We start from the raw sequence: 55,819 nt of genomic DNA, 5'->3' as shown, positions 1-55,819 counted from the left end.
GCGTCCACGGTGAACGACAGCCCGCGAAACAGCGTCCTCTCGTCCCGCTCGCAGTACAGATCTCTGGCTTCAAGCATTCCCACTCATCAACGTCCTGTCAGAAACCTGGTTTAACATCACGCATATCCGGCAGTTTATGCGCGATCCCTTTGTGGCAATCGATACAGGTCTGTCCGTCTTTGACCGCCTGATCGTGCATTTTCGCCGCGACGCCTTTTTGCGCGGTCAGATCCATAAAATCGAAATTGTGGCAGTTACGGCATTCCTGCGAGTTGTTGTCTTTCATGCGCCGCCACTCATTTTGTGCCATTGTCAGGCGATGAGCTTCAAATTTCTGCGGTGTATCTATCAGCCCAAATACCTTCGCGTACAGCTCTTTACTGGCTTTGATCTTACGGATCATCTTCGGCCCCCACTCATGCGGCACATGGCAGTCAGGACAGGTGGCACGAACGCCGCTACGGTTGTTGTAGTGGACGGTTTCCATATACTCCTCATACACCGTGTTGCGCATTTCATGGCAGCTAATACAAAACTCTTCGGTGTTAGCCTTTTCCATTCCGGTATTGAAGCCGCCCCAGAAGATGATGCCGCCGATAAAACCGATTAACAGCAGCGTCCCCAACGCCAGGCGGCTGGGGCTGCGCCACCATCGCCAGACGCGCTTTATCCAGCCGGGTTTACGGTTAGAATTTTCCATAATGACCTCTTATTTCCCGTAACCTTGCGAGGGGGTAAAGGTATTGTCGATAATCGGCGCGGTATCAGACTGCGGTACGTGGCACTGCAGGCAGAAATAACGACGCGGCGCGACATTGCCCGACACTTTACCGTCGCTGTCCATAAAGTGCGTCGGGCTGATACGCGGCGCGCCCGTCGTACGATAACTTTCCACGCCGTGGCATTGCAGACAGCGGTTGGTATTGGTCGTCACCTGGTAGCCCTCGACGCTGTGCGGGATCATCGGCGGCTGGTTGACGTAATTTAGCGGCATACGTTCCTGCTCTTTCGGCATACGAATCGCCCCTTCCTGCGTCCCGGATACTTCCGGCGACTGGCTCAGATCCACTCCGTTTGCCGCCCAAACCGCACCACTTACCACCAGGGCAAGCGTGGCCATCCATTGACACAGCGCTTTCATCAGGTCATGGCTTTTCATTGTTTCGCTCCCGAACTCCATCGCATTTACACTTCATCCTTCGAGCTGCCTCTTTGTTGGCTGCGCTCGAAAATCCCAGTCACATCGTTATCTATGCTCCTGGGGATTTCCTCGCTTACCGCCGCGATGCATCCCGAATGATGTTGTGTATCGTTATTGTAAAAACATCCTCAGAACAGACATCCACACAGCGACCGCAGGTCATGCAGTCGCGGTGAGTGACCTGCGCCGGGCTTTGCTCATCCAGCACCGGCGCACGTAGCACATGCGGTTCCGGGCAAACATGAAAACAATCCATACAGCGATTACATTTCTCACGTTTTTTGGCCGTCACGGTCACTACGCCTTTACTGCCCAGCACGCCATACAGCGCGCCCATCGGGCAAATATGACCGCACCAACCGTGCTCAACGACTAATAAATCAAATAAAAACAAAGCAATAATCAGAAACGCGCCGCTACTAAATCCCATAACCAGACTACGGCCTAACAGCGACACGGGATTAATCCATTCCCACAGCAGCGTGCCGGTCAACGCCGAACCGATTAACACCACCACCAGAAGGACGTACCGTATATGGCGTGGAATCGTCGCAGACTGGTTCAGGTCAAATTTCCTGCGCATCCAGTTAGCCAAATCGGTAACGGGGTTTAGCGGGCAAACCCAACTGCAAAATAATCGCTTTCCCGCCAGCGCATACAGCACAGTGATAATCACTGCTCCCGTCAGCGCCACGGTAGCGGGAAGATGCCCACTGGCGAGACTTTCCAGGGTAATCAGCGGATCGGTCAACGGGAGGGTATCGAACAGCAAACTACTGCTGTAGTTGCCATGCAAAACCCAAAAGCCCAGCCATGGGCCGCTGAGAAACATCCCCAGCACCATAAACTGGCTGATACGGCGTAACACCAGCCAACGGTGGCTACGCCACCAGCCTTTTTTCGCCCGCGCTTCTCGCCCGGCGTCGCGTTTACGATTTGCCATCTTTCCCCTCCAGCCAGCCGAAGCGGTAATGGTGTCCTAACTCCCCTTTCGCCAATGACAACGGCAACACTTTTATCGCTGGTTGCTCCAGTACGCAGACTTTTTCGCATTTGCCGCAGCCGGTACAGGCGTCGCTGTGTACGGTGGGCAGAAAGCGCGCATGTTTGCCGGTGCGCATGTTGCGATCCAGCTCCAGCGTGATGGCCTCATCGATTTTCGGGCATTCGCGGTAGCAAACGTCGCAGCGCAGCCCCTGAAAGTTGAGGCAGTTTTCCTGATCCAGCAGCACCGCCAGCCCCATGCGCGAGTCATCAATGGAGGCGATATCTTTATTCAGCGCCCCGCTGGGGCAGACTTTGGCGCACGGAATGTCTTCACACATTTCGCAGGGGATGTCGCGAGCGACGAAATAGGGCGTGCCTGCCGATAGCCCGGAGGCCAGCGTCGCCAGTTTTAGCGTGTCGTATGGACACGCCTGAACGCACTGCCCGCAGCGCACACAGGCGCTGGCGAAGACATTTTCATTCAGCGCGCCAGGCGGACGCAGCCGCACGCCCGTTGCGCGCGCGGTTTGCTGTTGCAAGCCCAGCGCCACGCCAACCGCCGCCAGCCCGCCCGCAGTGCGCACAACATCACGCAGGAAGCGGCGGCGGCCATTTTGGGGTTTCGCTGTACGGGACATAACGCGTTACACCTTCGCCAGTTTAACGGCGCACTTCTTGAAGTCCGTCTCTTTAGAGAGCGGGTCCGTCGCATCCAGCGTCAGGTTGTTCACTAGCTGAGCGGCATCGAAGAACGGCATATACACCAGTCCCTGCGGCGGACGGTTACGTCCACGCGTTTCGACAATCGAAATCACTTCGCCGCGGCGGGACGACACTTTAACCTTATCCCCACGACGCAGATCGCGCGCTTTCGCATCCAGCGGGTGAATAAAGACCACCGCTTCCGGGAAGGCGCGATGCAATTCAGGCACGCGGCGCGTCATACTGCCGGTATGCCAGTGTTCCAGCACGCGACCGGTGGAAAGCCACAGATCGTACTCGTTGTCCGGCGACTCCGCCGCGGGTTCAAATGGCAGCGCGAAGATCACCGCTTTGCCATCCGGTTTACCGTAGAATTTGTACCCTTCCCCCGCTTTTACATACGGGTCGTTGCCTTCGCTGTAACGCCATTGCGTCTCTTTGCCTTCGACGACCGGCCAGCGCAGACCGCGCGCGTTGTGGTAATCGTCGAACGGCGCCAGATCGTGCCCGTGGCCACGTCCAAACCAGGCGTATTCTTCAAACAACCCTTTTTGCAGATAGAAGCCCAGTTCACGAGACTCATCGTTTAACTGATCCTCTTTCAGCTCGCTCAGCGGGAATTTGCTGACCGCCGGCGTGGCGAACAGAACGTCATACAGCGTTTTACCGCGCAGCTCCGGCTTCTGGGCCAGCAACGCCTCCGGCCAGACCTCCTCGGTTTTAAAACGACGGGAGAACTGCACCAGTTGCCAGAGGTCGGATTTAGCTTCGCCCGGCGCTTTAATTTGCTGACGCCAGAACTGCGTGCGGCGTTCGGCGTTGCCGTAAGCGCCTTCTTTCTCAACCCACATGGCGGTCGGCAGGATCAGATCCGCAGACAGCGCGCTCACCGTCGGGTAAGGATCGGAGACAATGATAAAGTTACGCGGATCGCGCCAGCCCGGCATCCGATCTTCATTGATGTTCGGCCCGGCCTGCATATTGTTATTACACATTACCCAGTAGACGTTCAGCTTGCCGTCTTTCAACGCGCGATCCTGCGCCACCGCATGTAAACCCACTTTTGCCGGGATAGTGCCAGCAGGGATCTGCCAGTGTTTTTCGCAGATATCACGGTGTTTTTCGTTCGTCACGACCATGTCTGCGGGCAGACGGTGTGAGAAGGTTCCCACTTCACGCGCCGTACCGCAGGCGGAAGGCTGGCCGGTCAGCGAGAAAGGACCGCAGCCAGGCTGGGAGATTTTTCCGGTCAGCAGATGGAGGTTGTAAACCAGGTTATTCGCCCACACGCCACGGGTATGCTGGTTAAAACCCATCGTCCAGTAAGAGATCACGCGCTTATTCGGATCGGCGTAGAGCTGCGCCAACTGTTCCAGCTGATCTTTCGGCACGCCGGTCATTTCAGCAGTCTTGTCCAGCGTATATTCCGCCACGAAGGCTTTATACTCGTCGAAGCTCATCGGTTCGGAAGCGTCGGAGCCCGGATTCTTCGCCGCTTTTTCCAGCGGGTGCGTCGGGCGTAAGCCGTAGCCGATATCCGTCGCCCCTTTACGCAGATTCACATGCTTTGTGAAGAAATCCTGATTTACCGCGTTGTTCTGAATAATGTAATTCGCGATATAGTTAAGGATCACCAGATCGCTTTGCGGGGTAAAGACAATACCGTTGTCCGCCAGCTCAAAGCTACGGTGCTGGAAGGTGGAGAGGACAGCGACTTTCACATTCGGGTCGGACAAACGGCGGTTAGTGATGCGCGACCATAAAATCGGGTGCATCTCCGCCATGTTGGAACCCCACAGCACAAACGCATCGGCCTGCTCAATATCGTCGTAGCAGCCCATCGGTTCATCCATGCCAAAGGTGCGCATAAAGCCCACCACCGCCGAGGCCATGCAGTGACGCGCATTCGGGTCGATGTTGTTAGAGCGGAAACCAGCCTTGAACAGTTTCGCGGCGGCATAGCCTTCCCAGATAGTCCATTGACCCGATCCAAACATGCCGATCGCTTCTGGTCCTTTCTCTTTCAGAGAGGTTTTAAACTTCTCTTCCATCACATCGAAGGCCTGTTCCCAGCTCACCGGCGTAAACTCGCCGTCTTTGTGATAGCTGCCGTCTTTCATGCGCAGCATCGGCTGCGTCAGACGATCTTTACCGTACATGATTTTGGGCAGGAAGTAGCCTTTAATGCAGTTCAGACCACGGTTGACCGGCGCGTCGGGGTCGCCCTGGCAGGCGACCACACGGCCCTGCTGCGTGCCCACTAACACACCGCAACCCGTTCCGCAAAAACGGCACGGCGCTTTATCCCATTTGATGGCTTCCTGCTGCCCGACAACGGCGCGGGCGACGCCCGGCACGCTCAGACCGGCAGCCGCCGCAGCGGCCGCAACGGCGTTAGCTTTCATAAAGCTACGACGACTGAGTTTCATGGTGTTTCCTCACCTTGCTCATCCTGCTGGTGATAAACCAGCGACACCGCCAGTACGCCCTCGACATTGCGTACTGACTCAATTGTTTGCATCAGCGTTTCACTCTGATCTGCTTCCGCCACCACGATCAGTTGCCCGCTTTCAACGTCGCTTAACGCGACTTCGCAACCCGGCAACGTGTTCAACTGTGGGCCAATGGCGGCGATGTTCTGACTTTTGGCCTGCACGACCAGGCTACAGACCTGCCAGTTAGTGCGCATGGTGGTTCTCCGCTTTGATGGCTGACACGGGACAGATAGCCACACACGCCCCGCATCCGTTACAGGCCTGCGAGTCAAGCTGCGGCTGGTAAATGCCGGATAGCGTGGGACGAAAGGTAATGGCCATAGGTTCACAACTGTCCTGGCAACGATGGCATTCAACCGATTGCCTGGCGAGGCAGTTTTCCGTGAGTGTAAAAATCAGATCCCAGGCCCTGGTGTGGCGCGGAAGAAAAAGCGATTCAGTACAGGCCTGCGCGCAGGCATAACAAAAGCTGCACTCGCCCCGTTTGAAATCTACGCTCGGATATCCCCCCGTCCCTCGCTGCAGGATGTCGGCCTCACACGCCTGGATGCAGGCGTCGCAACGCAGACAATGTGCGAGAAAATAGGGTGTTTCTCTGGCCCACGGCGGAAGAATCCCATTGCTGGCGTTGCGCCAACTGCCGGTCAACATGCTTCGACGGGATAAATCAACCATGATATCGCCCTTCCATAACGACACGCTTCCATAGGGAGTGAATGCCAATAAAAACCGTACAATTTATGAGTAGTTATTTTTGTAAATAAGATATTTCAGGATGTGTAAGAGATGCATACCCCGATAGAGGTAAATGCTGTTGCCGGATCAAAAGAGTGCCGGGTAAAGACCCGTAAACGTGCTTTTTCTCACATTTCAATGAGTTATATAGCTACCTATATAACGAAAACCACTAATAGCTGATAATTCCATTTACATTATCAATATCGGAATATTCCACTATATAAAAAGACGCTATTTTATTAATAATCTTGAAAATATGAGTAAATACAGATTAATAGATAATATGAATGTGTTAATCTGTTGTCCGTGCATACCGAAAACAGCAGAAAGGAAATACTGTGAACAATCAAATGAAGATGTTTGTCCCTGCCGTCGTCTTCGCCGCCCTCGCCAGCGCCTCTGCCTGGGCTAACAATAGCGATACCGCCCAGCCGCTGGAGAAAATCGCCCCCTATCCGCAGGCGGAAAAAGGAATGAAGCGGCAAGTGATAACCCTTACCCCTCAGCAGGATGAATCTACCCTCAAAGTGGAACTGTTGATTGGCCAAACGCTGAATGTGGATTGTAACCAGCATCGCCTCGGCGGCACGCTGGAAACAAAAACGCTGGAAGGCTGGGGCTATGACTATTATGTCTTTGATAACGTCACCTCTCCGGTATCAACCATGATGGCCTGCCCTGAAGGTAAGAAAGAGCAAAAATTCGTCACCGCCTGGCTGGGTGAAGACGGGATGCTGCGCTACAACAGCAAGCTGCCGATCGTGGTGTATACCCCGGCGAATGTAGACGTGAAATACCGCATCTGGAAAGCGGACGCTAACGTACAGAACGCCGTCGCGCGATAATGTTACGCTGCCCGGTCACACTTACCGGGCATCTGAACACGCCGGCTCACGCAGCGCTCCGGGGTTCTTTTTAAAACACGTCTGGAAATCCGCTCGCCCGCCGCAAAAAATACCCCGATGCCTGGTGGCGACGCGTGGCATCTTATCAGGCCTACCCGCGTGCGGACGTAGGGCTGCCATCAGGTGGTTCATCCGGCGCCATAGTCCATTACGCAGTACGCGCAACCGCATCACGCGAGGCGGCGTCACGTTCGTCGCCGGTGAGTTCGGTTAGCTGTCCGTTGCGCATTTCAAGCAGACGATCGGCATGAATAAAATAGTGATCATCATGGCTGATGGCGAAAATGGTTTTGCCCATTTCCTGCATTAACGGCAACAGTACCTGATAAAATTCCCGGCGGAAATGCGGGTCCTGATCGGCGGCCCACTCATCCAGCAAAATAATATCGCGCTCTTCCGCCAGCGCCAGCAGCAGCGCAATGCGCTTTTTTTGCCCTTTCGACAGTTTAAGATTCAAAATGCGCCCGTCGTTTAGCTCCAGCTTGTGCGTCATTTTCAGGTGCTCAAGCCACTTTTCGACCAGCGCGGAATTGGCGGGTTTCCCCTGCGGCCCCAGCAGGCGGTCGAATAACCACACATCGGTAAACACCGCAGAAAACAGTTTGCGATAATCTTCCGGCTGCCCGGCGGCAATAGGTTGACCATCAAGTAAAATCGTTCCCGATTGCGGCTGGTATAAACCGGTCAATAACATGGCCAGCGTCGATTTCCCGCTACCGTTGCCGCCAATTAAAAACAGCAGTTCGCCGCGGTGAATCGTCAGGTTGATGGGCCCCACGGAAAACGCGTTATCCTGATAGTGGAAAACCACGTTGCGCAGCTCCAGCGTCTTCCAGTCGGGAAAGGCTTTCGGCTGCGGAAAATCAGGCTTATACGGGGCGAGCGCGAATTTATTCAGTTTATTAAACGCCACCTGGGCGGTCAGTAGCGTTGGCAACGCCCCCACCGCAGACAGTAGCGGCGTGCGCAGGAACAGCAACGTCAGTGAATAGGTCGCCGCGACGTTGGTATCCGCCCAGCCGAGACTATTCGCCATCCAGAAGACCAAGCCTATCGCCCCCAGCATCATGATATTCGACCAGTTGACGGCGCTCAGGTGAAAAGTATCGGCACGGATAATGTGATAACGGTACTCTTTGGCGTCCGGGATATAGCATTGCTGAAAAATCTGCTCCGCACGCTCGCGGTTTAGCGTCAGCTCTTTGCGTCCTTCCAGCACCGTCTGATAGTCGTTGTACAGCTTATCTTCGGTCTCGCGCAGGGTCGCCATATGCTGGTAAACCCGCGCCACCAGCACAAATCCGCCCCAGATAGTGACCGCCATCCAGATAGCCGTAACCAGCAGCATTTTTGTCGATAGCATCGCCAGATACGCCGCCGAGCCGACGGTGAGGATAATGCCCTGCACCAGCTCAGGCAGACGCACAAAGGCGATAGTAATATTGCGAATATCGCTGGTCAGACCGGCCAGTAAAGAGGCGCTGCCCAGTTGCTCAATGCGTTCAACGTGCGTATCCAGAATGCGCTTGATAAATTCGCTGCGCAGGCGGTAAACGAAATGGTGTCCCAGAGTGGTAAGCGCCAGTTGGGAACCTAATGTGACGACCATTAGCAACAGGAGCAGACCGAGAAATTCCGGCAGCACCATGACGGTGGTGTCCACCGTTTCAATCAGGCGCTGATTGATAAACGCGATCAGGCCAATCCCCAGCGCCGCGCTGGCGAGGCTCAGCGCCATCACGCTAATAAATGGCCAGCGGTACTGCCGCCAGACAAGAATAAGAAGTTCCATGCATACAACCCGGACCGATAATAACAGCCCGCAGTTTAACTAACTCCACCTGCACAGCAATAATAATTCTTATTTTTATTCTTTTTCAGCCGCCTGACGGAAGGTGAGATTGTAACGAAATTCACCGGTCATGGGATGAAAGCCCACTTTAAGCGGCTGGATACCATGATAAAACAGCCGGGACTCGCCGCCCCAGACCACGATATCGCCATGCTCCAGTAAGATCCGCTGGAGCGGATCGCTGCGACGCAGGCCGCCAAACTGAAAAACCGCCGGCACCCCCAACGAAACTGAGACGATAGGCGCGCGCAGATCCGGCTCGTCTTTATCCTGATGCAGCGACAGTTTTGCGCCGGGCGCGTAGCGATTGATCAGGCAGGCGTCCGGTTGGAAGCTCGCATACCCTGCCGCGATTGCCGCCTGACGACATACGCTGGCAAACGATAACGGCAGCGCAGGCCAGGGTTTATCGGTCAACGGATCGCGCACGGCATAACAATAACCGTGACGATCGGTGGTCCACCCTAACGCGCCGCAGTTGGTCATCGCCACCGACATGGTGTAGCCGCCCGGCGTCACCATCTGACGAAACGGAGACTGACTGGCGACAAACCCGATATCGTCTAATAGCGACTGCGCCGCGCGAAACGCAAAGCGGCGCAACACCACTGCGCCAGGCGCCAGGGGCTCTTGCCAGGGCGCTTCATCAGCAAATAGATCCAGCATTGCTACTCCTCTTTTTGCGCTTCTCGCTTTAATAGCTGCGCTTTTCGACGCACGCCCCAACGATAACCGGAGAGCGCGCCATCACGACGCACGACCCGATGACACGGGATCACCATCGCCAGTTTATTCGCGCCGCACGCGCTGGCGACCGCGCGTACTGCCGTGGGTTTGCCGATAGTCGCGGCAAGCTGTTGATAGCTTACGGTTTCGCCGCAGGGAATTGCGCATAACGCCTGCCAGACCTGCTGTTGAAACGCGGTTCCCTGGATATCCAGCGGCAACGAGAGCAGCACATCGCGTGTGTTGATAGCCGCGACAACCTGCCGCACCCGTTGCTGAAAAGGCGCGTCAGCAGGTGCGTGGCGGGCCGTCGGGAAAAGGGTGTGTAATTCAGCCAGTAGCGCGTCGTCGCTATCACCGGGGAGAATCGCGCAAATCCCCCGCTCGCTCTCCGCCACCAGGCACCGTCCGTAAACCCAGTCCGTCAGCGCATAGCGAACGGAGACATTATCGCCGCCTTTGCGAAACTGTTTTGCCGTCATGCCCAGCGTCTGGTCGGCATGACGGTAGTAGCTACTGCTATCCGGGAAGCCGGCGCGGTAAATAGCCGCCGTGATCGGCTCTCCTTTCGCCAACGCCTCACGCAGCCGCCGGGCGCGCCATGCCTGCTGCCACCCTTTCGGCGTCATTCCGGTGCTCGCTTTAAACAGGCGGTGCAGATGAAACGGGCTCATCGCCACCGCCTGCGCCAGAGACGCCAGCGTTACCGGCGTCTCCTGCTCAAGTAAACGGCAGGCGCAGGCAATCTTATCCAACCGCCGTTGCTGCGCGCGCGCATTATCCGGCTGACAGCGCTTGCAGGGGCGAAAACCGGCGTCCAGCGCCTGCTGCGCGTTGGCAAAAAAGCGAACATTTTTACGTAACGCCCGCTTCGAGCGACAAGAAGGGCGGCAAAAAACGCCGGTGGTTCGCACCGCAAAAACGAAACGCCCATCCGCGCTGGCATCGCGCGCCTGCACCCGCAGCCAGCATTCATCATCGGTAAGTAACGCTTTTTTCATCATAGACTCCTTCATTAAGCATAGTGCTTGCTTACATGCAGTGTGTCCGTAAATCCGCCCACAAAAACCCGTAATCTTGCGTTTTAATTCTTATCGCTCACCAGGAACGTTTTGAACTGCGGCGACATCCAGGTTTTAAAGCCCTCACCTTCTTTCATGATCATAAAGACCGCCAGCCCTTCCCGCCGCACGACCTCTTGCGCCTTTTGCGTACCGAGCACCATCAGGCCGGTGTCCCAGCCGTCCGCTTCCAGCGCCGTTGGCGCAATGACCGTAACCGATACCAGGTTGTGTTCAATGGGGCGCCCCGTTTGCGGATCGATAACGTGCGAGACACGCTTGCCATCCAGCTCATAATAGTTACGGTAGCTGCCGGAGGTGCTGATGCCATACCCGTTGATATCCACAATCGCCTGCACCGCGTTTTCCCGGTCGGTCGGCTTCTGAATCGCGACGCGCCACGGCAGCCCTTGCGCATTCATCCCGCGACTGCTTAATGCGCCGCCCACCGAGACCAGATAACGCGCAATGCCCTCCTGCTCCATCAGACGCGCCAGATGATCCGCCGCATAGCCCTCCCCGACCGTGGAGAGATCGACATAAAGATCCGGAAGATCTTTTTGCAAAAACTGATGTCCAGCCCTGTCGATAACCTGCAAATGTTGCAGGCCTGTTTTCGCTTTTGCCGCATCGATTTGTGCTGGTGTTGGGATATGCAGCGGCTGCCGATCCGGTCCAAACCCCCACAGATTGACCAGCGGGCCCACGGTGATATCCATCGCGCCATCCGTCTTCGCGCCAATACGCAGCGCCGAGGTCACGATATCCGCCATGGCTTCGCTGACCGGCCAGGGCGCAAGACTGCGTGAATGGTTAAAACGCATCAGCGCGGAGTCATTTTTATAGGTAGAAAGCAACCAATCATCAGCATCAAGCTGAGTCTGGATTTTAGTCTGTAGCTCTGCGGCGCGTTTCGCATCGATGCCAACCACGCTCACCCGCCAGATAGTCCCCATCGTCTTACCTTCCAGCACCTGAGCGGCAGGTGACGCTGTTGTCGTTTCGGGAGCCTCATCGCAGCCCATAAGTAAAAAAGCCGCCGCCAGACACACGGCCCGGCAAAAAGTCATTTTCATCGCTGTTTATCCTCATTCGAATGGACGCAAGCGTATATCAAAACGTCGTATTTGTACGCCGGAATAAGGCATGAAAAAAGGGCCCGCAGGCCCTTTAGCAACATCTTTTGCTGATTAGAACTGGTAAACCAGACCCAGCGCTACGATGTCGTCGGTGTTGATGCCCGCATCGCGGGTAAAGTCGTTTTTATCCAGCAGGTTGATTTTGTAATCAACATAGGTGGACATGTTTTTGTTGAAGTAGTAAGTCGCGCCGACATCAACGTATTTTACGATGTCCTGGTCGCCATAGCTGGCGCCGTAGCCGTTGCTGATGTCCTTACCTTTAGACTGCAAGTAAGCCACAGACGGACGCAGACCAAAGTCGAACTGGTACTGAGCAACCACTTCAAAGTTCTGCGCTTTGTTGGCAAAACCGTAAGAGGTGGACGGGTTGCTACCGTTAGAGGTACCAAAACGGGTTGCGTTATAGGTCTGAGAATACTGCGCTGCCAGATAGATGTTGTTCGCATCGTATTTCAGGCCGCCGGTGTAGACCGTGGCGCGATCGCCGTTACCATACAGGCGAGCGTTAGCGGTGTTGTTCTGATCGGCAGTACGTTTAGACGTGGTGATAGCGCCACCGACAGAGAAGCCTTCGCCGATTGCATAAGTCAGCGATCCGCCGTAACCGTCGCCGTTCTGGTTCAGCAGGCTGCGACCGTTGGTGTTTTCACCGCTCACGCTGCCGTTTTTGCCCTGATACTGTAACGCGAAGTCCAGACCATCCACCAGGCCGAAGAAGTCGGTGTTACGGTAAGTGGCATAGCCGTTACCACGTTGCTGCATAAAGTTGTCAGCGCCGTAGGTGTCGCCGCCGAACTCCGGCAGAACGTCGGTCCAGGAGGTCACGTCATAGGTTACGCCGTAGTTACGACCATAATCGAAGGAACCTGCATCAGCGAATTTCAGACCCGCAAACGCCACACGCGTCCAGGAGTCGTTGCTGCCTTCAGTCTGGTTGCCCTGAATCTGATATTCCCACTGGCCATAACCGGTCAGCTGATCGTTAACCTGCGTTTCGCCTTTGAAACCGATACGCATGTAGGTCTGGTCGCCGTCGCTGCCTTTGTCGTCAGAGAAGTAGTGCAGGCCATCAACTTTACCAAACAGGTCTAATTTGTTGCCGTCTTTATTATAAATTTCAGCCGCATTCGCTGCGCCTGCCACCAGCAGAGCTGGTACCAGGAGGGACAGTACTTTAACTTTCATGTTATTAACCCTCTGTTATATGCCTTTATTGCTTTTTTATGCCACTGCTTACTGGTTAACCCTCATTAACCAGTCGGCAAGTCCATTCTCCGCAAAAATACAGAATAATCCAACACGAATATGATACTAAAACTTTTAAGATGTTACAGTTATCTACATAGATGTTTCAAAATATGAATTTTACGGAACTTTTTTAAAGCAAAAATCAAGTAAAAATAAGCACAAATAGACAAAATATATTCACGAGACTTTTAAAATCAATGGGTTAAATTGATGAAATTCATAGCACTGAATGATAAAACAGAATTTTCATTCGCAACTAAAATAGTGACCGCTATCATCATTAACTTTATTTATTACCGTCATTCACTTCTGAATGTCTGTTTACCCCTATTTCAACCGAATGCTTCGCATTCGGTTTTTTTTACCCTTTTTCAGACACACCCGGCAGATTTATGCTACCTGCCTAAAATTATCACGGTTATTCACTACCCTCGCTGGTCTACCGTTCGTAAGACATTAGCAAATAATTTCTTGATATTTAGTGCTAAACATTTATAAGTAGTCTTTATATTTGTACCGTTCTACGAAGGTTGTACGCTTTTCCCGTCCCGCCGACGGAGCGCGTGTTAAGTTGCCCGGCATGACGTAAGAGTCTGGAAATTCATTCATTACCCTTTATACTGCCCTTCACCTTCAGCGTTGCTTTTACAGGTCGTAAACATAAATGAGTCAGTCTGACACAACGGTCTCTACCCGATTCTCCCTTCTACCGGGAAGCATTACCCGTTTCTTCTTATTGCTGATCATTGTGCTGCTGGTAACGATGGGCGTTATGGTGCAGAGCGCCGTCAACGCCTGGTTGAAAGACAAAAGCTATCAAATTGTCGATATCACCCACGCTATTCATAAACGCGTGGATACCTGGCGGTATGTTACCTGGCAAATTTATGACAACATCGCCGCGACCACTACGCCATCGACAGGTGAAGGACTTCAGGAAACGCGTCTGAAGCAGGATGTGTATTATCTTGAAAAGCCGCGACGTAAAACTGAAGCGCTGATTTTCGGTTCCCATGACAGCGCCACGCTGGAAATGACGCAGCGTATGTCAACCTATCTGGATACGCTGTGGGGCGCGGAAAACGTGCCGTGGTCAATGTATTACCTCAACGGACAGGATAACAGCCTGATTCTTATCTCTACCCTACCGTTGAAAGATCTCTCTTCCGGCTTTAAAGAGTCCACTATTGGCAATATCGTCGATTCCCGCCGGGCAGAGATGTTGCAGCAGGCGAATGCGCTGGATGAGCGCGAAAGTTTCTCCTCATTGCGAAAACTGGCCTGGCAAAACGGTCACTATTTTACGCTGCGCACGACCTTCAATCAGCCAGGACATCTGGCAACCGTGGTGGCGTTTGATCTGCCCATTAATGATTTAATCCCGCCGGGAATGCCGCTGGACAGTTTTCGGATAGAGCCTGACGCAACCCAGGCGACGGGGCGAAGCAGTGAAAAGGAAGCGCCTGATAGCGTCACGATTAGCTTTAACGGTTCAAAAATTGAGATCTCCTCAGCGCTTAACTCTACCGGAATGCGCCTGATCTGGCAGGTACCGTTCGGTACGCTTTTGCTTGATACGTTGCAAAATATTCTGCTGCCTTTACTGCTGAACATCGGGCTGCTGGCGTTGGCGTTATTTGGCTACGCCACGTTCCGTCATCAGCCGGGACGGTCGACGGAATCGACATCCGGCAACGCGGCGAATAACGAGCTTCGCGTCTTACGCGCCATTAATGAAGAGATCGTTTCTCTGCTGCCGCTGGGTCTGCTGGTCTACGATCAGGAAGGAAACCGCACCGTGATCAGCAATAAAATCGCCGATCATCTATTGCCGCATCTTAACCTGCAAAATATTACCAGCATGGCGGAACAGCATCAGGGCGTGATTCAGGCGACAATTAATAACGAACTGTATGAGATCCGTCTGTTTCGCAGCCAGATCGCCCCCCGCACGCAGATCTTTATTATCCGCGATCAGGACCGGGAAGTGCTGGTGAATAAGAAGCTTAAACAGGCGCAGCGTTTGTATGAGAAGAATCAGCAGGGCCGCGCCGCCTTTATGCAAAATATCAGCAACACGCTTAAAGAGCCCGTACGCCAACTGGCGGTTAACGCCGCGGCAGTCACCACGCCGGAAAGCCTGAAACTGGCGGATCAGGCGGATGTATTGGTACGTATGATCGATGAAATCCAACTGGCGAATATGCTGGAAAATGACGCATGGAAAAGCGAAGCAACGCTGTTCTCCCTTCAGGATCTTATTGACGAAGTCGTGCCGGAAGTGCTGCCCGCCATTAAGCGTAAAGGGCTGCAGCTGCTGATTAATAACCATCTTAGCGGCAACGATGAACGCTGGGGCGATCGCGACGCCCTGCGCCGGATTTTGCTGCTGTTGATTCAGTATGCCGTCACAACGACCGCTATGGGTAAAATTACGCTTGAAGTCGAGCAGGATGAATCTATCGCGGAGCGTCTGACTTTCCGTATTCTGGATACGGGCGAAGGTGTAACGTTAAACGAGATTGATAATCTGCATTTCCCGTATATGAATGAAACGCAGGGCGATCGTTACGGCAAAGCGAATCCGCTCACCTTCTGGCTGTGCAATCAACTGGCGCGCAAACTGGGCGGTCATCTCAACATTAAAGCGCGGGAAACGCTGGGCACGCGCTATACCGTTCATGTCAAAATGCTTCCTCACGATCAGCATACCCAGGTCGAAGAGCGCCTGCTGGACGACGTGAGCGTGATGGTCGATGTGACGTCCAACGAGGTTCGCGCGATTGTGCTGCGTCAGTTAGAAAACTGGGGCGCCACCTGCATCACGCCGGATGAAAGGCAGATAAGTCAAGAATATGATCTCTTTTTAACGGATAATCCGTCTAATCTTACTGCCTCGGGCTTGCTTTTAAGCGATGATGAGTCAGGCGTGCGGAAAATTGGCCCGGGTCAGTTGCGCGTCAACTTTAATATGAGCAATGCTATGCAGGAAGCTGTACTACAACTTATCGAAGAGCAGCTGGCGCAGGAAGAGATTCCCGCCTCCCCGCTCGGCGGAGATGAAAATGCCGAGCTTCATGCCAGCGGCTACTATGCGCTATTTGTAGACACAGTACCGGATGATGTTAAGAGGTTGTATACTGAGGCGGCAACCAGCGATTTCGCTGCGCTGGCCCAAACGGCCCACCGCCTGAAAGGGGTGTTTGCCATGCTTAATCTGGTACCCGGCAAGCAGTTATGTGAAACGCTGGAACATCTGATTCGTGAGAAAGATGCTCCAGGTATAGAAAAATATATCAGCGACATTGACGCCTACGTCAAAAGCTTGCTGTAGCAAGGTAGCCCAATACATGAACAATATGAACGTAATTATTGCCGATGACCACCCGATTGTACTGTTCGGTATTCGCAAATCACTTGAACAAATCGAGTGGGTGAATGTTGTCGGCGAATTTGAAGATTCCACAGCATTGATCAACAACCTGCCGAAATTAGATGCGCATGTGTTGATCACTGACCTCTCCATGCCGGGAGATAAATACGGCGATGGGATCACCTTGATCAAGTACATCAAGCGTCATTTTCCGAGCCTGTCTATTATCGTTCTGACCATGAACAACAATCCGGCGATCCTGAGCGCCGTGTTGGATCTTGATATTGAAGGGATCGTACTCAAGCAGGGTGCGCCAACCGATCTGCCTAAGGCGCTGGCCGCGCTGCAAAAAGGCAAAAAATTCACCCCAGAAAGCGTTTCTCGTCTGCTGGAGAAAATCAGCGCAGGCGGTTACGGCGACAAGCGCCTGTCGCCAAAAGAGAGCGAAGTATTACGCCTGTTCGCCGAGGGCTTCCTGGTCACCGAAATCGCCAAGAAGCTCAACCGCAGCATTAAGACCATCAGCAGCCAGAAGAAATCGGCGATGATGAAACTGGGCGTAGAGAATGATATCGCGCTGCTCAACTATCTCTCTTCCGTCACCCTGAGTCCGACAGACAAAGAATAAATCGCTTTTACGTTACCCAGCCTGATGGCGCTACGCTTATCAGGCCTACCAGTCGACTCATCTTTTGCAGGCCGGATCAGGCGACGCCGCCATCCGGCATTTTTTATGCCCGCGTTTTACGTACCCGCTCGGCATACACCGCCAGCGTCTGTTTCAACACGTCCAGCGTCACAGGCTTCGACAAACAGCTGTCCATACCGGACTCCAGGCAACGTTGTTTCTCTTCCGCCAGCGCGTTCGCCGTCACGCCGACGACCGGCAGCGTCAGCCCAAGCTGACGGATACGCTGCGTCAGGCGGTAGCCGTCCATGTTCGGCATGTTCACATCGCTCAGAACAATATCGATAGCATTTTTACTCAGCACATTCAGAGCGTCCACGCCATCATTGGCTGTCTTACACTGATACCCCAGCGATCCCAATTGATCGGCCAGCAAGCGGCGATTGATAGGATGATCGTCAACGACCAGAATCATCATATCGTCATTTGAATCTGCGGTTTTATCCGTCGTCGGCAATGCGCTGGAAAGCGCTTCACTATCCAGCTCAATACTATAAATACGCGCCAACAGTGCGGGCAACTCATGCACCGACGCCACACTATGCACCCACTCGCCCGGCGCTCTTTCCAATGGAATCCCGATATGACGGCGGCAAAAGACGACCGCCGCCCTCCCCTGCCAGGTATGCTCCAGCGCGTCATCGACAACCAAAATATCGTCCGCGGCGGGTTCTTGCCCTTCATAACGCTGTGTATGAACGCCGCTACGCGCCAGACTGGTCTCAATAAACTGGCACAAAGAAGTATTGCGCACCGCCAGCCAACAGCAGGTTCCGGCGAGTCCTTCCACGCTCTTTTTCACAGGGTATTGCGCGCCATAAAGCGGGATGCGCAGCGTAAACTGGCTTCCCATGCCCGGCTCCGAATCGACGGAAATATCGCCGTCCATCATGCTGATCAATTTTTCGCAAATCGCCAGCCCCAGACCGGTCCCCTGAAAGTTACGCTGTACGCCGGTTCCCACCTGGAAGAAGGGATCGAACAGGCGAACCACCTCTTTTGCCGGAATACCAACCCCGGTATCCCGCACGCGAATGCTGAGATAATCCCCATCACAGCGCACATGCAGCACGATGCAGCCAATATCGGTAAACTTAATGGCGTTGCTCAACAGGTTTGAAATGACCTGCTGTAAACGCATCGGGTCGCCGTTCAGCGATACCGGCACGTCAGGCTCAATAAAACAATACAGGCCGAGCTGCTTACGCACCACCAGCGGCAGATAATTGGCGGTGATATGGTTCATCACCTCTCGCGGTGAAAATTCGCGCGGCTCAATCTTTAGCTGTTCCGACTCAATTTTCGAGAAGTCGAGAATGTCGCTGATAATTTTCAGCAACAGACTGGAGGAGTTATTCATCGCCGTGACCAGACGATCCACGCCTTTTGGCAACTCTTTGGTTTGCAGCAGATCGAGATTGCCGATGATACCGTACAGCGGTGTGCGCAACTCATGGCTGACCGTTGCAAGGAACATGGATTTAGACTGGCTTGCCTGTTCCGCCGCCTGCGCCATCTCCTGCAGCGACTCTTCCATTTTGACGCGCGTACTCACATCTACCAACACGCAAATCGCGACGTTTTCATTACGATAGCGGGAATGGACGAAGCTAATTTGCAAATTGGTATTATTGCTGGTCAATACATCAACAAAGTTGACCTGCTGGCCGCAAATGATTTGCGTCAGGCGCTGTCTGTCTTCATGCGTGAGCATGTTCAGGTAGGTGTGCGCCAGTTCGTTACTCAGAATATTGACGCCATCAATAGTGCGCAGAATACAGATCCCCACCGGCGCGGAGGCGACGATTTTACGGTTGAACTGTTCATGCTCTTCCAGACGCTGGGCATCGCTCTCCGCCGGAATAAAAATTCGCCGCTCATACATCCGCGCAAGCGTAAACAGCCCTGCGCCCACCAGCACGTTCAGCAGGATAGCGTTCAGGATAAGAATACGAATACGCTCCAGGACTAAATCTACAGGCACAGAATAGACAATACTGAGCGAGGATGGCGGCAGGCTTTTTTTGAGTACCAGTTCGCGAAAACCTGGCGTATAACCAAACCAGGAGCGCTCCTGCATCCAGCGCGGCTCCGCTTTAATAATGCCGTCAGGACCGGCCAACGAAATCAGCGAATGGCCGTTCTCATCAATAATGGTGACGCCCATCGGCAAACTGCCCGGCGTGAAAAAATTTTCCATGCGGATGGACTGCTCGACGCCCAGCAGCGCCTGCAGACGGTTGGCCAGATACACCGGCGTCAGCGCATAAAAGTAGCCCACGCCCTGACGCGCGCCCTGGCTTATCCAGAAAAGGTTATTCCCACTTTCTTCTTGCGGCGCGTTGCGGTATTTCATAATCCGCTCATGTAACGCTTTTAACGCATCATCGCGCTCCACGGGCATTTCACGCAGGCCGAAATTCGCCATACAGAGGTTATCGCTGCCAATCAGGAAAACGCGGTTAAGATCATACGCCGCTGAAAAGTTGTCGCGCCAGTAACGCATAAACCAAGCCAGCGACTCCAGCGATCCACGCCAGGCGGAGCCCATCGCCGCACAGTCTGAGTCGGCGAATAGCGGTTCAAAATCCGGCACCACCATTTTGTCATCACGCGCACGCGACGACATGACGCCGTTTTCCGCCGTTAAACGGTTCTCGGCGATATATTTGAGCTCTTTCATCACATCCGACGTGCGCTGGATAAAACGCTGCGCCTGATCGGAGCTAAGGTTGAACTCCTGACGAATTTCAGACTCCCGCTGGTGCAGGGCATTGACGATGTAAAACACCGAAACAAAGGCGATTAAGAGCCAAATGAGTAACGCTAACGCTCTGAATAAGTAGCGCGAGACTTTCAGCGTAGTTCGAAAGGAAGCAAGGTATTTCAAAGGGGCGAAGCTCCGCCTCAGGATGTAAATAGAGTGTGACTAAGGTAGCGGTAAATGACGTAGCCCGCAACGGCAAAGAAAAAGGGCCGGATATCCGGCCCTCGCACAGTAATAACATTACTCGTCAGCGTCATCCGCAACGTCGTCATCGCTTTCCGCTTCCGGGGCGATATCCTCATCCCCTTCCGCCACGCTGCCGTCGATAGCGTCGAGTTCTTCGTCATCTACCGGTTCAGCAACGCGTTGCAGACCCACCACGTTTTCATCTTCCGCCGTGCGGATAAGGATAACGCCCTGGGTATTACGTCCCACTACGCTGATCTCGGACACACGGGTACGCACCAGAGTACCGGCATCCGTGATCATCATGATCTGGTCGCAATCGTCCACCTGTACCGCGCCAACAACGGAACCGTTGCGCTCGGTGACTTTGATAGAGATAACGCCCTGCGTCGCACGCGACTTGGTTGGATACTCTTCAGCTGCGGTGCGTTTGCCGTAACCATTCTGCGTGACGGTCAGGATTGCCCCTTCGCCGCGTGGGATGATCAGAGAGACGACTTTATCGTCTCCCGCCAGCTTAATACCGCGCACACCGGTCGCGGTACGCCCCATCGCACGGACGGCGTCTTCTTTGAAGCGCACCACTTTACCCGCGGCCGAGAACAGCATGACTTCGTCAGAACCAGAAGTCAGGTCAACGCCAATCAGCTCGTCGCCGTCGTTGAGGTTCACCGCGATAATACCGGCGGAACGCGGACGGCTGAATTCGTTCAACGCCGTTTTCTTCACGGTACCGCTGGCGGTCGCCATAAAGACGTTGACGCCTTCTTCGTACTCACGAACCGGCAGAATCGCGGTGATACGTTCGTTGGCTTCCAGCGGCAGCAGGTTGACGATCGGACGACCGCGCGCGCCACGACTGGCTTCCGGCAACTGATAGACCTTCATCCAGTACAGACGGCCCCGGCTGGAGAAGCAGAGGATGGTGTCATGGGTGTTGGCCACCAGCAGGCGGTCGATAAAGTCTTCTTCTTTAATACGCGCGGCAGATTTACCTTTCCCACCACGACGTTGCGCTTCGTAATCCGTCAGCGGTTGGTATTTGACGTAACCCTGGTGAGACAGCGTCACGACAACATCTTCCTGGCTAATCAGATCTTCGATATTAATATCGGCGCTGTTGGCGGTGATTTCGGTACGACGCTCATCGCCGAACTGATCGCGAATTAACTCCATCTCTTCGCGGATCACTTCCATCAGGCGATCGGCGCTGCCCAGAATGTGCAGCAGTTCAGCAATCTGCTCCAGCAGCTCTTTGTATTCGTCGAGCAGTTTTTCATGCTCCAGGCCGGTCAGTTTCTGCAAACGCAGATCCAGAATCGCCTGCGCCTGCTGTTCAGTCAGGTAGTACTGACCGTCACGCACGCCAAATTCTGGCTCCAGCCATTCCGGACGCGCGGCGTCATCACCGGCGCGCTCCAGCATCGCAGCAACGTTACCCAGATCCCACGGACGCGAAATCAGCGCCGCTTTCGCTTCTGCCGGCGTTGGCGCGCGGCGAATCAGTTCGATAATCGGGTCGATGTTGGCCAGCGCAATCGCCAGAGCTTCAAGGATATGCGCACGGTCACGGGCTTTACGCAGTTCAAAAATAGTCCGACGCGTCACCACTTCACGGCGGTGGCGCACGAACGCTGAAATGATATCTTTCAGGTTCATGATCTTCGGCTGGCCGTGATGCAGCGCCACCATGTTAATACCGAAGGAAACCTGTAGCTGGGTCTGGGAGTAGAGATTATTAAGCACCACCTCGCCCACCGCATCGCGTTTTACTTCAATCACGATGCGCATACCGTCTTTGTCGGATTCGTCACGCAGCGCGCTGATACCTTCCACGCGTTTATCTTTCACCAGCTCGGCGATTTTCTCGATCAGGCGCGCTTTGTTCACCTGATAGGGAATTTCATGGACGATGATGGTTTCGCGGCCCGTTTTGGCGTCAGCTTCAACTTCCGCGCGGGCGCGGATGTACACTTTGCCACGACCGGTACGGTAGGCTTCTTCGATACCACGACGACCGTTGATGATCGCGGCGGTCGGGAAGTCCGGACCCGGAATATGTTCCATCAGCCCTTCAATGCTGATGTCTTCGTTGTCGATATACGCCAGGCAGCCGTTAATCACTTCCGTCAGGTTGTGCGGCGGGATATTCGTCGCCATACCTACTGCGATACCGGAAGAACCGTTAACCAGCAGGTTAGGAATTTTGGTCGGCATGACGTCCGGAATTTTTTCCGTACCGTCATAGTTATCCACGAAATCCACCGTCTCTTTTTCGAGATCGGCCATCAGTTCGTGGGCGATTTTCGCCAGACGGATCTCCGTATAACGCATTGCCGCCGCGGAGTCGCCGTCAATAGAACCGAAGTTACCCTGACCATCCACCAGCATGTAACGCAGCGAGAATGGCTGCGCCATACGAACGATGGTGTCATACACTGCGGAATCGCCGTGGGGATGGTATTTACCGATTACGTCACCAACGACACGGGCAGATTTTTTATAGGCTTTGTTCCAGTCATTGCCCAATACGTTCATGGCGTAAAGTACGCGACGGTGTACCGGCTTCAGGCCATCTCGGACATCCGGCAGCGCACGGCCAACAATGACCGACATCGCATAATCCAGATAGGAGCTCTTCAGCTCTTCCTCAATGTTGACCGGTGTAATTTCTCTCGCAAGGTCGCTCATCTAACCGCTATCCCTCTACTGTATCCCGGATTCAAAGGTCGCAAATTATAACACATTCGCCCACGTACTGGTAAACGGAATGCAGCCAGACAATGCTTTATTCGGGTGCCGCATGCTCTCTTCATTTATAAGCGTGGTCTCGGCGTTTATTGGCGATCGGCTTCAGAGGCGACACAGGGGAGATCGGGGCCTGGCCAGGAAGAGGTTAGAAAATCAATACCTCCCGTGTATACCCGTCATACTTCAAGTTTCATGTGCGTTGGCAGCGAGTTACTCGGCCCATCCCTGGGCCTCGCCCCGTCGGGGTTAGCGCAAGCGCTGTTCAAGACGGTTAACCATTTTATCCTGCAACTCGAATTATTTAGGGAATATGCCGGGAGGCATAAACAATAATCAGTATCACCAGATGCTATTTAATCACATAGGCCAGATATTCTTTCACTACCTCATCGTTTAATTCCTGACCCAATCCGGGCTGTTCCGGCGCGACATAATAGCCATTTTCCGGCTGATAATCGTGGGTACAAAGTTCCCGAATAGATGCTTTCATCGCATTGGTATGATGCTCATGAATAATAAAGTTGGGAATTGCTGTTTCCATATGCAGCGCGGCTACCGTGGAAACAGGACCGCCGCAAACATGCACCTGTACAGTGGTGTCATAAATATTAGCATAGTCACAGATTTTCTTTCCTTCGGTAATTCCGCCGCAGAGACACAAATCAGGTTGAGCTACGGCAATAGACTGCTTCTCCAGTAATTCCCTGTATCCCCATCTTGTGTAGGAACGCTCGCCAGTGGCGATTGGAATCGTTGTTGAACGGGAAACTTTCTGCATATTATCAGAATTTAATGGATGAATCGGTTCTTCATAAAGAAAGATACGATACTTTTCTATCGCCTTCGCAAATTGAATAGCTGAGTTGGTACCGAGAAGAGAATGGATTTCCACGATAATATCAGCATCATCCCCCATTGCTTCACGCATAGCGGCAATTCGCGCTTCCCCCATTTTTAATTGATCGGCCAGTAACAATCCTGAATAGTTACGATTTTTATTCTGAAAAACACAGTCATCGCCATTACGATCGATTTCGAGTGGATCCACTTTAATCGCATCATATCCATCGTCAAGAGCCGCACGCGCCGCCTCAGCATATTCATCAGGTGTCACTAATATCTGGCGTTTATCCCCCCAACCAAATTGTAACTGACTAGCATAGGTTCTTAATTTTTCATTGGTTTTCCCACCAAGGAGCTGATAAACAGGTACACCTAAATATTTACCTTTGATATCCCAAAGAGCAATATCAATAGCGCTCATTCCGGCATAAAAAACGTTCCCGCCCCCCATCCCCCAAAAAGTCTTTCTGAAAAAGAACTCCCAAATTTTTTCGATATTTAATGGATCTTCACCCACAATCAATGGCGCCAGATCTCTGATGATCCCTACGCCAGCTTTAGCGCCTGCGCCATAGGCCAGTCCTACTTCGCCAATACCACTTAATCCTGAGTCGGTATTCACCCGAATAAGTACTGGATTATAGGAGGACATCGTTTGATCTCTTTTTTTTAATTCACAGTCAAAAACTTCAATAGACGTAATTTTCATAATTTCTCCATTTATCAGGTTCGTAATACAACATTTGTTTGTTGGTTTTTTTCTTTTTTCACATCAATTTTCATTAACGCCAGAACGGCTACCGCAGCGAAGCAAAGTATTGCCTCTACAATAAATATTCCTGTCGCACCATAATGAGTAGAAACGAATCCCAGTGACTTATTAATCAGGAATCCGCCAAGACTTGAACATGAGTTAATAAACGCAATGCTGATAGCCAACCCTGACGGCGACAATAATGCAGAAGGCAGCGCCCAGTAAGGTCCGTAATAGCTGAGGATCCCAACACCATAGAACGTTAGCCCCAGCATTCTCAACGACATTGAGGGGACAAGAGCAATCATCAGAAAACCACAGCCCGCCAGAAACATGGGTAATGCAGCATGCCATTTTCGTTCATTCTTTTTATCGGAATGCCAGCCCCACCAGGGCATGCTGAACATAGCGAAAATAAACGGAATACTCATGATTAAACCAACGTCAGTATCCGTAAAATCAGCTGAAAATCCCTTCACCAACCCCGGCAACCAGTAGTTTGCCGCCAGAGCAGCCGCCTGAATCAACATGTAGGCGAAAGAAAGCTGAAGCAAAACTGGATTTTTGATTACTGAAAGAAAGGATGAGTTGGTATTTTTATTTAATGCAGCTGCGGTTTCATTGTCAGTGCGTAATTTATTAACTAAGGCCGATATCTGCTGTGGCGTAAGCCATTTAGCCTTTTCTGGACTGTCAGGCAGTAAATAAAATGTCAGGATGCCAAGGAATACGGTAGGGATACCTTCAATAGCAAAAAGCCAGCGCCAGCCTTCATAATCCGGGGTATTCAAATGCTCGATGATCCAACCAGACATCGGTGCAGCCAATACCGATGCTACAGCAATAGATAACATGAAGAAACTATTGACTTTTCCGCGTTCACGAGCCGGGAACCAGCATGCAAGATAATAAACCATGCCCGGGAAAAAGCCAGCTTCAAATACCCCCAAAAAAATGCGAGCCAGCAAAATATGTTGAGTATCTTTAGCAAAAAAAATCAGCCCAGTTCCCGCTCCCCAGCCGATAATAATGGAACTAATCCATTTTCTTGCACCAAGCTTTTGCAAGCCAATGCTACTCGGAATTTGAAAGATTAAATATGATATGAAGAATATAGAAGAAATATTAGCGAAATCCTCAGGCGTAATACCGAGAGATTCATTCATACGTAATGCAGCAAACCCAATATTGACACGATCCATATAGTTAAAAAAGTAAAGAATAAAGGCCAAAGGAATGATTTTCCTTTTTACAATACGAATTGCATCGTATAAATTTTCTTGTGGACTACTCATTTTGCATCACCTTTTATGATTCAATGAATAAGGGTATTGACCGGAATCGATGTTACGTAAAAAACAATACAATTCAAAAGCTAATGTGTCATATCTGATATATCAGCAAACAAACTTAATGAAATATACAATAACAACAATAAAGTATGTAAATTTTCTTATATCTGATATATTAGATCCGTTAATTTTGAATAAATTAATTACAATGGAGCCGGGTTTAACCATGGAGGAGAAGAAAATGAAAAATAGATTAAAGCGTGACTTTAGTCACATATCAATTGAAATACCCAAATCCATCACCCAGGTGATTAAAGAGAAAATAAGGGAGATGATTATCCATGGCGATTTCGATCTTGGGCAAGCGATCAGTGAAAATGAACTATCAAATATTCTGATGGTAAGTAAAACACCAATTCGTGAAGCTTTTATTTGGCTGAGCTATAATGAAAACCTGGTCAACATCATTCCCCGCAGTGGGACATTTGTTTTTTCTGTCACCGACGAGGATATCAATGATCTCATCAAAATGAGGGTTATCCTTGAACAGGGCGCAATTCGTGAAGCGATGGAGAAAAATGCTAACAATGTCATAGTCGAATTAAGCAATATTTTATCGAAGTCAGCAAAAATTAATGCAGAGCGAGATACGCAAGCTTACCTCAAACTGGATCATGATTTTCATTATGTTTTTGTGAAATATGCCGATAATAAATACATTTCGCAAGCACACCTGTTGATCTCAGCACGTTTATTGGCAATTCGCTACAGACTGGATTTTACCGCTGAATATATCACCAGCTCTAACCGGGGACATGCCACTATTTTGGATATGTTAAAAAACAACAACGTCGAGGGCGTCTGTAATTTTATCACGCACCACATCGGTAGCGGTTTTACAGAACGCGCAAGAAAACTTCTTGCGCTGAAAGCGTAATAAAGACGGCAGTAGATATAACGCAGCGACTTTGCACCTGCTATACTGCCCCGATAGATCAATAGCGGAATCTCATGTACTCATGAACACTGAAAAACCGTCGGTAGCTCACAACGTTGACCATAATGAAATCGCCAAATTCGAAGCCGTCGCGTCGCGCTGGTGGGATCTGGAGGGCGAATTCAAGCCATTGCATCGCATCAACCCCCTACGCCTTGGCTACATTACTGAGCGCTCAGGCGGCCTGTTTGGCAAAAAGGTACTCGACGTCGGCTGTGGCGGCGGCATTCTGGCGGAAAGTATGGCACGCGAAGGCGCAACCGTCACCGGGCTGGATATGGGCTTTGAGCCTTTGCAGGTCGCCAAACTGCATGCGCTGGAAAGCGGCATCGAGGTAGAGTACGTGCAGGAGACGGTTGAGGAACATGCGGCAAAACACGCCCAGCAATACGACGTCGTCACCTGTATGGAAATGCTGGAGCACGTTCCCGATCCGCAATCGGTCGTCCACGCCTGCGCCCAACTGGTTAAACCCGGCGGCGAGGTGTTCTTCTCAACGTTGAACCGCAATGGGAAATCCTGGCTGATGGCGGTCGTCGGCGCTGAGTATATTCTGCGCATGGTGCCAAAAGGCACGCACGACGTGAAGAAATTCATTAAACCTGCTGAACTGTTAAGCTGGGTAGATAAAACCGTCCTGAAAGAGCAACATATCACCGGACTGCACTACAACCCGATAACCAATACTTTCAAACTCGGTCCCGGAGTAGACGTTAACTACATGTTGCATACCCGCGCTAAAAAAGCCTGACATCAAAGAATTTTCCTATAAGGGTTGCGTTAGATCATCGGGCGCAACCTTTCTCTTCGATGAAGAAATCAGCATTCGATCAAATTTTGATTTTTTTTTATGAATTGTTGACATCCTCTCCAGGCCTTATCAGACGCGCATTTAGCGATTCTTACGCTTTTGCAACCGCAATTTAACGCCAAAATCAACTCTTGTACTCAAAAGAATCCCTACTAGAATACTCACCATATAGCGTTTCACTTATCGATTACCCCCTATATATAGTATTTATCCACAGAGTTAGTCACAACGTGGCGTTGTGGATAAGCGGGGGGATATTTTTCTTTCACGGACAGGTAAACAGGTAGAAAACCACATGAATCAGAGTCTGCTGGTGACAAAGCGTGACGGCCGTACTGAGCGCATCAATCTCGACAAAATTCATCGCGTGCTTGATTGGGCGGCAGAAGGACTGAATAACGTATCGGTTTCTCAGGTCGAGCTACGCTCGCATATTCAGTTTTATGATGGGATTAAGACCTCCGATATCCATGAAACTATCATTAAGGCCGCCGCAGACCTGATCTCTCGCGATGCGCCGGATTATCAATACCTGGCTGCACGTCTGGCGATTTTCCACCTGCGTAAGAAAGCCTTCGGCCAGTTTGAGCCGCCCGCACTTTACCACCATGTGGTAAAAATGGTTGAGCTTGGCAAATACGACAATCATCTGCTGGAAGACTACACGGAAGAAGAGTTCAAGCAGATGGATTCGTTTATCGTTCACGATCGCGATATGACCTTCTCCTACGCTGCCGTTAAGCAGCTGGAAGGGAAATATCTGGTGCAAAACCGCGTGACCGGCGAAATCTATGAAAGCGCGCAGTTCCTCTACATTCTGGTAGCGGCCTGCCTGTTCTCGAACTATCCGCGTGAAACGCGTCTTGACTATGTAAAACGTTTTTACGATGCGGTCTCTACGTTCAAAATCTCGCTGCCGACGCCAATTATGTCCGGCGTGCGTACCCCAACCCGTCAGTTCAGCTCTTGCGTACTGATCGAGTGTGGCGACAGTCTGGATTCCATCAACGCCACCTCCAGCGCGATTGTGAAATACGTTTCTCAGCGCGCCGGTATCGGTATCAACGCTGGACGCATTCGCGCGCTGGGCAGCCCGATTCGCGGCGGCGAAGCGTTCCACACCGGCTGCATCCCGTTCTACAAGCACTTCCAGACGGCGGTGAAATCCTGCTCGCAGGGCGGCGTGCGCGGCGGCGCGGCGACACTGTTCTACCCGATGTGGCACCTGGAAGTGGAAAGCCTGCTGGTACTGAAAAACAACCGTGGCGTGGAAGGCAACCGCGTACGTCACATGGACTACGGCGTACAGATCAACAAACTGATGTACACCCGCCTGCTGAAGGGCGGCGACATTACGCTGTTCAGTCCGTCTGATGTACCCGGACTATACGATGCGTTCTTCGCCGACCAGGACGAATTCGAACGCCTGTACGTGAAATATGAAAACGACGACAGCATCCGCAAACAGCGTGTGAAAGCGGTCGAACTGTTCTCGCTGATGATGCAGGAACGCGCCTCTACCGGTCGTATCTATATCCAGAACGTTGACCACTGCAATACTCACAGTCCGTTCGATCCGGTTGTCGCCCCGGTACGCCAGTCTAACCTGTGTCTGGAGATTGCCCTGCCGACCAAACCGCTGCACGATGTCAACGATGAAAACGGCGAAATTGCGTTGTGTACGCTGTCTGCATTCAACCTGGGCGCCATTAAAACTCTGGACGAGCTGGAAGAACTGGCTATTCTGGCAGTACGCGCTTTGGATGCTCTGCTCGATTATCAGGATTACCCGATTCCGGCTGCCAAACGCGGCGCAATGGGCCGTCGTACGCTGGGCATTGGCGTGATTAACTTCGCCTACTGGCTGGCGAAAAACGGTAAACGTTATTCCGACGGCAGCGCCAATAATCTGACGCATAAAACCTTCGAAGCCATTCAATACTATCTGCTTAAAGCGTCCAACGAACTGGCGAAAGAGCAAGGCGCCTGCCCATGGTTCAACGAAACCACCTATGCAAAAGGCATTCTGCCGATCGACACCTACAAAAAAGATCTGGATGCGATCGTCAACGAACCGCTGCACTACGACTGGGAACAGCTGCGTGAATCGATCAAAACCCACGGTCTGCGTAACTCCACGCTATCGGCGCTAATGCCGTCGGAAACGTCGTCCCAGATCTCCAACGCCACTAACGGTATCGAACCACCGCGCGGCTACGTCAGCATCAAGGCCTCGAAAGACGGTATTTTGCGTCAGGTCGTGCCGGATTATGAGCATCTGAAAGACGCTTACGAACTGTTGTGGGAGATGCCGAACAACGACGGTTATCTGCAACTGGTGGGTATCATGCAGAAGTTTATCGATCAGTCGATTTCCGCCAATACCAACTACGATCCGTCACGTTTCCCGTCAGGAAAAGTGCCGATGCAGCAACTGCTGAAAGATTTGCTCACCGCGTATAAGTTTGGCGTGAAAACTCTGTACTATCAAAATACCCGCGACGGCGCGGAAGATGCGCAGGACGATTTGGCGCCTTCTATTCAGGACGATGGCTGCGAAAGCGGCGCTTGTAAGATCTGATGAATAGTGCCGGGTAGCGCTATGCTTACCCGGCCTACGATTGTACGGTTTGTAGGCCGGATAAGGCGCTTGCGCCGCCATCCGGCGCTCATCCCATAAAGGATTCACTTCAATGGCATACACCACTTTTTCACAGACGAAAAACGATCAGCTCAAGGAACCCATGTTCTTTGGCCAGCCGGTCAACGTTGCACGCTATGACCAGCAGAAATATGACATCTTCGAAAAACTGATCGAAAAACAGCTCTCTTTCTTCTGGCGTCCGGAAGAGGTCGACGTCTCCCGCGATCGTATCGATTATCAGGCGTTGCCGGAGCACGAAAAACATATCTTCATCAGCAACCTCAAATACCAGACGCTGCTGGATTCCATTCAGGGACGTAGCCCGAACGTCGCCCTGCTGCCGCTCATTTCCATCCCGGAGCTGGAGACGTGGGTAGAGACCTGGGCGTTTTCTGAGACGATTCACTCACGATCCTACACCCACATTATTCGTAACATCGTCAACGATCCGGCGGTCGTGTTTGACGATATCGTGACCAATGAGCAAATTCAGAAGCGCGCCGAAGGGATCTCCGCCTACTACGACGAACTTATTGAGATGACCAGTTACTGGCATCTGCTCGGTGAAGGCACCCATACCGTTAATGGCAAAACGGTTGTCGTAAATCTGCGTGAGCTGAAGAAAAAACTGTATCTGTGCCTGATGAGCGTGAACGCGCTGGAAGCCATCCGCTTCTACGTCAGCTTCGCCTGCTCTTTCGCATTTGCCGAGCGTGAACTGATGGAAGGCAACGCCAAAATTATCCGTCTGATCGCCCGTGACGAAGCTCTGCATCTGACCGGCACGCAACATATGCTGAACCTGTTGCGTAGCGGCGTGGACGACCCGGAGATGGCGGAAATCGCCGAAGAGTGTAAACAGGAATGTTATGACCTGTTCGTGCAGGCGGCGCAGCAGGAAAAAGAGTGGGCGGACTATCTGTTCCGCGACGGTTCGATGATCGGCCTGAATAAAGATATCCTGTGTCAATACGTTGAATATATTACTAATATTCGTATGCAGGCGGTAGGGCTGGATCTGCCGTTCCAGACCCGCTCCAACCCAATCCCGTGGATCAATACCTGGCTGGTGTCCGATAACGTTCAGGTCGCGCCACAGGAAGTGGAAGTTAGCTCTTATCTGGTCGGACAAATCGATTCGGAAGTCGATACCGACGATCTGAGTAATTTCCAGCTCTGATGGGACGCGTCACGCTGCGTATCACTGGCACACAGCTGCTGTGCCAGGATGAACACCCTTCTCTGCTGGCCGCGCTGGAATCGCATAACGTTGAGGTGGAGTATCAGTGCCGCGAAGGATATTGCGGCTCCTGTCGTACCCGGCTGGTTGCCGGTCAGGTTGACTGGATTACGGAACCTTTAGCGTTTATCCAGCCGGGAGAGATTTTGCCCTGCTGCTGCAGGGCAAAAGGCGATATCGAAATCGAGATGTAACTCAGTGCAACTCGCTGGTGGAAACCAAAGGCATCACGCCACGTTTTTTCATCTGCACGGCATACAGAGCGCCAGCGAGTACCACCAGCACCGCGCCAGCGACATAAATCATACGATAGCCAACCGACTCAACCATCATTCCCATGATAAAGGCGCCAATCGCCATTCCGGCGTCCATTGCGTTAAAGAACAGTGAATTCGCCACACCGATTTTATGCGGTTCAACCGAGCTGATAATTTGCGTCTGGAAAACCGGCGTGACCGAACCGTAGCCGATACCGATTAGACCGCCGGAAATAATCATCATGATGCTGCCATTGGTGTAGCCCAGCGCCACCAGACCGATGGTAAAAGCCAACAGGCATGGATAAACAACATATTTCGGCCCTTTTTTATCACAAATATTCCCGGTGAAGGTACGGCATATCATCAGGAAAATCGCGTAGCACAGCAGGAAATTACTGGCCGCCGCCATTAAATCCAGCTCACGCGCATACAGCGCCAGGAAAGCCGACACGCCGGCATAGGAGAAAGTCATAAAAAAGGTGACCAGCGCAAAAGGCAAGGCGGCGCGGTCAAACATCGCGGCAAAACCCAGATTCGGTTTCGAACCATCGGCATGACGAATTACCGGAGGGACCGTCACAATCAGGGAAAGCACAATCCCTAACGCCGCTACAGCGGAACAAAGCCAGAATGCGGCAGTGAACGCGTTCCAGCGGGCCATATTCAAACCGATCCACGGTCCGACGACCATCGCCAGGCCCATCGCTAAAGAGAAAAAGCTGATGCCCTCTCCACGTCGGGAGGCCGGAATTAACCGCGCTGAAATAGTTCCTTTTACCGTGGTAATAACACCAAACGTAATCCCATGAAGTACGCGGATAAAGAGCAGCGACTCGATAGAATGGCAAACCGGATACAGCGCGGTAATCACCAAAAAAGCCAGAGAAGAGAGCACCAGAATCTTTTTATTCGAATATTTTCCCACCCACTGTCCGGCAAATGGCCGAATAACAATTGCCGCGGCCAGGAAACATGTCACTAACAGCCCGGCCTTATCTGCAGAAGCATGCAGGCGGTCAGCGATATAAATGGGTAATAAAGTTAGCAGTACATAAAAAACAAAAAAGATAATAAAACTGACTATGGTGATTGCCCAAAAATCCTTCGTCCATAATTTTTCTTTCATTCTTAACGACCCGTTCAGATGGCGCACGCAGGCAACGCTCAGCTCAACTGAACACCTATCAGGTGCGTCAAAATGTGATGTATTCGATAGAATCACAGTATAAACAAGTGCACTCTATTAGAAAAATTAATCGTTTTAATTATATTGATTAGGTTTTACTAATGACGCTAACCCAAATCCACGCCCTGCTTGCCGTACTGGAGTACGGCGGATTTACCGAAGCCAGCAAACGGCTATACATGACGCAATCCGCCGTCAGCCAGGCCATCTCCGCGCTTGAGGAGGAGCTCGGCGTTGACATATTGATTCGTGAGCGTCGTAAAGAGATTGAGCTTACCGCCGCCGGTAGCCGCATCGTCAGGCATTTACGCGCGATCCAGCGCGACGTCAACGCGGTAAAAGAGATTGCCGAACAAGAAAAAAAGAACCCGGCCCGTACGCTACGGATTGGCTGTTTTCCCAGCGCCTGCGCCTGCATTTTACCCGGCGTCATTCGCTATTTTGAAAGCCATCATCCAAATGTAAAAATTATCCCCTATGAAGAGAATAGTACGGCTATTATTGATTCGCTGCAGGACGGAAGTATTGATGCCGGTTTCGTTCCTTTTCCGGTCAACGGTATGTATTGCGTCCCCATTTACCGGGATAAATTCACCGTAGTGGTGCCTGAAAATCATCCCCTGGCGGCCAATAGTACAGTAACGGTTGAAGAACTGATGGACGAACCCCTTATTGTCAGTAAAGGTCGTTATGAATTAAGCATTATGGCGTTGTTTAAAGAAAAGGGTATTGAGCCGATATTTAAATATGAATTTAACCATCCCGATACTGCGCTGAATTTTATTCGCCAGGGATTAGGCATCGCCTTATTGCCAGAATTAACCTTAAAAGCCACGACAGGAAAATTATGCTCCGTGGCGCTGGAACCCACTTTTTATCGACAAATTTCCCTGTTAGCAAAAGAACCGCCGGTAGAAGGAAGCCCGCTATTTTTATTACAAAAATGTATGGAAACACTGACCGATGAGGGTTTGCTATAAAACAACACCGCCTGATGGCATTGCGTTTACCAGACTTACGCTGGCAAACGTTGCGCCAGGCCGGATGAGGCGTTTATGGCCTCATCCGGCGCGTCACTTCGACTAGGGCAAACCTTTAGTCATTTTTTTGCAGGAACATGACCGCCTTATCCGGGAAGTCAGTGAACAGCCCGTCGACGCCCGCCTTGTTATACAGGATGTCGTACAACTGATTGACGTCTGTGGCATAGTCCGGCAATTGATCGGCACGCACGGTGTAAGGATGCACTACCATCTTATTCTGATGCGCGTCTTGCACCATTCCAGTCAGCTTGATATTCCCTTTCGTTGAGCCTTCCGCGACCAGCATATGGTAATCCGGACCAATACCGTCCGCATATTCCGCCACCTGCTTCATAGCGCCCGGCTTAAACATCCAGTCGTAGTTGTAATTTACCCAACGACCGTCCGGCTGTTTCTGCTGTGTTTCATTCCAGTCGGTATACGCAATAAGTTGAACCAGATTGAGATCCATCCCCATTTTGGGTTCCAGTTCATTCTTAATACGTTTCAGTTCAGCGACATCAAAACACTGCAAATAGACATTGTCCTGCTTGCCGGTGTAACCATACTTCTTCAGCACTTCCAGCGTTTTCGCGGCAATATCTTTCCCTTCCTGATGATGGAACCACGGCGCTTTAATTTCCGGATAAATACCGATATTTTTACCGGTAGAGTGATTTAATCCCTGAACGAATTCAATTTCCTCTTCAAAGGTATGAATGCGGAAATCAGATTTTCCCATCGGGAAACGGCCCGGATAAGTTTGTACTTTTTTGCCGTTTTCAATATCAAACCCTTCGGTAAACTTCAGGGATTTAATTTCATCCAGCGTAAAATCGATAGCGTAATAGCGCCCATCTTTACGCGCCCGGTCCGGAAAACGGTCAGCGACGTCAGTCACCCGGTCAAGGTAGTGGTCATGGAGGACGACCAGATGGTCGTCCTTTGTCATCACTAAATCCTGTTCCAGATAATCTGCCCCTTGCGCATATGCCATCGCTTTCGCTGGTAGCGTATGCTCCGGCAGATAACCGCTGGCGCCACGGTGGGCGATAACGACTTTTTCAGCCGCCACGGCACAGCTTCCGATGGCCATTCCTGCCAACATCAACGCCACGCTAAGGTTTTTCAGTGTGGTTTTCATGTTATTAGCCTCCGTTGCGTTTTAACTGCAGCTCATCATGATGGCGTTTTTCGCCAATCATCACGACCACCAGCAGGATTACCGCCAGAATGCTGCCGCCAATCATCACCATAAAGCCGCCATCCCAACCGAAGAAGTCAACGGTATAACCCACAATGGCGCTTGCAGCGACAGAACCGCCCAGGTAACCAAACAGACCGGTGAAGCCCGCCGCCGTACCCGCCGCTTTTTTCGGCGCCAGTTCCAGCGCGTGCAGACCGATCAACATTACCGGGCCGTAGATCAGGAAGCCGATGATAATCATACAAGCCATATCAACGTTCGGGTTTCCTGCCGGGTTCATCCAGTAAACGATGGTCGCGATAGTCACCAGGGTCATAAAGAACACGCCGGTCGCACCGCGGTTGCCACGGAAGACTTTATCCGACATCCAGCCACACAGCAGCGTGCCCGGAATACCCGCGTATTCATACAGGAAGTAGGCCCAGGAGGATTTATCGAGTGCGAAATGCTTCACTTCTTTCAGGTAGGTCGGCGACCAGTCGAGGATACCGTAGCGCAGCAGATAGACAAACACGTTGGCGATAGCGATGTACCACAACAGTTTGTTCGGCAGTACGTACTGCATGAAGATCTGCTTCGCAGTCAGCTCTTCTTCCGCTTTTTCGTTGTAGTCATCCGGATAGTCGTTTTTATACTCTTCGATAGGCGGCAGACCGCAGGATTGCGGCGTATCGCGCATCATTGCGAAAGCGAACAGCGCCACCACAATCGCGCCAAAGGCTGGCATATAGAGCGCCGCTTTCCAGTCGTTAAACCACGCCATCCCCAGCAGGAACAGCAGTGGCGGGATCCCGCCGCCGACGTTATGCGCACAGTTCCAGACCGACACAATGCCGCCGCGCTCTTTCTGCGACCACCAGTGAACCATCGTACGTCCGCACGGCGGCCACCCCATCCCCTGGAACCAGCCGCAAAGGAACAACAGTACAAACATCACGGCGATGCTGGATGTCGCCCACGGTACAAAGCCCATAAACAACATGACTGCTGCGGCCAGAATCAACCCTGCCGGCAGAAAAACGCGCGGATTCGAGCGATCGGACACCGAACCCATTATAAATTTCGAAAAACCATAAGCGATGGAAATCCCGGACAGCGCAAAGCCCAGATCGCCGCGTGAAAAACCCTGTTCTACCAGGTAGGGCATCGCGAGGGCAAAGTTCTTGCGCACCAGATAATACGCAGCATAGCCAAAGAATATCCCCAGGAAAATCTGCCAGCGTAATCGGCGATAGGTCGGATCAATCTCCGCCGCTGGCAAGCGCGCTTTATGCGGCGCTGGTTTAAAAATACTCAACATATTGTAGCCTCCGTGGCCCATATTTTATTTAGAGGTAAACACCGCAGTTTGTTCAAACAACCCCGCTGCTCCCAGTGTGGCCGCGATGTTAAGTAAAGATACGTCACGTTAATGTGAATTACAGCACATATTGTTACAGATTTATGACTAATGTTCAGAAAGGCGCACGAAATCACGTTTCATTTTCGAATAGTGAGCGATTATGCGCGAAATCAAACATTCCATATGATTTGTATGGCTAAATGATAAAAAACGAACTGTGAGGAAAAACAATGAAAACTCGCGACTCGCAAGCAAGTGACGTGATTATCATTGGCGGTGGAGCAACAGGCGCAGGGATCGCCCGCGACTGCGCGCTGCGCGGTTTACGTGTCATTCTGGTGGAGCGGCATGATATAGCGACCGGCGCAACCGGGCGTAACCACGGGCTGCTGCACAGCGGCGCTCGTTATGCGGTTACCGATGCGGAATCCGCGCGCGAGTGCATTAGTGAAAATCAGATTTTAAAACGGATCGCCCGCCATTGCGTCGAACCGACGGATGGTCTGTTTATTACGTTGCCGGAAGATGATCTTGCGTTTCAGGCCACCTTTATTCGCGCCTGTGAAGCGGCAGGCATTCGCGCTGAAGCCATCGATCCGCAGCAGGCTCGCATCATCGAACCTTCCGTTAACCCTGCGCTCATCGGTGCGGTAAAAGTGCCGGATGGCACCGTGGACCCTTTCCGCCTTACCGCCGCCAATATGCTGGATGCCAGAGAACATGGCGCAATCGTGTTAACGGCGCATGAAGTGACCGGGCTCATTCGTGAAGGCGCAACGGTCTGCGGCGTCCATGTGCGCAACCATCTCACTGGCGAAACCCAGACGCTTCACGCGCCGGTGGTGGTCAATGCGGCTGGTATCTGGGGGCAACGGATCGCCGAATACGCCGACCTGAGTATTCGCATGTTCCCGGCGAAAGGCTCGCTGTTGATCATGGACCATCGGATCAACCAGCATGTCATTAACCGCTGCCGGAAACCATCGGATGCCGACATTCTGGTACCTGGCGATACGATTTCACTGATCGGCACCACCTCTACCCATATTGATTACAATGAGATAGACAGCAACCGCGTCACCGCAGATGAAGTCGATATCCTGCTGCGTGAAGGGGAAAAACTGGCCCCTGTCATGGCGAAGACGCGTATTCTGCGCGCGTATTCCGGCGTCCGCCCGCTGGTGGCCAGCGATGACGATCCCAGCGGTCGTAACGTCAGCCGCGGTATTGTGTTGTTCGACCACGCCGAACGCGACGGGCTTGATGGCTTCATTACCATTACCGGCGGGAAGCTAATGACTTACCGCCTGATGGCGGAATGGGCGACCGACGCCGTGTGTCGCAAGTTGGGCAATACTCGCCCCTGCATCACGGCGGATACGCCGTTGCCTGGCTCAAAAGAGTCTACGGAACATACGCTGAAACGCATTATCTCGCTTCCCGCGCCGCTACGCGGATCGGCGGTTTATCGGCATGGCGATCGCACGCCGGGGTGGCTGAGCGAAGGCCGCCAACACCGTAGCCTGGTCTGTGAATGCGAGGCCGTCACGGCGGGAGAAGTGCAGTATGCCGTCGAAAACTTAACCGTGAATAGCCTGCTGGATCTGCGTCGTCGCACCCGCGTAGGGATGGGCACTTGCCAGGGCGAGCTGTGCGCCTGCCGCGCGGCCGGGCTATTGCAGCGTTTTAATGTGACGACCGCGGCGCAATCTATTACGCAACTCTCTGAATTTCTGAATGAGCGCTGGAAAGGCGTACAACCTGTCGCCTGGGGAGACGCGCTGCGCGAAAGCGAATTCACGCGCTGGGTTTATCAGGGATTATGCGGTCTGGAGAAGGAGCACCAGGATGAAATTTGATACGGTTATTATGGGCGGCGGTCTCGCCGGTTTGCTGTGCGGACTGCAACTCCAGCAGCATGGATTACGCTGCGCCATCGTCACCCGCGGACAAAGCGCACTGCATTTTTCCTCCGGCTCGCTGGATCTACTCAGCGCCCTGCCCGACGGCCAACCGGTGACCGACATTACCGCCGGGCTTGATGCGCTGCGCCGCCAGGCACCTGAACATCCTTATTCACGTTTGGGCGCGCAAAAAGTCCTTACGCTGGCGCAACAGGCGCAAACGCTACTTAACGCCAGCGGCGCGCAGTTATACGGCGACGTACAGCAGGCGCACCAGCGTGTCACGCCGCTTGGCACATTGCGTTCAACCTGGCTTAGCTCGCCGGAAGTACCGGTCTGGCCGTTATCCGCACAGCGAATTTGCGTCGTCGGCGTTAGCGGATTACTGGATTTCCAGGCGCACCTTGCGGCAGCGTCGCTGCGTCAACGCGATCTCAACGTGGAAACCGCAGAAATCGACCTTCCGGAACTGGACGTACTGCGTGATAACCCGACGGAATTTCGCGCGGTCAATATTGCGCGTCTGCTTGATAACGAAGAAAAATGGCCGCTGCTGTACGACGCGCTGTCGCCAATAGCGACAAACTGCGACATGATCATCATGCCCGCCTGTTTCGGGCTGGCGAACGATACGCTGTGGCGCTGGCTTAACGAACGTCTGCCCTGCGCGCTCACGCTGCTGCCGACGCTGCCGCCATCGGTGCTCGGTATTCGTCTGCACAATCAGCTCCAGCGCCAGTTTGTTCGTCAGGGCGGCATCTGGATGCCGGGCGATGAAGTGAAGAAAGTCACCTGCCGTCGCGGTACCGTGAGCGAAATATGGACCCGCAACCATGCCGATATCCCACTGCGCCCGCGTTTTGCCGTACTTGCCAGCGGTAGCTTCTTTAGTAGCGGTCTGGTTGCCGAGCGCGAAGGGATCCGCGAACCTATTTTAGGGCTCGACGTACAGCAAACGGCCACCCGCGCCGAATGGTATCAACAACATTTCTTCGACCCACAGCCCTGGCAGCAGTTTGGCGTCGTGACGGATGACGCTTTCCGCCCCTCCCTTGCGGGCAATACGGTAGAAAATCTGTATGCAATAGGTTCTGTGCTGGCGGGATTCGATCCTATAGCTGAGGGATGCGGCGGCGGCGTCTGCGCAGTCAGCGCCCTCCAGGCCGCGCACCATATCGCTGAGCGTGCAGGAGAACAGCAATGAGCGACACACGTTTTGAAAGTTGTATTAAATGTACGGTGTGCACCACCGCGTGCCCGGTCAGCCGCGTTAATCCTGGCTACCCTGGCCCTAAACAGGCCGGACCGGATGGCGAACGCCTGCGTCTGAAAGACGGCGCCCTGTATGATGAGGCGCTGAAATATTGCATTAACTGCAAACGGTGTGAGGTCGCCTGTCCGTCGGACGTGAAGATTGGCGATATCATCCAGCGCGCCCGCGCGAAATACGATACGACGCGCCCGTCATTGCGTAACTTTATTCTCAGCCATACCGATCTGATGGGCAGCGTTTCAACGCCGTTCGCGCCGGTGGTCAATACCGCCACCGCATTAAAGCCAGTGCGCCAGTTGCTTGATTACGCGCTCAAAATCGATCATCGCCGCACCTTACCAAAATACTCTTTCGGCACCTTCCGCCGCTGGTATCGTAGCGTGGCGGCGCAGCAGGCTAAATACAAAGATCAGGTCGCCTTTTTCCATGGCTGTTTTGTGAATTACAACCATCCGCAGCTCGGAAAAGATCTGATTAAGGTGCTGAACGCAATGGGTACCGGCGTACAGTTACTGAGTAAAGAGAAGTGTTGCGGCGTACCGCTGATCGCTAACGGTTTTACGGATAAAGCTCGCAAGCAGGCTATCAGCAATGTGGAGTCGCTACGCGAGGCGATTGCCGTCAAAGGTATTCCGGTCATCGCCACGTCATCCACCTGTACGTTTGCGTTGCGCGATGAATATCCTGAAGTGCTGGACGTGGACAACGCCGGGCTGCGCGAACATATCGAGCTGGCCACCCGCTGGCTATGGCGCAAACTGGATGCCGGGAAAACGCTGCCGCTTAATCCTTTGCCGCTGAAAGTGGTCTACCATACGCCGTGTCATATGGAAAAAATGGGCTGGACGCTTTACACGCTTGAACTATTGCGGCAAATTCCGGGGCTTGAATTGACGGTACTTGATTCACAGTGCTGCGGCATTGCCGGTACGTATGGATTTAAAAAGGAAAACTATCCGACATCACAGTCCATCGGCGCGCCGCTGTTCCGCCAGATTGAAGAGAGCGGCGCCGACATTGTCGTCACCGATTGTGAAACCTGTAAGTGGCAAATTGAGATGTCTACAAGCAAACGCTGCGAACACCCCATTACGCTACTCGCCCAGGCGCTCGGCTAAGTAAAAAGCGCCGGAGCCCCTCCGGCGCCATTACCCTACTCACCAGGGCCGATTTTCCATCAGACATATACCCTTCATACTTCAAGTTGCTTATGTGTTGGCTACGGATTATTTTGGGTATAAACGCGGATGTCTCTTTGCAATAACCTGCCCTATTTGGTTAACCATGACCGCTAACCCACGGTGGCATGACAGATAACGACGTTACTGTTTATAGAGCAATATCTCTTGTATCGACGCGTTACCAGCCTCCTTTAAAGAGGGAGATAACTGAATATCTCCGATAATAATTGAGTGCTATGTGAATAATAATAAAATCAGGTCTATGCCTGATTTAATATATCCCCCACTAACAATAATATTTTTACAAATAATTATACATGACATCATATTCGTTACTTTCACCTACCAGGAAACAGAGCAAAATGAATATATGTGTAAATTCACTTTACCGATTGAGCACACCGCAATTTCACAGTTTATATGCAGAAGAGGTGAGCGATGAGACGCTTGCGTTGTTGATTGGCGAAGTAGAGAATGGTAATCAGAATTGTATTGATCTGTTATGCAATCTTGCGTTACGCAACGATGACCTGGGACATAAAGTTGAGAAATTACTTTTTGATCTCTTTAGCGGAAAAAGATCGGGATCTCCAGATATAGACAAAAAAATCAATCAGGCTTGCCTTGTATTACATCAAATCGCCAATAACGATATAACAAAAAATAATACTGAGTGGAAAAAGCTACATGCCCCTTCCAGATTACTTTATATGGCCGGTTCCGCGACAACCGACCTTTCTAAAAAAATAGAAATAGCACATAAAATTATGGGCGACCAGTTCGCTCAGACAGATCAAGAACAGGTGGGAGTTGAAAACCTTTGGTGTGGTGCGCGAATGATGTCGTCAGATGAGCTAGCAGCTGCAACGCAAGGTCTGGTTCAAGAATCACCTTTTCTCTCGGTAAACTATCCTATTGGGCTTATTCATCCTACCACCAAAGAAAATATATTACGCACTCAGCTACTTGAAAAGATGGCTCAATCAGGATTATGTGAAAATGAAATCTTTCTGATAAATACAGGAGATCACTGGCTTCTCTGTTTATTTTATAAACTTGCAGAAAAAATAAAATGCCTTATATTTAATGCTTATCATGATTTAAATGAAAATACTAAGCAAGAGATTATAGAAGCAGCAAAAATTGCAGGTATATCAGAAAACGAAGATATTGATTTTATTGAGACTAATTTACAAAATAATGTACCCAACGGCTGTGGTCTATTTTGTTACCATACAATTCAACTCTTATCGAATGCCGGACAAAACGATCCTGCTACCACACTACGAGAGTTTGCGGAAAAGTTCTTAACGCTTTCAGTAGAGGAACAAACACTATTTAACACCCAAACCCGGCGACAAATATATGAATACAGTCTCCAGTAATGGTGAGTACTTAGAGCCTATCCCATTAGGCTATTTTATTCGCCATTTTGGGACCGGGCAGTGCTCAAAATCCTCACGTACTACGTGTACGCTCCGGTTTCTGCGCGCTGGCCGGCCCCAAACTGGCTTCAACAATTACGCCTGGTGGGATAGGCTCTTATCCTGAAATGATGCTCTGCGAAGAATTTATAAGTATATAAGGGTGGGAAGGCCAGGCCTTCCCACTAAAAGTTCTATGCCGTCAATGATTCAACCACGTCTATCCAGCCATGCTCGCTGGTAATGTCCTCGCCATTAAGCCAGCGGCGCAGCATATTTAGCGCCATCATCGCGCAGACCTCCTGACGTATTGCCAGACTATACCGATTGGCGCTAAAACGCACGCGTAAGGCATACGTGCCATCCGGCGTCGCCAGCGCGAAATTAAGATGTTCGTTTTCCAGCCCCGACACGGCCAGCGCCAGACCGGCATAATGATTGCTGCGCCGTTCTGTCGTCCAGTGCGCCGTTTGCGCCAGCGTCTCTTCCTGAGAAGGAACGACTTCGCTGGCAAGAACAGGCGCCCCGGCGCGGGAAAGCTGTAGCGCCAGTAAGCCGCTGGTATATTGCTCGCTCAACGTCAGACTCAACTGCCTTTCCTGCAGGCGGCGGGCTATTTGCGCTGGCAGGTTTTCCGTACCTTCAAAAATCAGATTCTGTCCGGCAACCCGTTTGACCTCTGGCCATAACGCCAGCATCGCCTCCCGTTGCGTAGCCGGGCCGGTCAACTTCAGTTCAATGATCGGCATTGATGAGCGATACCCCATCGTCACGCCGGGCGGCAACGGCAGTGCGTCGAGACGCTGCGCCAGGTCGCTTTCTGAACGTCCAAAAGTCGTTAACCGCAGGCAAAGCGGCGGCTCCGGCAGCGAAAAACGCGCGCGTAACCGCGGTAAGATTTCCTTCTCCACCATAACCTTAAATTCAGACGGTACGCCGGGGGTGAAAAACATCAGGCAGCGGTTGAGCTGTAGCGCAAATCCACAGGCAGTGCCGACCGGATTATTAATAAACTCCGCGCTGGCAGGCAGTTCCGCCTGTTTACGGTTGCTCGGCGCCATCACACGACCGCGCTGCTGAAAGTAACGTTCCATTTCGGTCAGCCACGCCTGGTGCAGTACTAATCCTTCGCCTTTTGCCGTTGCCGCGGCGAGCGCGCTTAAATCATCGCTGGTCGGCCCTAACCCGCCATTAACAATCAAAACATCAGCATGTTGACTGCGTTCACGCAAGATAGCGACCAGACTGTCCAGGTTATCGCCTACCGTATTTCGCCGTGATAACGGAACGCCCTGATGAAAGAAAAAATCAGCCAGCCAGGCGGCATTGGTGTCAACGATTTGTCCGTGCAACACCTCATCCCCGGTGGATAGCATTTCCACATTTAGCATTGTGTTCTCCTGCTCTTATGATGAAAACACTATAACGCAAAGACGAATATGACGTGGAAAGAAGAATGACGGGAAAAGGAGGAATATGGCGCGACGATTGCCGCGCCGTTAGCATCAAAAGCTGGCGTTTACGCCAACATAAGGGCCGTCAGCAATCGCATTATCGCGGTTGCCGTCTTTACCCGCCAGGTTCAGGTAACGATAACCGGCTTCAATGCTCAGCGGGCGCATAATGGTGAAACGCGCGCCTGCATTCGCTTCTTCATAACTTTCGATACCGCTGGACAGCGAATCTGGTGAATAATAATACTCGCCGAACAGACGGAAGCTGTCGCCGATTTTCCATTGTAACCCACCGCCGACAGCCGCCGCATAGCCTTCATCACTGTCTTTCGGATTGGTATAAATACCTTTACCGCCGACCGTCGCCAGCAGCGGTCCCACCGGAATGTTCAGCCCCAGACCAACGCCCGCAGCATCGCCATCATCATCGTTGTGCATCCAGTTACCGCTTAGCGCCAGTCCCGTCGATTCCGTACCAAAACCCACGCCAATGTTGGTGTAATCTTCGCCCGCCTGGCCGCTAATACTGATAGCCTGCGCCGATGCAGAAACGAACAGCATTCCGGCAAAACCTAATAATATGCTTTTTTTCATTTTTACCCTTTCCAGCAAGCACATAAAGAAAAACTCCCCAAAACGGCAGAATTGTACTGCCAGACGCTGAGGAATCAATGCACTAAGAAACCATTCCAAAAACATATTGTAACGAAATACTACTTTCGCCATGACGCATCATTGCGCCATCACATGGCGACGCCTGCATCAACAAAATTAACCAAAAACGCAGTCTGCGTTATCGCTTCCATTTTTCACAAAGAATTTCGCAGAATGATTTGTTAAGCTGATGTCCTGGTGGTTTAAGGAAGCGACTTATGCGTCAACGAACTATAGTTTGCCCATTAATTCAAAATGATGGCTGTTATCTGCTGTGCAAAATGGCCGACAACCGCGGCGTCTTTCCCGGTCAGTGGGCGCTGTCGGGCGGTGGGGTCGAGCCAGGCGAACGCATTGAAGAGGCGCTGCGTCGGGAGATTCGGGAAGAGCTCGGCGAACAACTGATTCTGAGCGATATTACGCCATGGACCTTCCGCGACGATATCCGTGTTAAAACGTACGCTGATGGCAGACAAGAAGAGATTTATATGATTTATCTCATCTTCGACTGTGTTTCCGCTAATCGCGATATATGTATTAATGACGAATTTCAGGACTACGCCTGGGTCAAGCCAGAAGAACTGGCGCTGTATGATTTGAATGTAGCGACACGCCACACATTAGCATTGAAAGGGTTATTATAATGACGACAGCCGCTTCAGGCTGTCTTTACGCTTTTAACATGCCGGCTAGCCGGGAACAAATTCACCATCTAAAAAGAGTTTTCCGTTTTCCGCATGCATAACGAGCGCATCAAGATAGTCCGGATCAAACTTTACGCCGCGCTTATTTTTTGCAATATACGTCAAACAATGATTATGGGTAAAAATGACTATATTTTTATTCTGCGACTTTTTCAGTAACGTATTGATTGAAGCATAAATACCGCTGCCGCAATCCATCATTTTTTTATCCACCGTAAGCGACCTGCCCGCAGAAAACCAGGTTGCCGACTGGATGGTGCGCACCGTATTACTGGAATAGAGATTGTAATTTTGTATATCGGCACTAAAGGCTTTACCCAGCGCTCTGGCGTCTTGCGCACCGTTGACCGTAATCCCCGTGCTGTCTGACAGGCAGGTATTATCGGAACGATCGCACCGCTCGGCATGGCGGAATAACACGACTACCGGATGCTGTTTCGCCAGCGCCGCCAGCGCTTTACCGTTAATCTGCGGTAGACCGTTACCACTCCAGGCATGTTGTGAGGTCAACCCGGCGATAATAACCAACGCCCCCGCCAGAGTCGCGAGATAGCGTTTGTTTTTAATAAAGCGTAGGGTAAATGCCAGCACATTAACCTCTCAGGCAGACAGTGCAGCTAACTTAATAGCAATACGATTAAAATGAAATTCCGCAACGGAAGACCAGGCCAGAAACATAAAAACAGCTTTTGGGCATGCATAAAATGCCTTAAACTTTCGGCGAAAGCAAAGCATAATTCCGTTAAAAATTATCTTTTTACTTCACCTTAATTTCTTAATGTTAATTTAATATTCATCCAGTAGGGTTCAGTTAAATGCGTTAAAAAATAAGCCCTTTTCTATTCCCGAAATATTTGAAAAGCGGCTTTCAATGGCTGAAGGAAAAATGATGTCGGACTTTTTGCCTTTCTCTCGTCCGGCGATGGGCGCGGAAGAGCTCGCTGCCGTTAAGACCGTACTGGACTCAGGTTGGATAACAACCGGCCCGAAAAATCAGGAACTGGAAGCGGAGTTTTGTCGGCTAACAGGCAATCAATATGCCGTTGCCGTCAGTTCAGCCACTGCCGGTATGCACATCGCGTTGATGGCGCTGGGCATTGGTGAAGGCGACGAGGTCATTACACCGTCAATGACGTGGGTTTCTACGCTAAATATGATCGTTTTACTCGGCGCGAACCCCGTCATGGTCGATGTCGATCGCGATACGCTGATGGTCACGCCTGAACATATTGAAGCCGCGATTACGCCACAAACCAAAGCAATTATCCCCGTCCACTACGCTGGCGCGCCCGCCGATCTGGACGCTATTTACGCTCTTGGCGAGCGTTATGGCATTCCGGTGATTGAAGACGCGGCGCACGCGACAGGAACCAGCTACAAAGGTCGCCACATTGGCGCCCGGGGCACCGCGATTTTCTCCTTCCACGCCATTAAGAACATTACCTGCGCTGAAGGCGGTATCGTCGTCACGGATAACCCGCAATTCGCCGATAAACTGCGCAGTCTCAAGTTTCACGGGCTTGGCGTTGATGCCTGGGATCGACAGAGCGGAGGACGCGCGCCACAAGCGGAAGTCCTGGCGCCGGGCTACAAATATAATTTGCCCGACCTCAACGCCGCTATCGCGCTTGCTCAGTTACAGAAACTGGATGCGCTTAACGCTCGCCGCGCCGCCATCGCAGCGCAGTACCACCAGGCAATGGCAGACCTGCCTTTTCAGCCTCTGAGCCTTCCGTCGTGGGAACATATTCACGCCTGGCATTTATTCATTATCCGGGTCGATGAAGCCCGCTGCGGTATTACCCGGGATGCTCTGATGGCATCGCTGAAAGCGAAAGGCATCGGCACAGGGCTGCATTTCCGCGCCGCGCATACGCAAAAATATTATCGCGAACGTTTCCCAACGCTCACGCTGCCCGACACCGAGTGGAACAGCGAGCGGATCTGCTCACTGCCGCTCTTCCCGGACATGACCGAGAGTGACTTTGATCGGGTCATTACCGCCCTTCATCAGATAGCAGGACAATAAGCATGTTTGACGCCGCCCCCATAAAAAAAGTCTCGGTGGTTATTCCTGTCTATAACGAACAGGAAAGCCTGCCGGAATTGATAAGACGCACCACCACCGCCTGCGAGAGTCTGGGCAAAGAGTGGGAGATTTTATTGATAGATGATGGTAGCAGCGATAGCTCGGCGGAGCTGATGGTTAAGGCGTCCCAGGAGGCCGATAGCCATATCATCTCTATTTTACTCAACCGTAACTACGGTCAACATGCAGCGATTATGGCGGGGTTTAGCCATGTAAGCGGCGATCTTATCATTACGCTGGATGCCGATCTGCAAAACCCGCCGGAAGAGATCCCGCGCCTGGTGGCGAAAGCCGATGAAGGGTTCGATGTGGTAGGCACCGTGCGACAGAACCGACAGGACAGCCTGTTTCGCAAATCAGCGTCAAAAATCATTAATCTGCTGATCCAGCGCACAACGGGCAAAGCGATGGGCGATTACGGCTGCATGTTACGCGCCTATCGCCGCCCTATTATCGATACTATGTTGCGCTGCCATGAACGCAGCACCTTTATCCCTATTCTGGCCAACATTTTCGCTCGTCGGGCTACCGAAATCCCGGTGCATCACGCTGAACGTGAATTTGGCGACTCTAAATACAGTTTTATGCGTCTCATTAACCTGATGTATGACCTGGTGACCTGCCTGACGACGACGCCGCTGCGCCTGTTGAGCCTGCTGGGCAGCGTTATCGCCATCGGCGGGTTTAGCCTGTCGGTATTGCTTATTGTACTTCGCCTGGCGCTGGGACCGCAGTGGGCCGCGGAAGGCGTATTTATGCTCTTTGCCGTCCTGTTTACCTTCATCGGCGCGCAATTCATCGGTATGGGACTGCTGGGCGAATACATCGGTCGCATTTATAACGATGTCCGCGCCCGTCCCCGCTATTTTGTTCAACAAGTTATCTACCCGGAAAGCACGCCGTTTACTGAGGAAAGTCACCAATGAAAGCCGTTATTTTTGCCTATCACGATATGGGATGTCAGGGTGTGCAGGCCGTACTGGATGCCGGGTATGAGATTGCCGCGATTTTCACTCATGCCGACAATCCTGCGGAAAACACCTTTTTTGGCTCCGTCTCCCGGCTGGCGGCAGAATTAGGGATTCCGGTTTATGCGCCGGATAACGTAAATCATCCTATCTGGGTCGACCGCATCGCTGAACTTGCGCCGGATATTATTTTTTCGTTCTATTACCGTAACCTGTTAAGCGAAGAAATTCTGCACCTCGCCCCGGCTGGCGCGTTCAATCTGCACGGTTCTCTATTGCCTGCCTATCGTGGCCGTGCGCCGCTAAACTGGGTTCTGGTTAACGGCGAAAGCGAAACGGGCGTAACGCTGCATCGTATGGTCAAACGTGCCGACGCCGGAGAGATTGTCGCCAGTCAACGCGTCGCTATTGCGCAGGACGATGTTGCGCTTACCCTGCATCATAAGCTATGTCAGGCCGCGCGCCAGTTGCTTAATAGCGTCCTGCCCACCATGAAATGCGGCGATATACCTTCTGTTCCTCAGCGTGAGTCTGACGCTACATATTATGGTCGCCGCAGGCCGGAAGATGGCCTTATTGACTGGCACAAACCGGTTTCCTCTGTGCATAACCTGGTGCGGGCGGTAGCCGCCCCCTGGCCCGGCGCGTTCAGCTATAACGGCTCGCAAAGATTCACTATCTGGTCTTCCCGAATTTGTCCGGATGCGCAGGGCGCGCTTCCCGGCTCGGTAATTTCGGTCTCTCCGCTGCGGGTCGCCTGCGCCGATGGCGCGCTGGAGATTATTACCGGCCAGGCCGGAGACGGTATTACTGTACAGGGCTCGCAGCTTGCACAGACGCTTGGTCTGGTGGCGGGCGCTCGTTTGAACCGTCCACCAGCGACCAGCGGTAAACGTCGCATTCGCGTTCTCATCCTCGGCGTCAACGGTTTTATCGGCAATCATTTGACCGAACGGTTACTGAATGAAGAGAATTACGAGGTCTACGGTATGGATATCGGCAGCAACGCCATTAGCCGATTCCTGCTCCACCCTCGCTTTCATTTCGTGGAGGGAGATATCAGCATCCACTCAGAATGGATCGAATACCATGTCAAAAAATGCGATGTCGTACTGCCGCTGGTAGCAATTGCTACCCCGATTGAATACACCCGCAACCCGCTGCGCGTCTTTGAACTTGATTTTGAAGAAAACCTGCGGATTATCCGTTATTGCGTGAAATACCGTAAACGCGTGGTTTTCCCGTCTACCTCTGAAGTGTACGGCATGTGTACGGACGCCTCTTTTGACGAGGACAAATCGAATCTGATCGTCGGGCCGGTGAATAAGCCACGCTGGATTTATTCCGTTTCCAAACAGCTTCTCGACCGGGTGATTTGGGCTTATGGCGAAAAAGAGGGATTGCGCTTCACGCTTTTCCGTCCCTTTAACTGGATGGGGCCGCGGCTGGATAGCCTGAACGCGGCGCGTATCGGCAGTTCACGCGCGATAACGCAGTTGATTCTGAACCTGGTAGAAGGGACGCCGATAAAGCTTATCGACGGGGGTCAGCAGAAGCGCTGTTTCACCGATATTCGTGACGGGATCGAAGCCTTATTCCGCATTATTGTGAATGATGGCGATCGGTGCGATGGCAAAATCATTAATATCGGCAATCCTGACAACGAAGCCAGTATTCAGGAACTGGCGACGCTGTTGCTCGACAGTTTTGATAAGCATCCGCTGCGCTGCCATTTCCCACCGTTTGCCGGTTTCCAGGTCGTCGAAAGCCGTAGTTATTACGGCAAGGGTTATCAGGATGTCGCACACCGGAAACCCAGTATCGACAATGCCAGGCGCTGTCTGGACTGGGAACCGTCTATTGCGATGCGGGATACGGTTGAAGAAACGCTGGACTTCTTTTTGCGCAGCGTAGATATCGCGGAACGCGCATCATGACGAAAGTCGGTTTACGCATTGATGTTGATACCTTGCGAGGAACGCGTGAAGGTGTTCCCCGGCTGCTGGAGACATTGCATCGCCACGGCGTTCAGGCCAGCTTTTTCTTCAGCGTCGGGCCGGACAATATGGGACGCCATCTTTGGCGTCTGATAAAACCGCGATTTTTATGGAAAATGCTACGTTCAAACGCCGCCTCGCTCTACGGCTGGGATATCCTGCTGGCCGGTACCGCCTGGCCGGGAAAAAATATCGGCAACGCCAATGCCGGGATTATTCGTGAAACGGCAACATACCATGAGACGGGACTACATGCCTGGGATCACCATGCATGGCAGACTCACAGCGGCCACTGGAGTATTCGTCAGCTTGAAGAAGATATCGCGCGCGGCATAACGGCGCTTGAGGCCATTATCGGAAAACCCGTCACCTGCTCAGCTGCGGCCGGCTGGCGAGCGAATGGGCGCGTTGTTCGTGCGAAAGAGCCGTTCAACCTGCGGTATAACAGCGATTGCCGTGGAACCACCTTATTCCGTCCGCTACTGATGCCGGGCCAGACCGGGACGCCGCAAATCCCCGTTACCTTACCCACGTGGGATGAGGTTATCGGCCCCGCCGTTCAGGCGCAGTCGTTCAATACCTGGATTATCTCTCGTATGTTGCAGGACAAAGGCACGCCGGTATATACCATCCATGCGGAAGTCGAAGGCATTGTCCATCAGCCGCTGTTTGAAGATTTGCTCGTTCGTGCACGTGACGCGGGGATCACCTTTTGTCCTCTGGGCGAACTGCTGCCGACATCGCCTGAGTCTCTGCCGTTGGGGCAAATTGTACGTGGACACATCCCTGGCCGTGAAGGTTGGCTGGGGTGTCAACAGGCCGCGAGCGCCTCATGATGAAATCGATACGCTATTATCTGGCTTTCGCCGCGTTTATCGCGCTCTACTATGTTATTCCTGTCAATAGCCGTCTGCTCTGGCAGCCGGATGAAACGCGCTATGCCGAAATAAGTCGGGAGATGCTGGCGTCTGGCGACTGGATCGTGCCGCATTTTCTGGGATTACGTTATTTCGAAAAACCGATAGCCGGTTACTGGATAAACAGTCTGGGTCAGTGGCTTTTTGGCGCTACCAATTTTGGCGTGCGGGCCGGCGCTATTTTAACGACATTGCTGGCCGCAGCGCTGGTGGCGTGGCTGACGTTCCGCTTATGGCGGGATAAACGTACTGCGTTGCTCGCCTCCGTTATATTTCTCTCCCTCTTTGCCGTTTACAGTATCGGGACGTATGCGGTACTCGACCCGATGATCGCCCTTTGGCTTACGGCCGGGATGTGTTGTTTCTGGCAGGGGATGCAGGCCACGACCCGAACGGGCAAGATTGGGATGTTTTTGCTACTGGGTGCAACCTGCGGTCTGGGTGTATTAACTAAAGGCTTCCTCGCCCTGGCCGTACCGGTAGTGAGCGTGCTGCCGTGGGTCATTGTCCAGAAACGCTGGAAGGACTTTTTGCTTTACGGCTGGCTGGCGGTCTTGAGCTGCTTTGTGGTTGTCCTTCCCTGGGCGATCGCCATTGCGCGACGCGAAGCCGATTTCTGGCATTACTTTTTCTGGGTGGAGCATATCCAGCGATTCGCCATGAGCGATGCCCAGCATAAAGCCCCTTTCTGGTACTATCTGCCGGTACTGCTCGCGGGAAGTTTACCGTGGCTGGGATTACTGCCTGGCGCGCTTAAACTGGGCTGGCGCGAGCGAAACGGCGCATTCTATTTGCTCGGATGGACGATCATGCCGCTTCTCTTTTTCAGCATTGCGAAAGGGAAACTGCCCACCTATGTTCTTTCCTGTTTCGCACCGATAGCGATACTCATGGCGCGCTTCGTCCTGCATAACGTAAAAGAAGGCGTCGCCGCGCTACGTGTCAACGGCGGGATCAACCTGGTGTTCGGGTTAGTCGGGATCGTCGCGGCGTTTGTCGTCTCCTCATGGGGCCCGCTGAAATCGCCGGTGTGGACGCATATCGAAACCTATAAAGTTTTTTGCGTCTGGGGCGTCTTTACTGTTTGGGCGTTTGTGGGCTGGTATAGCCTCTGTCATAGCCAAAAATACCTATTACCCGCGTTTTGTCCGCTGGGACTGGCGCTGCTGTTCGGCTTTTCCGTCCCCGACAGGGTGATGGAGTCCAAACAGCCCCAGTTTTTTGTCGAAATGACCCAGGCGCCTTTGGCATCAAGCCGCTATATTCTTGCCGACAACGTCGGCGTCGCCGCCGGGCTGGCCTGGAGTCTGAAACGAGACGATATTATGCTCTACGGACACGCGGGCGAACTCAGGTATGGCCTTAGCTATCCTGATGTGCAGGATAAATTCGTTAAAGCCGACGATTTTAACGCCTGGCTCAACCAGCATCGTCAGGAGGGCATTATTACGCTAGTACTTTCAATAGCCAAAGATGAAGACATCAGCGCTCTTTCCCTTCCCCCTGCGGACAATATTGATTATCAGGGGCGTCTGGTGTTAATTCAGTATCGGCCTAAATGATCGGCGTCGTTCTGGTGCTTGCCAGTCTGCTCAGCGTTGGCGGTCAGCTCTGCCAGAAGCAAGCGACACGGCCATTGACGACAGGCGGACGCCGCCGCCACCTGATGCTGTGGCTGGGCCTGGCGCTGATATGCATGGGTGCAGCGATGGTGCTGTGGCTGCTGGTGCTACAAACCCTGCCGGTGGGGATTGCTTACCCGATGTTGAGTCTGAATTTTGTCTGGGTTACGTTGGCGGCATGGAAAATCTGGCATGAACAGGTTCCGCCCCGCCACTGGTTGGGCGTCGCATTGATTATCAGCGGCATTATCATTCTGGGGAGTGCGGCATAATGGGCGTAATGTGGGGACTGATAAGCGTTGCGATTGCCTCCCTCGCCCAGTTGAGTTTAGGATTCGCCATGATGCGGCTGCCATCGATAGCGCATCCACTGGCGTTTATTTCCGGACTGGGCGCATTTAATGCCGCGACCCTGGCGCTATTCGCCGGTTTGGCGGGGTATCTGGTTTCCGTCTTCTGCTGGCAGAAAACATTACACACGCTCGCGCTCAGCAAAGCCTATGCGCTACTGAGTCTCAGCTATGTGCTTGTCTGGGTAGCCTCAATGCTGTTACCCGGTTTGCAAGGCGCTTTCAGCCTAAAAGCGATGCTCGGCGTATTGTGTATTATGGCGGGGGTAATGCTGATTTTTCTGCCCGCCAGATCATGAAGGCTTGCGCGTCAACCGCTGCCATTCGTCGCAGGAATAACAGCGTGCATCAACGATTTTTAAGGTCTGGTGTTTTTCCCGATTAATACAATACTGCGCATCCTGTAAAGGCGACAGGATATCGCCGGGACTCAGTAATATCATGGAATTCGCCTCGGCGATCATTTTTAGCGAACCGCCGCTATCGCACAGCACCAGAACATGGCACGCCCTCTTTTTGACATAATGCGATTTCTTAACCAACCATTCCATAGCGCCCCCGTTTCACGCTGATTGTTCATAACACGTTACACATCAACGGATAAACAAAACGGCAATAGCGATGGAATGGTTGTATATTAACCTAACATTAATTTTTACAGCTCTCACACACCCACTGCTGGAGCGCACGGCGAGATATTTTAATCCCTCCGTTTTTCAGTTCTGACGGCAGCGTCAACCAGCGAACCGGCTGTTGAAAACGCGCCAGCTTATCACGGACCCATTCAGCGAGGTTCACGTCTCCGGCCTGCGATGCATACTCCACAACCGCAACGGGACGATGACCAAACTCTTTATCTTCTACCGGCACGACGAAGGCTTGTTGCACCAGCGGATGCGCGTTAATAACGCGTTCGACTTCCTCCGGCTGAATGCCTTCGCCGCCGCTAAAGAACAGGTTGTCCAGCCGCCCGGCGATGGTTAGCCTGCCGTGGTTCAGCTCGCCGCGATCGCGCGTGGCAAACCAGCCCTCGTCATTAACCAGCGGGATCAGTTTGCCATCACGCCAGTAACCTTCTGCCATACTGGCGGCGCGCAGCCAGACTTCATTATCGACGATTCTGATCTCTCTTCCGGGGAGCGGCGCGCCAACATCATCCGAACCATCGGCCTCTTTGGCGCATACCGTAGACGCGAACTCCGTGAGCCCATACCCGCACCAGCAACGAATCCCTTGTTTGCTGGCCTGGTCGGTGAGTTCAACCGGAATCACCGCGCCGCCGAGCAAAACGGCTTTCAGCGTCACCGCCGCCCGATTCGCCAGCAGCCGCCATAGCTGCGTCGGCACCAGCGAAGCATGAGTACACCCTGCCAGCATCTGCTCCAGCGGTTGCTTATCGCGTACCGTCATGCGCGCCCCGGCGAAGAGCCAACGCCACATAATACCCTGCCCGGATACATGAAACAGCGGCAGCGATAGCAGCCAGTCATCCTGAGGGCCAAACGGCATTAGCGAAAGCACTCCCTGCGCGCTGGCAAGATGCGCCTGGCACGTATGTACAGCCGCTTTTGGCAATCCTGTGGAACCCGATGTCAGCGTCATGGAAACCAGACGCTGCGATTGCCAGGCCACGGCATACGCCGCTGTGCTATTTTGTATCTGCAACGCGGTTAACCCGGAAAATACGTTTTCGCCTTCCAGTGTCAGCGCAAAACGCAGCGTTAACTTCGGCACCAGCGCCTCCAGCAACGTCTGGGGCAACTGCGGGTTGACGGGCAGAACCCGCGCGCCGCACTGCATCAGCGCAAGCCATGCCAACAGAGTGCGCGGCTGATTCCCGGCGCGCAGCAGGACACCGTCCCCCTCCCGTACGCCCTGCGCGGCAAACCCGCCCGCCAGCGCATCAATACGCTCACAGAGGGCGCGCCAGCTTAGCACTTCATCGTTCAGGCGCAGAGCGGGCGCCTGACTGCGAACCTGACGCCAGTGGCGCCACGGCCAGTCCGTGAATGTCATAACAGTCGTTCCAGCTCATCACGCTTCAGACAAGGCAACGCGCTACCGGGCCAGGGGCGAACCTGTTGCGCCTGCATCAGATGCAAGGTATCCAGTCCGGGCAGCGTTCCCGGCGTCAACCAGGCGGCAATCCGCGCCAGTTGCGTCAGGCCGAGGCTGGACTCGATCGAAGAGCTGATGACCGCCGTCAGTCCCAACGCATGGGCGGCAGCGACTTGCTCACGCACTTTATCAAGCGATCCGGTCAGCGTAGGTTTGATAACCACAGCCCTGACGCCCTCTTCGGCTTCAAAGGTGAAATCCGCTTCGCGCAGACTTTCGTCCCAGGCAATCGCGATGCCGGTTTCACGGGCAAAGGCGCGGGAATCATCCCGCGTCTTACACGGTTCTTCGAGAAAGGCGATACGAGCGCGGTAGTCCGGATTAACATACTTTGCGAACTGTTGGGCTTTTAGCGGCGTCCAGGCGCGATTCGCATCCAGACGCAGATGCAGATCCGGGATCGCCTCCAGCAGCAAATTAACCACCATGCCGTCGCGTACCGCTTCATAGAGACCCACTTTGACCTTAGCGATTTTCTCACCGGGCATATCGGCAAGCCGCAGCACCAAATCGTCAGGATCGCCAGTGCATAACGGCGCGGCGCGATAGTCCGCCGCCTCCGGCAAGACGCCAGTCAGTTCCGCCAGCGCGCAGCTTGCACCAAACGCGACCGAAGGCATCTCCGGTAATCCCTCGCTCCCCTGAAGCCAGTCGTTCACCCATGTCAGGAGCGCCGTCTGCGCCTCTTCCCACGTTTCCTGACTGAACCCCGGCAGCGGAGAGATCTCTCCCCACCCTTCACGC

General features: G+C 52.6%; 46 protein-coding genes and 1 pseudogene (1 of these 47 only partly in view). 21 read left to right on the top strand and 26 right to left on the bottom strand.

Annotation, left to right across the window (positions count from 1 at the left end; translation table 11 throughout):
* The 8 genes and pseudogenes from ACLJRE_RS17640 to napF all read right to left on the bottom strand — a co-directional run.
* A pseudogene (locus ACLJRE_RS17640) lies at positions 1-77 on the bottom strand (heme ABC transporter ATP-binding protein CcmA); the annotation flags it as partial.
* A 20-nt stretch (positions 78-97) separates the two neighbouring features.
* The gene (gene napC, locus ACLJRE_RS17635) at positions 98-700 is read right to left on the bottom strand and encodes a cytochrome c-type protein NapC (protein ID WP_000431778.1); all 603 of its coding nucleotides are present in this window, start codon (positions 698-700) and stop codon (positions 98-100) included.
* A 9-nt stretch (positions 701-709) separates the two neighbouring features.
* Positions 710-1,159: a nitrate reductase cytochrome c-type subunit gene (napB, locus tag ACLJRE_RS17630; RefSeq protein WP_000835182.1), complete on the bottom strand. Its 450-nt coding sequence runs from the start codon at positions 1,157-1,159 to the stop codon at positions 710-712.
* Positions 1,160-1,274: 115 nt separating this feature from the next.
* On the bottom strand, positions 1,275-2,144 hold the full coding sequence (napH, locus tag ACLJRE_RS17625) for a quinol dehydrogenase ferredoxin subunit NapH (RefSeq protein ID WP_001634758.1): 870 nt from the start codon (positions 2,142-2,144) through the stop codon (positions 1,275-1,277).
* On the bottom strand, positions 2,131-2,826 hold the full coding sequence (gene napG / locus ACLJRE_RS17620; RefSeq protein WP_000091679.1) for a ferredoxin-type protein NapG: 696 nt from the start codon (positions 2,824-2,826) through the stop codon (positions 2,131-2,133). The genes napH and napG overlap by 14 nt, the downstream gene beginning before the upstream one ends.
* A gap of 6 nt (positions 2,827-2,832) precedes the next feature.
* Entirely contained in the window at positions 2,833-5,319 is a 2,487-nt protein-coding gene (gene napA, locus ACLJRE_RS17615) for a nitrate reductase catalytic subunit NapA (RefSeq protein ID WP_000778097.1), read from the bottom strand.
* Positions 5,316-5,579, bottom strand: coding sequence for a chaperone NapD (gene napD / locus ACLJRE_RS17610; protein ID WP_001260056.1), 264 nt, complete (start codon positions 5,577-5,579; stop codon positions 5,316-5,318). Before napD ends, napA begins: the two co-directional genes overlap by 4 nt.
* Positions 5,569-6,060, bottom strand: coding sequence for a ferredoxin-type protein NapF (napF, locus tag ACLJRE_RS17605; RefSeq protein WP_000228062.1), 492 nt, complete (start codon positions 6,058-6,060; stop codon positions 5,569-5,571). Before napF ends, napD begins: the two co-directional genes overlap by 11 nt.
* A 413-nt stretch (positions 6,061-6,473) precedes the next feature.
* Between napF and eco the strand changes: the two genes are divergently transcribed.
* The gene (gene eco / locus ACLJRE_RS17600) at positions 6,474-6,968 is read left to right on the top strand and encodes a serine protease inhibitor ecotin (RefSeq protein ID WP_001550295.1); all 495 of its coding nucleotides are present in this window, start codon (positions 6,474-6,476) and stop codon (positions 6,966-6,968) included.
* Between the two features lie 208 nt (positions 6,969-7,176).
* Here eco and ACLJRE_RS17595 read toward each other — a convergent pair whose 3' ends face one another.
* The 5 genes from ACLJRE_RS17595 to ACLJRE_RS17575 all read right to left on the bottom strand — a co-directional run bounded on the left by ACLJRE_RS17595 (position 7,177) and on the right by ACLJRE_RS17575 (position 12,994).
* Entirely contained in the window at positions 7,177-8,820 is a 1,644-nt protein-coding gene (locus ACLJRE_RS17595; protein WP_023212364.1) for a multidrug ABC transporter permease/ATP-binding protein, read from the bottom strand.
* Positions 8,821-8,895: 75 nt separating this feature from the next.
* Entirely contained in the window at positions 8,896-9,546 is a 651-nt protein-coding gene (gene alkB / locus ACLJRE_RS17590) for a DNA oxidative demethylase AlkB (RefSeq protein WP_023212363.1), read from the bottom strand.
* Between the two features lie 2 nt (positions 9,547-9,548).
* On the bottom strand, positions 9,549-10,610 hold the full coding sequence (gene ada, locus ACLJRE_RS17585; protein ID WP_031610638.1) for a bifunctional DNA-binding transcriptional regulator/O6-methylguanine-DNA methyltransferase Ada: 1,062 nt from the start codon (positions 10,608-10,610) through the stop codon (positions 9,549-9,551).
* 80 nt (positions 10,611-10,690) lie between these two features.
* A complete protein-coding gene (gene apbE / locus ACLJRE_RS17580; RefSeq protein ID WP_000784297.1) occupies positions 10,691-11,743 on the bottom strand; it encodes an FAD:protein FMN transferase ApbE in 1,053 nt (350 codons plus the stop codon).
* Between the two features lie 114 nt (positions 11,744-11,857).
* Entirely contained in the window at positions 11,858-12,994 is a 1,137-nt protein-coding gene (locus ACLJRE_RS17575; protein WP_000865526.1) for a porin OmpC, read from the bottom strand.
* 727 nt (positions 12,995-13,721) lie between these two features.
* On the opposite strand from ACLJRE_RS17575, the gene rcsD reads away from it, so the two are divergent.
* Positions 13,722-16,391, top strand: coding sequence for a phosphotransferase RcsD (gene rcsD / locus ACLJRE_RS17570; protein WP_000083201.1), 2,670 nt, complete (start codon positions 13,722-13,724; stop codon positions 16,389-16,391).
* A gap of 16 nt (positions 16,392-16,407) precedes the next feature.
* Positions 16,408-17,058, top strand: a complete 651-nt coding sequence (gene rcsB / locus ACLJRE_RS17565; protein ID WP_001061919.1) for a response regulator transcription factor RcsB — start codon at positions 16,408-16,410, stop codon at positions 17,056-17,058.
* A 103-nt stretch (positions 17,059-17,161) separates the two neighbouring features.
* Here rcsB and rcsC read toward each other — a convergent pair whose 3' ends face one another.
* The 4 genes from rcsC to ACLJRE_RS17545 form a co-directional block, all read right to left on the bottom strand.
* Positions 17,162-20,008: a two-component system sensor histidine kinase RcsC gene (gene rcsC, locus ACLJRE_RS17560; RefSeq protein ID WP_058109082.1), complete on the bottom strand. Its 2,847-nt coding sequence runs from the start codon at positions 20,006-20,008 to the stop codon at positions 17,162-17,164.
* A 117-nt stretch (positions 20,009-20,125) separates the two neighbouring features.
* Positions 20,126-22,762, bottom strand: coding sequence for a DNA topoisomerase (ATP-hydrolyzing) subunit A (gene gyrA, locus ACLJRE_RS17555; protein WP_023212360.1), 2,637 nt, complete (start codon positions 22,760-22,762; stop codon positions 20,126-20,128).
* A gap of 409 nt (positions 22,763-23,171) precedes the next feature.
* On the bottom strand, positions 23,172-24,374 hold the full coding sequence (locus tag ACLJRE_RS17550) for a mandelate racemase/muconate lactonizing enzyme family protein (RefSeq protein ID WP_000705581.1): 1,203 nt from the start codon (positions 24,372-24,374) through the stop codon (positions 23,172-23,174).
* Positions 24,375-24,388: 14 nt separating this feature from the next.
* Positions 24,389-25,714, bottom strand: coding sequence for an MFS transporter (locus ACLJRE_RS17545; RefSeq protein ID WP_023212359.1), 1,326 nt, complete (start codon positions 25,712-25,714; stop codon positions 24,389-24,391).
* Between the two features lie 49 nt (positions 25,715-25,763).
* Here ACLJRE_RS17545 and ACLJRE_RS17540 point away from each other — a divergent pair, with 49 nt between their 5' ends.
* The 5 genes from ACLJRE_RS17540 to yfaE all read left to right on the top strand — a co-directional run bounded on the left by ACLJRE_RS17540 (position 25,764) and on the right by yfaE (position 31,597).
* Positions 25,764-26,648 carry a GntR family transcriptional regulator gene (locus ACLJRE_RS17540; protein WP_077944338.1) on the top strand — a complete coding sequence of 295 codons (885 nt, stop codon included), beginning with the start codon at positions 25,764-25,766 and terminating at the stop codon, positions 26,646-26,648.
* An 82-nt stretch (positions 26,649-26,730) separates the two neighbouring features.
* Positions 26,731-27,459, top strand: a complete 729-nt coding sequence (gene ubiG / locus ACLJRE_RS17535) for a bifunctional 2-polyprenyl-6-hydroxyphenol methylase/3-demethylubiquinol 3-O-methyltransferase UbiG (protein ID WP_023212358.1) — start codon at positions 26,731-26,733, stop codon at positions 27,457-27,459.
* Positions 27,460-27,814: 355 nt separating this feature from the next.
* Positions 27,815-30,100 carry a class 1a ribonucleoside-diphosphate reductase subunit alpha gene (gene nrdA / locus ACLJRE_RS17530; protein WP_001076491.1) on the top strand — a complete coding sequence of 762 codons (2,286 nt, stop codon included), beginning with the start codon at positions 27,815-27,817 and terminating at the stop codon, positions 30,098-30,100.
* Positions 30,101-30,212: 112 nt separating this feature from the next.
* A complete protein-coding gene (gene nrdB / locus ACLJRE_RS17525) occupies positions 30,213-31,343 on the top strand; it encodes a class Ia ribonucleoside-diphosphate reductase subunit beta (protein WP_000332026.1) in 1,131 nt (376 codons plus the stop codon).
* Entirely contained in the window at positions 31,343-31,597 is a 255-nt protein-coding gene (gene yfaE / locus ACLJRE_RS17520; RefSeq protein ID WP_000533921.1) for a ferredoxin-like diferric-tyrosyl radical cofactor maintenance protein YfaE, read from the top strand. The genes nrdB and yfaE overlap by 1 nt, the downstream gene beginning before the upstream one ends.
* A 1-nt stretch (position 31,598) precedes the next feature.
* Here yfaE and ACLJRE_RS17515 read toward each other — a convergent pair whose 3' ends face one another.
* The gene (locus ACLJRE_RS17515) at positions 31,599-32,789 is read right to left on the bottom strand and encodes an MFS transporter (RefSeq protein WP_000660248.1); all 1,191 of its coding nucleotides are present in this window, start codon (positions 32,787-32,789) and stop codon (positions 31,599-31,601) included.
* A gap of 161 nt (positions 32,790-32,950) precedes the next feature.
* Here ACLJRE_RS17515 and ACLJRE_RS17510 point away from each other — a divergent pair, with 161 nt between their 5' ends.
* Positions 32,951-33,829: a LysR family transcriptional regulator gene (locus ACLJRE_RS17510; protein WP_000176719.1), complete on the top strand. Its 879-nt coding sequence runs from the start codon at positions 32,951-32,953 to the stop codon at positions 33,827-33,829.
* 115 nt (positions 33,830-33,944) lie between these two features.
* Here the strand turns inward: ACLJRE_RS17510 and glpQ are convergent, their stop codons facing one another.
* Both glpQ and glpT read right to left on the bottom strand, forming a co-directional pair.
* Entirely contained in the window at positions 33,945-35,015 is a 1,071-nt protein-coding gene (gene glpQ / locus ACLJRE_RS17505) for a glycerophosphodiester phosphodiesterase (protein ID WP_000858943.1), read from the bottom strand.
* A gap of 4 nt (positions 35,016-35,019) precedes the next feature.
* Positions 35,020-36,378 carry a glycerol-3-phosphate transporter gene (gene glpT, locus ACLJRE_RS17500; protein ID WP_000948739.1) on the bottom strand — a complete coding sequence of 453 codons (1,359 nt, stop codon included), beginning with the start codon at positions 36,376-36,378 and terminating at the stop codon, positions 35,020-35,022.
* Positions 36,379-36,650: 272 nt separating this feature from the next.
* Here glpT and glpA point away from each other — a divergent pair, with 272 nt between their 5' ends.
* From glpA to sseL, 4 genes are all read left to right on the top strand, one after another.
* Entirely contained in the window at positions 36,651-38,279 is a 1,629-nt protein-coding gene (gene glpA / locus ACLJRE_RS17495; protein ID WP_000857205.1) for an anaerobic glycerol-3-phosphate dehydrogenase subunit A, read from the top strand.
* On the top strand, positions 38,269-39,528 hold the full coding sequence (gene glpB / locus ACLJRE_RS17490) for a glycerol-3-phosphate dehydrogenase subunit GlpB (protein ID WP_000667152.1): 1,260 nt from the start codon (positions 38,269-38,271) through the stop codon (positions 39,526-39,528). The genes glpA and glpB overlap by 11 nt, the downstream gene beginning before the upstream one ends.
* Positions 39,525-40,715, top strand: a complete 1,191-nt coding sequence (glpC, locus tag ACLJRE_RS17485) for an anaerobic glycerol-3-phosphate dehydrogenase subunit GlpC (RefSeq protein ID WP_001285726.1) — start codon at positions 39,525-39,527, stop codon at positions 40,713-40,715. Before glpB ends, glpC begins: the two co-directional genes overlap by 4 nt.
* Before the next feature lie 425 nt (positions 40,716-41,140).
* Positions 41,141-42,163, top strand: a complete 1,023-nt coding sequence (gene sseL, locus ACLJRE_RS17480; RefSeq protein WP_410957474.1) for an SPI-2 type III secretion system effector deubiquitinase SseL — start codon at positions 41,141-41,143, stop codon at positions 42,161-42,163.
* A 233-nt stretch (positions 42,164-42,396) separates the two neighbouring features.
* Here the strand turns inward: sseL and ACLJRE_RS17475 are convergent, their stop codons facing one another.
* A complete protein-coding gene (locus ACLJRE_RS17475; protein WP_023207568.1) occupies positions 42,397-43,593 on the bottom strand; it encodes a nicotinamide mononucleotide deamidase-related protein YfaY in 1,197 nt (398 codons plus the stop codon).
* A gap of 114 nt (positions 43,594-43,707) precedes the next feature.
* Positions 43,708-44,250: a YfaZ family outer membrane protein gene (locus ACLJRE_RS17470; RefSeq protein WP_001562414.1), complete on the bottom strand. Its 543-nt coding sequence runs from the start codon at positions 44,248-44,250 to the stop codon at positions 43,708-43,710.
* 278 nt (positions 44,251-44,528) lie between these two features.
* On the opposite strand from ACLJRE_RS17470, the gene nudI reads away from it, so the two are divergent.
* Positions 44,529-44,954, top strand: coding sequence for a nucleoside triphosphatase NudI (gene nudI / locus ACLJRE_RS17465; protein WP_001249902.1), 426 nt, complete (start codon positions 44,529-44,531; stop codon positions 44,952-44,954).
* A gap of 45 nt (positions 44,955-44,999) precedes the next feature.
* On the opposite strand, the gene pmrG is transcribed toward nudI, so the two are convergent.
* Positions 45,000-45,605 (bottom strand): lipopolysaccharide core heptose(II)-phosphate phosphatase PmrG, encoded by a 606-nt coding sequence (gene pmrG, locus ACLJRE_RS17460; protein ID WP_000879257.1) that lies wholly within the window; start codon positions 45,603-45,605, stop codon positions 45,000-45,002.
* A 298-nt stretch (positions 45,606-45,903) separates the two neighbouring features.
* Here pmrG and arnB point away from each other — a divergent pair, with 298 nt between their 5' ends.
* Genes arnB through arnF form a run of 7 tightly spaced genes read left to right on the top strand, consistent with a single transcriptional unit; the run spans position 45,904 to position 53,256 of the window.
* A complete protein-coding gene (gene arnB, locus ACLJRE_RS17455; RefSeq protein ID WP_001279302.1) occupies positions 45,904-47,043 on the top strand; it encodes a UDP-4-amino-4-deoxy-L-arabinose aminotransferase in 1,140 nt (379 codons plus the stop codon).
* A 2-nt stretch (positions 47,044-47,045) separates the two neighbouring features.
* Positions 47,046-48,029, top strand: a complete 984-nt coding sequence (gene arnC, locus ACLJRE_RS17450) for an undecaprenyl-phosphate 4-deoxy-4-formamido-L-arabinose transferase (protein ID WP_001630040.1) — start codon at positions 47,046-47,048, stop codon at positions 48,027-48,029.
* Complete coding sequence (gene arnA, locus ACLJRE_RS17445; RefSeq protein WP_410957473.1) at positions 48,026-50,008, top strand: bifunctional UDP-4-amino-4-deoxy-L-arabinose formyltransferase/UDP-glucuronic acid oxidase ArnA; 1,983 nt, start codon at positions 48,026-48,028, stop codon at positions 50,006-50,008. Before arnC ends, arnA begins: the two co-directional genes overlap by 4 nt.
* Positions 50,005-50,904, top strand: coding sequence for a 4-deoxy-4-formamido-L-arabinose-phosphoundecaprenol deformylase (gene arnD / locus ACLJRE_RS17440; protein ID WP_023212355.1), 900 nt, complete (start codon positions 50,005-50,007; stop codon positions 50,902-50,904). Before arnA ends, arnD begins: the two co-directional genes overlap by 4 nt.
* A complete protein-coding gene (arnT, locus tag ACLJRE_RS17435) occupies positions 50,901-52,547 on the top strand; it encodes a lipid IV(A) 4-amino-4-deoxy-L-arabinosyltransferase (RefSeq protein WP_031610636.1) in 1,647 nt (548 codons plus the stop codon). The genes arnD and arnT overlap by 4 nt, the downstream gene beginning before the upstream one ends.
* On the top strand, positions 52,544-52,879 hold the full coding sequence (arnE, locus tag ACLJRE_RS17430; protein ID WP_000580688.1) for a 4-amino-4-deoxy-L-arabinose-phosphoundecaprenol flippase subunit ArnE: 336 nt from the start codon (positions 52,544-52,546) through the stop codon (positions 52,877-52,879). The genes arnT and arnE overlap by 4 nt, the downstream gene beginning before the upstream one ends.
* Positions 52,879-53,256, top strand: a complete 378-nt coding sequence (arnF, locus tag ACLJRE_RS17425; RefSeq protein ID WP_000538694.1) for a 4-amino-4-deoxy-L-arabinose-phosphoundecaprenol flippase subunit ArnF — start codon at positions 52,879-52,881, stop codon at positions 53,254-53,256. The genes arnE and arnF overlap by 1 nt, the downstream gene beginning before the upstream one ends.
* Here arnF and pmrD read toward each other — a convergent pair.
* The 3 genes from pmrD to menC all read right to left on the bottom strand — a co-directional run.
* Positions 53,251-53,508 (bottom strand): signal transduction protein PmrD, encoded by a 258-nt coding sequence (gene pmrD / locus ACLJRE_RS17420; protein ID WP_000455132.1) that lies wholly within the window; start codon positions 53,506-53,508, stop codon positions 53,251-53,253. The two genes, arnF and pmrD, sit on opposite strands and share 6 nt — an antisense overlap.
* A 97-nt stretch (positions 53,509-53,605) precedes the next feature.
* Complete coding sequence (gene menE, locus ACLJRE_RS17415; protein ID WP_023197018.1) at positions 53,606-54,973, bottom strand: o-succinylbenzoate--CoA ligase; 1,368 nt, start codon at positions 54,971-54,973, stop codon at positions 53,606-53,608.
* Positions 54,970-55,819, bottom strand: the 3' portion of a protein-coding gene (gene menC / locus ACLJRE_RS17410; protein ID WP_001255563.1) for an o-succinylbenzoate synthase. It continues 113 nt past the right edge of the window; 850 of the gene's 963 nt are visible here — the last part of the coding sequence; its start codon lies beyond the right edge, outside the window; its stop codon occupies positions 54,970-54,972. The genes menE and menC overlap by 4 nt, the downstream gene beginning before the upstream one ends.

It is taken from the genome of Salmonella sp. SAL04157, assembly GCF_046551635.1.
GTDB lineage: Bacteria > Pseudomonadota > Gammaproteobacteria > Enterobacterales > Enterobacteriaceae > Salmonella > Salmonella enterica.
Note: the sequence above shows the minus strand (reverse complement) of the source record. Positions and strands in the feature narration are given on the sequence as shown.

Bases quoted from the DNA above. Each gene is read 5' to 3' on its own strand.
- ACLJRE_RS17510 (WP_000176719.1), top strand. From the start codon at position 32,951: ATGACGCTAACCCAAATCCACGCCCTGCTTGCCGTACTGGAGTACGGC.
- glpT (WP_000948739.1), bottom strand. From the start codon at position 36,378: ATGTTGAGTATTTTTAAACCAGCGCCGCATAAAGCGCGCTTGCCAGCG.
- arnT (WP_031610636.1), top strand. From the start codon at position 50,901: ATGATGAAATCGATACGCTATTATCTGGCTTTCGCCGCGTTTATCGCG.
- ACLJRE_RS17470 (WP_001562414.1), bottom strand. From the start codon at position 44,250: ATGAAAAAAAGCATATTATTAGGTTTTGCCGGAATGCTGTTCGTTTCT.
- arnC (WP_001630040.1), top strand. From the start codon at position 47,046: ATGTTTGACGCCGCCCCCATAAAAAAAGTCTCGGTGGTTATTCCTGTC.
- napD (WP_001260056.1), bottom strand. From the start codon at position 5,579: ATGCGCACTAACTGGCAGGTCTGTAGCCTGGTCGTGCAGGCCAAAAGT.
- glpB (WP_000667152.1), top strand. From the start codon at position 38,269: ATGAAATTTGATACGGTTATTATGGGCGGCGGTCTCGCCGGTTTGCTG.
- ACLJRE_RS17515 (WP_000660248.1), bottom strand. From the start codon at position 32,789: ATGAAAGAAAAATTATGGACGAAGGATTTTTGGGCAATCACCATAGTC.
- glpC (WP_001285726.1), top strand. From the start codon at position 39,525: ATGAGCGACACACGTTTTGAAAGTTGTATTAAATGTACGGTGTGCACC.
- rcsD (WP_000083201.1), top strand. From the start codon at position 13,722: ATGAGTCAGTCTGACACAACGGTCTCTACCCGATTCTCCCTTCTACCG.
- ACLJRE_RS17575 (WP_000865526.1), bottom strand. From the start codon at position 12,994: ATGAAAGTTAAAGTACTGTCCCTCCTGGTACCAGCTCTGCTGGTGGCA.
- eco (WP_001550295.1), top strand. From the start codon at position 6,474: ATGAAGATGTTTGTCCCTGCCGTCGTCTTCGCCGCCCTCGCCAGCGCC.
- napF (WP_000228062.1), bottom strand. From the start codon at position 6,060: ATGGTTGATTTATCCCGTCGAAGCATGTTGACCGGCAGTTGGCGCAAC.
- arnD (WP_023212355.1), top strand. From the start codon at position 50,005: ATGACGAAAGTCGGTTTACGCATTGATGTTGATACCTTGCGAGGAACG.
- nudI (WP_001249902.1), top strand. From the start codon at position 44,529: ATGCGTCAACGAACTATAGTTTGCCCATTAATTCAAAATGATGGCTGT.
- glpA (WP_000857205.1), top strand. From the start codon at position 36,651: ATGAAAACTCGCGACTCGCAAGCAAGTGACGTGATTATCATTGGCGGT.
- ACLJRE_RS17540 (WP_077944338.1), top strand. From the start codon at position 25,764: ATGTTACGTAAAAAACAATACAATTCAAAAGCTAATGTGTCATATCTG.
- pmrD (WP_000455132.1), bottom strand. From the start codon at position 53,508: ATGGAATGGTTGGTTAAGAAATCGCATTATGTCAAAAAGAGGGCGTGC.
- rcsB (WP_001061919.1), top strand. From the start codon at position 16,408: ATGAACAATATGAACGTAATTATTGCCGATGACCACCCGATTGTACTG.
- napB (WP_000835182.1), bottom strand. From the start codon at position 1,159: ATGAAAAGCCATGACCTGATGAAAGCGCTGTGTCAATGGATGGCCACG.
- arnA (WP_410957473.1), top strand. From the start codon at position 48,026: ATGAAAGCCGTTATTTTTGCCTATCACGATATGGGATGTCAGGGTGTG.
- ubiG (WP_023212358.1), top strand. From the start codon at position 26,731: ATGAACACTGAAAAACCGTCGGTAGCTCACAACGTTGACCATAATGAA.
- nrdA (WP_001076491.1), top strand. From the start codon at position 27,815: ATGAATCAGAGTCTGCTGGTGACAAAGCGTGACGGCCGTACTGAGCGC.
- arnE (WP_000580688.1), top strand. From the start codon at position 52,544: ATGATCGGCGTCGTTCTGGTGCTTGCCAGTCTGCTCAGCGTTGGCGGT.
- nrdB (WP_000332026.1), top strand. From the start codon at position 30,213: ATGGCATACACCACTTTTTCACAGACGAAAAACGATCAGCTCAAGGAA.
- ACLJRE_RS17595 (WP_023212364.1), bottom strand. From the start codon at position 8,820: ATGGAACTTCTTATTCTTGTCTGGCGGCAGTACCGCTGGCCATTTATT.
- yfaE (WP_000533921.1), top strand. From the start codon at position 31,343: ATGGGACGCGTCACGCTGCGTATCACTGGCACACAGCTGCTGTGCCAG.
- sseL (WP_410957474.1), top strand. From the start codon at position 41,141: ATGAATATATGTGTAAATTCACTTTACCGATTGAGCACACCGCAATTT.
- arnF (WP_000538694.1), top strand. From the start codon at position 52,879: ATGGGCGTAATGTGGGGACTGATAAGCGTTGCGATTGCCTCCCTCGCC.
- menE (WP_023197018.1), bottom strand. From the start codon at position 54,973: ATGACATTCACGGACTGGCCGTGGCGCCACTGGCGTCAGGTTCGCAGT.
- ACLJRE_RS17475 (WP_023207568.1), bottom strand. From the start codon at position 43,593: ATGCTAAATGTGGAAATGCTATCCACCGGGGATGAGGTGTTGCACGGA.
- ada (WP_031610638.1), bottom strand. From the start codon at position 10,610: ATGATGAAAAAAGCGTTACTTACCGATGATGAATGCTGGCTGCGGGTG.
- alkB (WP_023212363.1), bottom strand. From the start codon at position 9,546: ATGCTGGATCTATTTGCTGATGAAGCGCCCTGGCAAGAGCCCCTGGCG.
- napA (WP_000778097.1), bottom strand. From the start codon at position 5,319: ATGAAACTCAGTCGTCGTAGCTTTATGAAAGCTAACGCCGTTGCGGCC.
- ACLJRE_RS17545 (WP_023212359.1), bottom strand. From the start codon at position 25,714: ATGAGTAGTCCACAAGAAAATTTATACGATGCAATTCGTATTGTAAAA.
- ACLJRE_RS17550 (WP_000705581.1), bottom strand. From the start codon at position 24,374: ATGAAAATTACGTCTATTGAAGTTTTTGACTGTGAATTAAAAAAAAGA.
- apbE (WP_000784297.1), bottom strand. From the start codon at position 11,743: ATGAAAATGACTTTTTGCCGGGCCGTGTGTCTGGCGGCGGCTTTTTTA.
- napC (WP_000431778.1), bottom strand. From the start codon at position 700: ATGGAAAATTCTAACCGTAAACCCGGCTGGATAAAGCGCGTCTGGCGA.
- glpQ (WP_000858943.1), bottom strand. From the start codon at position 35,015: ATGAAAACCACACTGAAAAACCTTAGCGTGGCGTTGATGTTGGCAGGA.
- napG (WP_000091679.1), bottom strand. From the start codon at position 2,826: ATGTCCCGTACAGCGAAACCCCAAAATGGCCGCCGCCGCTTCCTGCGT.
- napH (WP_001634758.1), bottom strand. From the start codon at position 2,144: ATGGCAAATCGTAAACGCGACGCCGGGCGAGAAGCGCGGGCGAAAAAA.
- gyrA (WP_023212360.1), bottom strand. From the start codon at position 22,762: ATGAGCGACCTTGCGAGAGAAATTACACCGGTCAACATTGAGGAAGAG.
- arnB (WP_001279302.1), top strand. From the start codon at position 45,904: ATGTCGGACTTTTTGCCTTTCTCTCGTCCGGCGATGGGCGCGGAAGAG.